The sequence below is a fragment of the Streptomyces luteolus genome (assembly GCF_029968015.1).
Classification (GTDB): domain Bacteria; phylum Actinomycetota; class Actinomycetes; order Streptomycetales; family Streptomycetaceae; genus Streptomyces; species Streptomyces luteolus.
This window is the reverse complement of the sequence record NZ_JASCIS010000021.1, coordinates 114,545-156,929: the sequence shown is the minus strand read 5'-3', so window position 1 is coordinate 156,929 and position 42,385 is coordinate 114,545. Positions and strand designations below refer to the sequence as shown.

General features: G+C 73.0%; 35 protein-coding genes (1 of these 35 only partly in view). 12 read left to right on the top strand and 23 right to left on the bottom strand.

Features of this window, described 5'->3' with window-relative positions; translation table 11 throughout:
• Positions 1-6: 6 nt before the first annotated feature.
• Complete coding sequence (locus QIT00_RS21715) at positions 7-1,935, top strand: ABC transporter ATP-binding protein (protein WP_282537011.1); 1,929 nt, start codon at positions 7-9, stop codon at positions 1,933-1,935.
• 82 nt (positions 1,936-2,017) lie between these two features.
• Here QIT00_RS21715 and QIT00_RS21710 read toward each other — a convergent pair whose 3' ends face one another.
• The 5 genes from QIT00_RS21710 to QIT00_RS21690 all read right to left on the bottom strand — a co-directional run bounded on the left by QIT00_RS21710 (position 2,018) and on the right by QIT00_RS21690 (position 9,303).
• Positions 2,018-3,334: an RNA polymerase sigma factor gene (locus tag QIT00_RS21710; RefSeq protein WP_282537002.1), complete on the bottom strand. Its 1,317-nt coding sequence runs from the start codon at positions 3,332-3,334 to the stop codon at positions 2,018-2,020.
• Between the two features lie 212 nt (positions 3,335-3,546).
• Entirely contained in the window at positions 3,547-5,457 is a 1,911-nt protein-coding gene (gene dnaG / locus QIT00_RS21705) for a DNA primase (RefSeq protein ID WP_282537001.1), read from the bottom strand.
• Between the two features lie 46 nt (positions 5,458-5,503).
• Positions 5,504-6,769, bottom strand: coding sequence for an NAD(P)/FAD-dependent oxidoreductase (locus QIT00_RS21700; RefSeq protein ID WP_282537000.1), 1,266 nt, complete (start codon positions 6,767-6,769; stop codon positions 5,504-5,506).
• Between the two features lie 161 nt (positions 6,770-6,930).
• The gene (locus QIT00_RS21695; protein WP_282536999.1) at positions 6,931-8,211 is read right to left on the bottom strand and encodes a deoxyguanosinetriphosphate triphosphohydrolase; all 1,281 of its coding nucleotides are present in this window, start codon (positions 8,209-8,211) and stop codon (positions 6,931-6,933) included.
• 366 nt (positions 8,212-8,577) lie between these two features.
• The gene (locus QIT00_RS21690; protein WP_408909820.1) at positions 8,578-9,303 is read right to left on the bottom strand and encodes a sirohydrochlorin chelatase; all 726 of its coding nucleotides are present in this window, start codon (positions 9,301-9,303) and stop codon (positions 8,578-8,580) included.
• Positions 9,304-10,027: 724 nt separating this feature from the next.
• Between QIT00_RS21690 and QIT00_RS21685 the strand changes: the two genes are divergently transcribed.
• Both QIT00_RS21685 and QIT00_RS21680 read left to right on the top strand, forming a co-directional pair.
• Positions 10,028-10,747, top strand: a complete 720-nt coding sequence (locus QIT00_RS21685) for a SanA/YdcF family protein (RefSeq protein WP_408909819.1) — start codon at positions 10,028-10,030, stop codon at positions 10,745-10,747.
• 108 nt (positions 10,748-10,855) lie between these two features.
• On the top strand, positions 10,856-13,261 hold the full coding sequence (locus tag QIT00_RS21680; RefSeq protein WP_282536998.1) for a molybdopterin oxidoreductase family protein: 2,406 nt from the start codon (positions 10,856-10,858) through the stop codon (positions 13,259-13,261).
• A gap of 63 nt (positions 13,262-13,324) precedes the next feature.
• Here QIT00_RS21680 and QIT00_RS21675 read toward each other — a convergent pair whose 3' ends face one another.
• Together QIT00_RS21675 and cutA are read right to left on the bottom strand one after the other, a co-directional pair.
• Complete coding sequence (locus tag QIT00_RS21675; RefSeq protein WP_282536997.1) at positions 13,325-13,777, bottom strand: gamma-glutamylcyclotransferase family protein; 453 nt, start codon at positions 13,775-13,777, stop codon at positions 13,325-13,327.
• Positions 13,774-14,118: a divalent-cation tolerance protein CutA gene (gene cutA / locus QIT00_RS21670; protein WP_282536996.1), complete on the bottom strand. Its 345-nt coding sequence runs from the start codon at positions 14,116-14,118 to the stop codon at positions 13,774-13,776. Before cutA ends, QIT00_RS21675 begins: the two co-directional genes overlap by 4 nt.
• A 251-nt stretch (positions 14,119-14,369) precedes the next feature.
• Here cutA and QIT00_RS21665 point away from each other — a divergent pair, with 251 nt between their 5' ends.
• Together QIT00_RS21665 and QIT00_RS21660 are read left to right on the top strand one after the other, a co-directional pair.
• On the top strand, positions 14,370-15,119 hold the full coding sequence (locus tag QIT00_RS21665) for a hypothetical protein (RefSeq protein ID WP_282536995.1): 750 nt from the start codon (positions 14,370-14,372) through the stop codon (positions 15,117-15,119).
• Between the two features lie 74 nt (positions 15,120-15,193).
• The gene (locus tag QIT00_RS21660; protein ID WP_282536994.1) at positions 15,194-16,462 is read left to right on the top strand and encodes a sensor histidine kinase; all 1,269 of its coding nucleotides are present in this window, start codon (positions 15,194-15,196) and stop codon (positions 16,460-16,462) included.
• Positions 16,463-16,476: 14 nt separating this feature from the next.
• Here the strand turns inward: QIT00_RS21660 and QIT00_RS21655 are convergent, their stop codons facing one another.
• Entirely contained in the window at positions 16,477-17,148 is a 672-nt protein-coding gene (locus QIT00_RS21655; protein WP_282536993.1) for an NADPH-dependent FMN reductase, read from the bottom strand.
• A 64-nt stretch (positions 17,149-17,212) separates the two neighbouring features.
• On the opposite strand from QIT00_RS21655, the gene soxR reads away from it, so the two are divergent.
• The 3 genes from soxR to QIT00_RS21640 all read left to right on the top strand — a co-directional run bounded on the left by soxR (position 17,213) and on the right by QIT00_RS21640 (position 19,411).
• Positions 17,213-17,668, top strand: coding sequence for a redox-sensitive transcriptional activator SoxR (gene soxR / locus QIT00_RS21650; protein WP_282536992.1), 456 nt, complete (start codon positions 17,213-17,215; stop codon positions 17,666-17,668).
• 329 nt (positions 17,669-17,997) lie between these two features.
• Positions 17,998-18,627, top strand: a complete 630-nt coding sequence (locus QIT00_RS21645) for a hypothetical protein (RefSeq protein WP_282536991.1) — start codon at positions 17,998-18,000, stop codon at positions 18,625-18,627.
• A gap of 115 nt (positions 18,628-18,742) precedes the next feature.
• Positions 18,743-19,411: a class F sortase gene (locus tag QIT00_RS21640; protein WP_282536990.1), complete on the top strand. Its 669-nt coding sequence runs from the start codon at positions 18,743-18,745 to the stop codon at positions 19,409-19,411.
• A gap of 109 nt (positions 19,412-19,520) precedes the next feature.
• On the opposite strand, the gene QIT00_RS21635 is transcribed toward QIT00_RS21640, so the two are convergent.
• Genes QIT00_RS21635 through QIT00_RS21625 form a run of 3 tightly spaced genes read right to left on the bottom strand, consistent with a single transcriptional unit; the run spans position 19,521 to position 21,880 of the window.
• Positions 19,521-20,300 (bottom strand): sulfite exporter TauE/SafE family protein, encoded by a 780-nt coding sequence (locus QIT00_RS21635; RefSeq protein WP_282536989.1) that lies wholly within the window; start codon positions 20,298-20,300, stop codon positions 19,521-19,523.
• A 47-nt stretch (positions 20,301-20,347) separates the two neighbouring features.
• Positions 20,348-20,536 carry a hypothetical protein gene (locus tag QIT00_RS21630; protein ID WP_282536988.1) on the bottom strand — a complete coding sequence of 63 codons (189 nt, stop codon included), beginning with the start codon at positions 20,534-20,536 and terminating at the stop codon, positions 20,348-20,350.
• A 39-nt stretch (positions 20,537-20,575) separates the two neighbouring features.
• A complete protein-coding gene (locus QIT00_RS21625; RefSeq protein ID WP_282536987.1) occupies positions 20,576-21,880 on the bottom strand; it encodes a ferredoxin reductase family protein in 1,305 nt (434 codons plus the stop codon).
• A gap of 402 nt (positions 21,881-22,282) precedes the next feature.
• Here QIT00_RS21625 and QIT00_RS21620 point away from each other — a divergent pair, with 402 nt between their 5' ends.
• Genes QIT00_RS21620 through nirD form a run of 3 tightly spaced genes read left to right on the top strand, consistent with a single transcriptional unit; the run spans position 22,283 to position 26,459 of the window.
• On the top strand, positions 22,283-23,512 hold the full coding sequence (locus QIT00_RS21620) for an NAD(P)/FAD-dependent oxidoreductase (RefSeq protein ID WP_282536986.1): 1,230 nt from the start codon (positions 22,283-22,285) through the stop codon (positions 23,510-23,512).
• A complete protein-coding gene (gene nirB, locus QIT00_RS21615) occupies positions 23,512-26,103 on the top strand; it encodes a nitrite reductase large subunit NirB (protein ID WP_282536985.1) in 2,592 nt (863 codons plus the stop codon). The genes QIT00_RS21620 and nirB overlap by 1 nt, the downstream gene beginning before the upstream one ends.
• Positions 26,100-26,459, top strand: a complete 360-nt coding sequence (gene nirD / locus QIT00_RS21610) for a nitrite reductase small subunit NirD (protein WP_282536984.1) — start codon at positions 26,100-26,102, stop codon at positions 26,457-26,459. Before nirB ends, nirD begins: the two co-directional genes overlap by 4 nt.
• 15 nt (positions 26,460-26,474) lie before the next feature.
• On the opposite strand, the gene QIT00_RS21605 is transcribed toward nirD, so the two are convergent.
• The 5 genes from QIT00_RS21605 to QIT00_RS21585 form a co-directional block, all read right to left on the bottom strand.
• A complete protein-coding gene (locus tag QIT00_RS21605) occupies positions 26,475-27,395 on the bottom strand; it encodes an oxidoreductase (RefSeq protein WP_282536983.1) in 921 nt (306 codons plus the stop codon).
• Between the two features lie 55 nt (positions 27,396-27,450).
• Entirely contained in the window at positions 27,451-28,230 is a 780-nt protein-coding gene (locus QIT00_RS21600; RefSeq protein WP_282536982.1) for an SDR family NAD(P)-dependent oxidoreductase, read from the bottom strand.
• Between the two features lie 29 nt (positions 28,231-28,259).
• Positions 28,260-29,639 carry an MFS transporter gene (locus QIT00_RS21595; protein WP_282536981.1) on the bottom strand — a complete coding sequence of 460 codons (1,380 nt, stop codon included), beginning with the start codon at positions 29,637-29,639 and terminating at the stop codon, positions 28,260-28,262.
• A 95-nt stretch (positions 29,640-29,734) separates the two neighbouring features.
• Complete coding sequence (locus tag QIT00_RS21590; protein ID WP_282536980.1) at positions 29,735-30,322, bottom strand: TetR/AcrR family transcriptional regulator; 588 nt, start codon at positions 30,320-30,322, stop codon at positions 29,735-29,737.
• A gap of 74 nt (positions 30,323-30,396) precedes the next feature.
• The gene (locus QIT00_RS21585) at positions 30,397-30,849 is read right to left on the bottom strand and encodes a group III truncated hemoglobin (RefSeq protein WP_282536979.1); all 453 of its coding nucleotides are present in this window, start codon (positions 30,847-30,849) and stop codon (positions 30,397-30,399) included.
• Positions 30,850-30,936: 87 nt separating this feature from the next.
• Here QIT00_RS21585 and QIT00_RS21580 point away from each other — a divergent pair, with 87 nt between their 5' ends.
• Positions 30,937-31,545: a hypothetical protein gene (locus tag QIT00_RS21580; RefSeq protein WP_282536978.1), complete on the top strand. Its 609-nt coding sequence runs from the start codon at positions 30,937-30,939 to the stop codon at positions 31,543-31,545.
• Between the two features lie 69 nt (positions 31,546-31,614).
• On the opposite strand, the gene QIT00_RS21575 is transcribed toward QIT00_RS21580, so the two are convergent.
• The 7 genes from QIT00_RS21575 to QIT00_RS21545 form a co-directional block, all read right to left on the bottom strand.
• Positions 31,615-32,508 (bottom strand): formylglycine-generating enzyme family protein, encoded by an 894-nt coding sequence (locus QIT00_RS21575; RefSeq protein ID WP_282536977.1) that lies wholly within the window; start codon positions 32,506-32,508, stop codon positions 31,615-31,617.
• Positions 32,505-34,160, bottom strand: a complete 1,656-nt coding sequence (locus tag QIT00_RS21570) for an alpha-amylase family glycosyl hydrolase (RefSeq protein ID WP_282536976.1) — start codon at positions 34,158-34,160, stop codon at positions 32,505-32,507. The genes QIT00_RS21575 and QIT00_RS21570 overlap by 4 nt, the downstream gene beginning before the upstream one ends.
• 4 nt (positions 34,161-34,164) lie before the next feature.
• Positions 34,165-35,607 carry a sulfatase family protein gene (locus QIT00_RS21565; RefSeq protein WP_282536975.1) on the bottom strand — a complete coding sequence of 481 codons (1,443 nt, stop codon included), beginning with the start codon at positions 35,605-35,607 and terminating at the stop codon, positions 34,165-34,167.
• Between the two features lie 106 nt (positions 35,608-35,713).
• The gene (locus QIT00_RS21560) at positions 35,714-37,885 is read right to left on the bottom strand and encodes a glycoside hydrolase family 3 N-terminal domain-containing protein (protein WP_282536974.1); all 2,172 of its coding nucleotides are present in this window, start codon (positions 37,883-37,885) and stop codon (positions 35,714-35,716) included.
• Between the two features lie 136 nt (positions 37,886-38,021).
• A complete protein-coding gene (locus QIT00_RS21555) occupies positions 38,022-40,547 on the bottom strand; it encodes a beta-galactosidase (RefSeq protein ID WP_282536973.1) in 2,526 nt (841 codons plus the stop codon).
• Positions 40,544-42,025, bottom strand: a complete 1,482-nt coding sequence (locus QIT00_RS21550; RefSeq protein WP_282536972.1) for a glucoamylase family protein — start codon at positions 42,023-42,025, stop codon at positions 40,544-40,546. The genes QIT00_RS21555 and QIT00_RS21550 overlap by 4 nt, the downstream gene beginning before the upstream one ends.
• Before the next feature lie 145 nt (positions 42,026-42,170).
• Positions 42,171-42,385 carry the end of a carbohydrate ABC transporter permease gene (locus tag QIT00_RS21545; RefSeq protein WP_282537008.1) on the bottom strand. It continues 601 nt past the right edge of the window, so the window shows 215 of its 816 coding nt (coding positions 602-816); its start codon lies beyond the right edge, outside the window; its stop codon occupies positions 42,171-42,173.

Below are 42,385 nucleotides of genomic sequence, written 5' to 3'. Positions count from 1 at the left end.
AGCCTGATGGCCGGGCCTGGCGGGCGGATGATGGCCGGGGGCGGCCCCGATCAGCGTTCTCTGGATTTCAAGGGCTCGGGCAAACGCCTGCTCGCCCAGTTCGCGCCGCAGCGCGTGACGATGTACGCGATGCTCGTGGCGGTGTTCTTCAGCGTCGCGCTCTCCGTGGTCGGCCCGAAGATCCTCGGCAAGGCCACCGACCTGATCTTCGCGGGCATCGTCGGACGCGACATGCCCGAGGGCGCCACCAAGGAGCAGGTGCTCGACGCGATGCGCGAGCGCGGCGACAACGGTGTCGCCGACATGCTCTCGGGTACGGACTTCACACCGGGTGAGGGCATCGACTTCGCGGCCGTGGGCGAGATGCTGCTCCTTGCCCTGGGCGTCTTCCTGGCCGCCGGACTGCTGATGGCGGTCGCGACCCGGCTGGTGAACCGGGCGGTCAACCTGACCGTGTACCGGATGCGCGAAGACATCCAGGCGAAGCTGTCGCGGCTGCCGCTGTCGTACTTCGACAAGCGGCAGCGCGGCGAGGTGCTGAGCCGTGCCACCAACGACATCGACAACATCGGGCAGACGCTCCAGCAGACCCTCGGGCAGCTGGTGAACTCCCTCCTGACGATCGTCGGCGTCCTGGTGATGATGTTCTGGATCTCGCCGCTGCTCGCCCTGGTCGCGCTGATCACGGTGCCGCTGTCGTTCGTCGTCGCGACGAAGGTCGGCAAGCGGTCGCAGCCGCAGTTCGTGGAGCAGTGGAAGTCCACGGGCAAGGTCAACGCGCACGTCGAGGAGATGTACACCGGGCACGCCCTGGTGAAGGTCTTCGGGCGGCAGGAGGAGTCGGCGAAGCTCTTCGCGGAGCACAACGACTCGCTGTACGAGGCGAGTTTCAGGGCCCAGTTCAACAGCGGGATCATGCAGCCGCTGATGCTCTTCATCTCCAACCTCAACTACGTGCTCGTGGCCGTGGTGGGCGGTCTGCGGGTGGCGTCGGGCACGCTGTCGATCGGTGACGTGCAGGCGTTCATCCAGTACTCGCGGCAGTTCTCGATGCCGCTGACGCAGGTCGCGTCGATGGCCAACCTGGTGCAGTCCGGCGTCGCGTCCGCCGAGCGGATCTTCGAGCTCCTCGACGCGGACGAGCAGGAGGCCGACCCGGTGCCGGGCGAGCGTCCTTCGCGGCTGCGCGGGGCGGTCGCCCTTGAGCAGGTGTCGTTCCGGTACGAGGAGGACAAGCCGCTCATCGAGGACCTGTCACTGGCGGTCGAGCCGGGCCACACGGTCGCGATCGTCGGCCCGACGGGCGCGGGCAAGACCACGCTGGTCAACCTGCTCATGCGGTTCTACGAGGTCACGGGCGGGCGGATCACCCTCGACGGGGTCGACGTGGCGAAGATGTCGCGGGACGAGCTGCGGTCCGGGATCGGCATGGTGCTCCAGGACACCTGGCTGTTCGGCGGGACGATCGCGGAGAACATCGCGTACGGGGCGTCGAAGGACGTCAGCCGGGCCGAGGTCGAGGAGGCCGCGCGGGCCGCGCACGCCGACCGGTTCATCCGCACGCTGCCCGACGGCTACGACACGGTCCTCGACGACGAGGGTTCGGGTGTCAGCGCCGGTGAGAAGCAACTGATCACGATCGCGCGGGCGTTCCTCTCCGACCCGGTGATCCTGGTCCTCGACGAGGCGACCAGCTCCGTGGACACCCGTACGGAGGTGCTCATCCAGCAGGCGATGGCACGGCTCGCGCACGGGCGTACGTCGTTCGTGATCGCGCACCGCCTTTCGACCATTCGCGACGCGGACACGATTCTCGTGATGGAGGACGGGGCGATCGTCGAACAGGGCTCGCATGCGGGGCTGTTGGCGTCGGACGGTGCGTATGCGCGGCTGTACAAGGCGCAGTTCGCGGAGGCTGTGGTGGAGGTGGAGTAGGGGGTCCGGGTCCGGATAGGGGCGCGGGGCTGTGACATTTGCGGCTCCGCCGCAGGGCGGGACCGCGTCCGGAAGCCGAACCTCAGTCCAAGTACCCCCTCAACTGATCCGCGAACGCGTGGTCGCGGAGTTTGTTGAGGGTCTTGGACTCGATCTGGCGGATCCGTTCGCGGGTCACGCCGAAGATGCGGCCTATCTCCTCCAGGGTGCGGGGCCGGCCGTCCGCGAGGCCGTACCGCAGCTGCACCACCTTGCGTTCGCGCTCACCGAGGGTGGAGAGGACGGCCTCCAGATGCTGGCGGAGCAGCAGGAACGCCGCGGACTCCACGGGGCTCGCGGCGTCGCCGTCCTCGATGAGGTCGCCCAGGGACACGTCGTCCTCCTCGCCCACGGGGGCGTGCAGGGAGACGGGCTCCTGGGCGAGCCGCAGCACTTCGCCGACCCGCTCGGGCGGCAGTTCCAGGTGTGCGGCGACTTCCTCGGGGGTGGGTTCGTAGCCGCGTTCCTGCAGCATGCGGCGCTGGACGCGGACGACGCGGTTGATCAGCTCGACCACGTGCACGGGGACGCGGATGGTCCGGGCCTGGTCGGCGAGGGCCCGGGACATGGCCTGGCGGATCCACCAGGTGGCGTATGTCGAGAACTTGTAGCCGCGCGCGTAGTCGAACTTCTCGACCGCCCTGATCAGGCCGAGGTTGCCCTCCTGGACGAGGTCGAGCATGGTCAGGCCGCGGCCGACGTAGCGCTTGGCGACGGAGACGACGAGGCGCAGGTTGGCCTCGATCAGGCGGCGCTTGGCCATCCGCCCCATGACGACCAACTTGTCCAGGTCCAGGGCGAGTTGGCTGTCCAGGGCGAGTTGGCCGTCCAGGTCGGGGCTGCGGGTCAGCTTCTCCTCGGCGAAGAGCCCGGCCTCGACGCGGCGGGCGAGCTCGACCTCCTCGGCGGCGGTGAGCAGCGGGATACGGCCGATCTCGCGCAGGTACTGCCGGAACAGATCCGCCGACGGGCCGGGGCTCTCCGTGCGTACGGGGCGGGGCTCGGGCGGTTCGGCCGGTTCCGCGAGCTCGGTGGGGTCGCGCGGCTGCGGTTCTGCCTGCTCGGCGCCCGCGGTCTCCGTCTCCGTCTCCGTCTCCGGGTGGTGGGCGGCCCGGCTCTGCGGCGGTACGACTTCGATGACGTCGGCGGCGCCGGGGGTCGGTTGCGTCAACGTCTGGGTCTGGGTCTGCACGGGGGCGACCTCCAGGGTGATCGCCGCCGCATCGGGGGTGTGCGGCAGCGGTACGTCCGGGGCGGTACCGTCGGCCGCGCCGCCGTCCGCCCCGTCATCGATGAACGGATCCGCGGGGTTGTCGGGCCCACGCCCGGTGGGCCGGCCGCGCTCCGAAGACTCAGGCACCGCCCCCAGTGTGGGGTACGACACATCTCCGCGAGGAGGGGCGTGCGGCCACTTTCTGAGTCCGGTCCGTGACCGCCGGTTACTCAGGCGTCAACTTCGCGTGGGCGTACGGGGGTTGGCGCGGGCTGTCGCCCACCCGGATATACGGGCGTCGGCGCGGGCCGTCGCCACAGCACGCCGCGCGTGCGTACGGGGAGGCGCTCAGGCCGTCGTCACAGTGCGTCGGCGCCGCGCTCGCGCAGGGCACGGCCGTACTGCTGGAGGACCCACAACTCGTTCTGGGCGGCAGCGAGTTGGGCCGGGTCGGCGTGCGGGCCGAGGCGGGCGAAGCTGCCCTGCAGGTCACGGACGCGGCGGTCGACGGCGCGCAGGCGGACCTGGACGAGCTGCTCGCCGGCGTACACCTCGTCGACCGTGCGCCGCATGATCGCCTCCACGGCCAGCTCGGTGACCATGGCCCGCACCGTGTCGTCCGGCGCCGCGTCCCGCACGCGCGCGAGGTAGTCCGAGGGGTCCTGGACGCCCTGCTCGGCGCCGCCCGCGTACGCGACGGCCTCGCGCACCGCGGCGTAGGGCGGGGCGGTGAACTCGTCCGCGCCGTACGCGTCGAAGGCCGGGGAGACCAACTGCGGGTACTGCAGGGCGAGTTTGAGTAGCTCGCGCTCGGTGCGGTGGGCGGGGCTGCGGAGGTTGAGGGCGGGGCCGCCGGGGGGCCTGTTCTGCGGCGCCCCCTGGACGTACTGCGGGGCGTGCTCCCTGGACTGCTGCGGGGCGGGGCCGCGGCCGCCGCGGTCACGGGCCCAGCGGGCCAGTTGGGCCACGCGCTTGACGACGAACTGGGTGTCGAGGATGCCGAGCATGCCGGCGAGCTCGACGGCCACTTCGTGCTGCGCGCCGCTGTTCTTGATGCGGGCCACGATGGGGGCGGCCTCGTCCAGGGCGGCGGCGCGGCCCGCGGGGGTCTCCAGGTCGTACCGGTTCACGATCTGGCGGAGGGCGAACTCGAAGAGGGGCGTGCGGGGTTCGACCAGGTCTACTACCGCCTCGTCGCCCTTCGCGAGGCGCAGCTCGCAGGGGTCCATGCCGTCGGGGGCGATCGCGATGTACGTCTCGGCGGCGAACTTCTGGTCGTCCTCGAAGGCGCGGAGGGCGGCCTTCTGGCCCGCGGCGTCGCCGTCGAAGGTGAAGATCACGCGGGCCGAGCCGTTGTCCATGAGCAGCCTGCGGAGGATCTTGATGTGGTCGCCGCCGAAGGCCGTGCCGCAGGTGGCGATCGCGGTGGTGACACCGGCGAGATGGCAGGCCATCACGTCCGTGTACCCCTCGACCACGACCGCGCGGGAGGACTTGGCGATCTCCTTCTTCGCCAGGTCGACGCCGTAGAGGACCTGGCCCTTCTTGTAGATCGGGGTTTCGGGGGTGTTCAGGTACTTCGGGCCGTTGTCGTCCTCGCGGAGCTTGCGGGCGCCGAAGCCGACGACCTCGCCGGAGATGTCCCGGATCGGCCACATCAGGCGGCCGCGGAAGCGGTCGATGGGGCCGCGGCGGCCCTCCTGGGAGAGGCCGGAGAGGGTCAGCTCCTTGTCGGTGAAGCCCTTGCCGCGCAGGTAGCGCGTGAGGTGGTCCCAGCCCGCCGGGCTGTAGCCGACGCCGAAGTGCGCCGCCGCGGCCTGGTCGAAGCCGCGCTCGGCGAGGAACTTGCGGCCGATCTCGGCCTCGGCGCCGCCCAGCTGCTCCACGTAGTACTGCGCGGCGATCTTGTGTGCCTCGACCAGGCGGATGCGCTCGCCGCGCTGGTGAGAGGGGTTGTACCCGCCCTCTTCGTACCGCAGCGTGATGCCCGCCTGGGCGGCGAGGCGCTCGACCGTCTCGGAGAAGGTGAGGTGGTCGAGCTTCATCACGAAGGCGATCGTGTCGCCGCCTTCCTGGCAGCCGAAGCAGTGGAAGAGCCCCTTGCTCGGGCTGACCTGGAAGGACGGTGACTTCTCGTCGTGGAAGGGGCACAGGCCCTTCAGATTGCCGCCGCCGGCGTTGCGCAGCTGGAGGTACTCGGACACGACGGCGTCGATCGGGACCGCGTCCCGTACCGCCTTCACGTCCTCGTCATTGATCCGTCCTGCCACGCGTGAATTCTACGGGGCCGGTGTGACAGTCCGGGTCGGTGGTCCGTCAGCCCTCCAGGAGCGATTCCAGCGGAACGGACGGGTCCGCGAGACGGTCCGGGTCGGGGCGGGCCCCGGCCTTGATCAGGGCCTGGATCGGCTCCGTGACATCCCAGACGTTCACGTTCATGCCCGCGAGGACCCGCCCCTCGGACAGCCAGAACGCGATGAACTCCCGCTTCGTGGCGTCCCCGCGGATCACCACCTGGTCGTAGCTGCCGGGCGGCGCCCAGCCGGAGAACTCCAGGCCGACGTCGTACTGGTCGGAGAAGAAGTACGGCACCCGGTCGTACGTCACGGGCCTGCCGAGCATCGCGCGGGCGGCTGCCGGGCCGCCGTTGAGGGCGTTGGCCCAGTGCTCGACGCGCAGCCGGGTCTCGAACAGCGGGTGGTCGGCGGAGGCCGCGTCGCCCGCCGCGAAGATGTCCGGGTCGGAGGTGCGCAGGCTCGCGTCGACCGCGATGCCGCCGCCGTGCGCCCGGTCGGCCATGGTCAGCCCGGCGGCCTCGGCGAGGGCGGTGCGCGGGGCGGCGCCGATGGCGGCGAGGACGTCGTGCGCGGGGTGCTCGTCGCCGTCGTCGGTGCGGGCGGCCAGGACCATGCCGTCCTGGCCGGTGATCTCGCTGAGCCGGACGCCGAAGTCGAAGCGGACGCCGTGCTCCTGGTGCAGATCGGCGAAGAGCCGGCCGATCTCGGGGCCGAGGACGGAGTACAGCGGCGTCGCCTCGGGTTCGACGACGGTGACCTCCGCGCCGTACTCCCGGGCGGCGGCCGCGACCTCCAGGCCGATCCAGCCGGCCCCCGCGATCACCAGGTGGCCGTTGTCCCGGCCGAGCGCGGCGAGGACGCCCTTGAGGCGCTCGGCGTGCGCGATCCGGCGCAGGTGGTGCACGCCCGCGAGGTCGGTGCCCGGGATGTCGAGGCGGCGGGGCTCGGAGCCGGTGGCGAGGAGCAGCTTGTCGTAGCGCACGCGGGTGCCGTCGCCGAGGCGGACCGCCTTGTCGGCGCGGTCGACGGCTACGGCCGGTAGGCCGAGGTGCAGCTCGATGTCGTGCTGTGCGTACCACGCGGGCTCGTGCACGAAGACGCTGTCCCGCTCCTCCTTGCCGAGCAGGAAGCCCTTGGACAGCGGGGGGCGTTCGTACGGGTGCTCGCGCTCGTCACTGATGAGAATCACCCGGCCGGTGAAGCCCTCCGCACGAAGGGTTTCGGCCGCCTTGGCCCCGGCCAGTCCGCCTCCGACGATGACGAACGTCTGATCCGCGTCGACCACTTGATGCCTCCTCACAACCTTGCCGCCACTTGCGGGCGTCCCGCACGCAGCGTGGCCGCCATCTCGAGCGTCCCGCACGGAGCGTAGTGGGGGAAGGGGCCGTCCCCTCAGTGTCACCCCTGTGTGGCTCGATCACATCAGGTGCGCGCGGCGGGCCGGGGTCAGGTCCTGCCGCCCACCAGACGCGCGTGCAGGGTCCGCGCGGAGGCGTCGGTGAGCGCCGCGATCTGGTCGATCACGACCCGCTTCCGCGCGGTGTCGTGCGGCGCCGCGTCGAACAGGGCCCGGAACTGCGGGTCGAGGCCTTCGGGCGCACGCGCGGTGAGGGCCGCGGCGAGCTCCGCGATGACGACGCGCTGGTCCGCCCGGAGCCGCTCCTGTTCGTCGCGCTGCATCACGTACCGGTCGGCGACGGCCTTGAGGACGGCGCATTCATGGCGGGTTTCGTTCGGTACGACGAGCTCCGCGGCGTAGCGGGTGAGGGGGCCGGTGCCGTACCTCGCGCGCGTGGCGCCTTCCGCGGCGAGGCAGAAGCGGCCGATCAGCTGGCTGGTGGCGTCCTTGAGGCGGGCCTGGGCGACCGCCGTGCCGTCGTAGCCGTGCGGCCACCACTCCTGGTCGAGGAGGCGGTCGAGGGCGGCGGACAGCTCGGCCGGGTCGGTGTCCTCGGGAACGTACCGCCCCAGGGCCACGGCGAAGATCTCCTCGCGCTCGGGCTCTGCGTGCAGGCAGTTGGGGTCGATGTGGCCCGCGTGCAGGCCGTCCTCGACGTCGTGCACCGAGTACGCGACGTCGTCCGACCAGTCCATGACCTGGGCCTCGAAGCAGGTGCTGTGACCGGGGGCGCCCTTGCGGATCCACTCGAAGACGGGGCGGTCGTCGTCGTACACGCCGAACTTCACGGAGTCCGGGTCGGTGGGGTGTGCGCCGCGCGGCCACGGGTACTTGGTGGCGGCGTCCAGCGCCGCGCGGGTGAGGTTGAGGCCGACGCTGACGGGTTCGCCGGTGTCCTCGGCGTGCATGAAGCGCTTGGGTTCGAGGCGGGTGAGCAGGCGCAGCGAGTGGGCGTTGCCCTCGAACCCGCCCACGTCCGCGGCGCATTCGTTGAGGGCCTGCTCGCCGTTGTGCCCGAAGGGCGGGTGTCCCAGGTCGTGCGACAGGCAGGCCGTCTCGACCAGGTCCGGGTCACAGCCGAGCGCGGCGCCCAGCTCGCGTCCGACCTGGGCGCACTCCAGCGAGTGCGTCAGGCGGGTGCGGGGGCTGGCGTCCCAGGCCTGACTGCGCGTGCCGGGCGTGACGACCTGCGTCTTGCCGGCGAGTCTGCGCAGCGCGGAGGAGTGCAGCACGCGCGCGCGGTCACGCTGGAAGGCCGTCCGGCCGGGCCGCTTGTCGGGCTCGGGCGCCCAGCGCTCCGTGGCGAGTTCGTCATACGTCCAGGACATGCGTCGACAGTAGCCCGCGCGTGGCGTCCACCGGCTCGTCCCCCAGCGGCCAGCGCATGGGGCTCCGCCCCTCGGGGAGCTTCCTGCGGCCCGTCCGCCTCACGCCGACGCGGCGAGAGGGGCCTGTCCCACCGGGGACGACGACGCGAACCCGCGGGCCGCCTCGCGGTAACGGTGCACCAGCAGTTCGGCCAACGCCGGATGCGTACCCAGAGGAGCCGACGCGACGCCGGGAGCCACCCCCGCGGCCGGGGGCGGTGAAGCGGCCGGGGGCGGTGAAGCGGCCGGGGGCGGTGAAGTACGACGCGACGGCCACGCGGTGGCGGCCGAGGGGCTGGAGGACGAGCTTCCCCAGGCCCGTCCGCCTCACGCCGACGCGGCGAGAGGGGCCTGTCCGACCGGGGACGACGACGCGAACCCGCGGGCCGCCTCGTCGTAACGGTGCACCAGCAGTCCGGCCAACGCCGGATGCGTGCCCAGAGGGGCGGACGCGACGCCCGGAGCCACCCCCGCGGACTGCGCGGCGAAGCGGCCGGGGGCCGTGAAGTACGAGGCGACGGCCACGCGGTGGCGGCCGAGGGCGGCGAGGGCACGGACCGCGGCGGGGACCGTCGGGGACGCGGCGGAGGCGTACGCGGGGACGACGGGGACGCCGAGGCGCTCGGCGAGGGCGGAGGCCGTGGCGCGGGTGTCGGCGAGGCCCTCGGGGTCGCGGGAACCGGCGGCGGCCAGCACGACGCCGGTTCCCGCTTCCTCCGGGAAGCCCGCCTCGACCAGCCGGTCGTGGAGCGCGTCGACGAGCAGCGGGTGGGGGCCGAGCGGCGCGGCGACCCGGGCGTCGAGGTGCGGGGCCGCGGCGGCGGCAGCGGGCAGGTCGTGCTTGACGTGGTAGCCGCGACCGAGCAGCAGCGGTACGAGGACGGCCCGGCCGGGGGCGAGCCGGGCCAGGGTGTCGGGGAGCAGCGGCTCGTTCAGCTCGATGTGGCCGAGGTGGACGGCCGTCCCCGGCCGCAGCGCGCGCACCGTGGCGAGCAGGGAGCGCACGGTGGCGAGCGTGCGCGGGTCACGGCTTCCGTGCGCCACGACGACCAGCGGCGGCGGCGCGACGGGGCTCCGGGGAGCGGTGCGGCGGACGCGGCTGAGGCGGCTGAGGTGGCTGAGGCGGCTTCCTGCGTGGCTGGTGATCTGGTCGAGGAGCTGCGATGCCGTGGTGGCCAGAGGGTCCGGGGAGGCCTGGGGGGCCTGGGGGGCCTGGGGGGCCTGGGGGGCCTGGGGGGCCTGGGGGGCCTGAGGGGCCAGCAGGACTTGGGAGGCCAGCAGGGCCTCCCGGGCTTCTGGGGCCCCTGGAGCCTCCGGGGCCTCCGGCGCCTTCCGGGCCTCCCCCCAGACCGCTTCGTCCCCCAGAGTCGCTGCGGCCCCCCAGCCCTCCGGGGCCCCCGGAGTCGCTGCCGCCCCCGGGTTCGCTACGGCCTCCGGAGTCGCTAGAGCCCCCGGGGTCGCTGCCGCCCCCAGGTTCGCTGCCGCCCCCGGCAGCACCGCGTCCGCCCGCCGCAGGGGCTCGCGGGGCGCGGTGGCCAGGGTTTCCGTTGGGGGCCCCGGGTGTTCGCCGGGTGTGTGGGTCGGCGTCATGGGACAAGGCTGGCGTGCCGACGTTGCCTGGTGATTGCACGGTGATGACGGTCGATGTCCCCCGGCTCACGAGGGCGGGGCGGCGATTGTCAGACCCTCGTCGCACACTTGTCCTCGTAGGTCGGTCGACGGCGGACCGGGCCGGGGGGCCGCGGGGGAAGCCGGGAACGGGGGAATCGTGGGAAGCATGCGGGGCGGGGAGAGCCGGGCGGAGAGTCGGCGGTGGCTGCGGCGGCGGCCGTGGATGCGGTGGCCGCGGGGGCGGCGGGAGTGGCGGCTCACGGTGCAGGCCGTGATGCTCGCCTGCGTCCTGGCGCTGCTGCCGGCGACGTGGATGCACGCCGCGGCGGCGGACCGGGTGCGCGACCCCGGTGACGTGCCGCGCACGCAGGTCGCGATGGTGTTCGGGGCAGGTCTGTGGGGCGGCGAGCCCTCGCCGTACCTGGCGCACCGCCTCGACGCGGCGGCGGAGCTGTACCGCGCGGGCCGCGTCCAGGTGGTCCTGGTCACGGGCGACAACAGCCGGGAGGAGTACGACGAGCCGGACGCGATGCGCAGATACCTGACCGCGCGCGGCGTCCCGGACCGGCGGGTCGTCAGTGATTACGCGGGCTTCGATACCTGGGACTCGTGCGTGCGCGCGAGAAAGATCTTCGGCGTGGACCGCGCGGTGCTGATCAGCCAGGGCTTCCACATACGCAGGGCGGTCGCCCTCTGCCGCGACGCGGGCGTGGAGTCGTACGGCGTGGGGGTGGACGAGCCGCACGACGCGACCTGGTACTACGGCGGCGTCAGAGAGCTGATCGCCTCCGGCAAGGCCGCGGCCGACGCGCTGTTCGAGCCGGACCCGCACTTCCTGGGCCCGCGCGAGGACGGGATCACGCGGGCGCTGGCGTCCGAGCGCTGAGTGATTCCGGGTCCTCACCGCCGGCCGGCGCGGCCGCTGAGGTACGCGTACCTGGCATGTAACCCGGCACACCGTGCTCCGTAACAAGCCGGACCCACGCTGGAGCGCATGCACATCACCACGGCATCGCCCACCCCCACGCACTGCCCGTACTGCGCGCTGCAATGCGGGATGGGGCTGGCTCAGGACCCCGGTAGGGACGGGGGTCTGGCCGTGGTGGAGCGGGCGTTCCCGGTCAACCGGGGCGCGCTGTGCGGCAAGGGCCGTACGGCGACCGAGGTGCTGTCCTCCCGGGTGCGCCTGACCGAGCCGCTGATCCGGACCCACGCCACCGGCAGGCTCGAACCGGCCACCTGGGAGGAGGCGCTCGACCGGATCGCCGAAGGGCTGTCCCGCACGCGCGCGGAGCACGGTCCGGACGCGGTCGGGGTGTTCGGCGGAGGTGGGCTGACCAACGAGAAGGCGTACGGACTGGGGAAGTTCGCGCGGGTCGTGCTCGGCACGTCGCAGATCGACTACAACGGCCGGTTCTGTATGTCGTCGGCGGCGGCTGCCCATCAGCGGGCGTTCGGCCTCGACCGGGGCCTGCCGTTCCCGCTGGAGGACATTCCGCAGACCGGCTGCGTGATCCTGGTCGGCTCGAACCTCGCCGAGACGATGCCGCCCGCGCTGCGCTACCTGACCGAACTGCGGGAGAACGGCGGCACGTTGATCGTCGTCGACCCGCGCCGCACCCGCACGGCGGAGCAGGCCGACCTGCACCTCGCGCCGCGCCCCGGCACGGACCTGGCGCTGGCGCTCGGCCTGCTGCACCTGGTGGTGGCGGAGGGGCGTACGGACGAGGCGTACATCCGGGAGCGTACGAGCGGCTGGGCGCAGGCGCGGGCCGGGGCGATGGCGCACTGGCCGGAGCTGGTGGAGCGGATCACCGGGGTGTCGGTGCCCGAACTGCGGGAGGCGGTACGGCTGTTCTGCGCGCCGGAGAACGCCATGGTGCTGACCGCGCGGGGGCCCGAGCAGCAGTCCAAGGGCACGGACACGGTGGGCGCGTGGATCAACCTGGTCCTGGCGACGGGCCGGGCGGGGCGGCCGCTCTCCGGGTACGGCTGCCTCACGGGACAGGGAAACGGACAGGGGGGACGCGAACACGGCCAGAAGGCGGACCAGTTGCCGGGTTACCGCAAGCTGACCGATCCGGCGGCCCGGGCGCATGTCGCGGAGGTCTGGGGCGTGGACCCGGAGTCCCTGCCGGGACCGGGGCGCAGCGCGTACGAGCTGCTCGACGCGCTCGGCGGGGACGTGAGGTCGCTGCTGCTCATGGGCTCGAACCCGGTGGTGTCGGCGCCGCGTGCGGCGCATGTCGAGGGGCGGCTGCGCTCGCTCGACTTCCTGGCGGTGGCGGACGTGGTGCTGTCGGAGACGGCCGCCCTTGCGGACGTGGTGCTTCCGGTGACGCAGTGGGCGGAGGAGACCGGTACGACGACGAACCTGGAGGGGCGGGTGCTGCTGCGCCGGCGGGCGATCACGCCGCCGGACGGGGTCCGTACGGATCTGTTCGTGCTGCATGAGCTCGCGGCGCGGCTCGGCGTGGAGAAGGGGTTCCCGACGGACCCGGAGGAGGTGTTCGAGGAGCTGCGGCGGGCTTCGGCGGGCGGGCCCGCCGACTACTCGGGGATCACGTACCGCCGGCTCGCGGAGGAGGACGGCGTGTTCTGGCCGTGCCCGGCGCAGGCCGGGACCGACGGCGCCTCCGGAGACGGGGAGGACTCGGGGCTCGACGCGACGCCGGACGACCCGGCGAGCGACCCGGCGGACGATCCCGAGGGCGTTCCGGCGGGCGATCCGACGAGCGGACTCCCGGGCGATCCGACGAGCGAGCTCCCGGGCGATCCGACGAGCGAGCTCCCGGGCGATCCGACGAGCGGACTCCCGGGCGATCCGACGAGCGGGCTCCCGGGCGATCCGGCGAGCGGACTCCCGGGGGAACCGTCAGGCGAACTGCCGGGCGAGGGCGGCGAGTTCGTGTCGGCCGGGGTGCACCCGGGGACGCCGCGGCTGTTCCTGGACCGGTTCGCCACTGAGGACGGGCGGGCCAGGTTCGTACCGGTGACGCACCGGGCGGCCGCGGAGGAGCCGGACGCGGAGTTCCCGGTGCTGCTGACCACGGGACGGGTGGTGGCGCAGTACCAGTCGGGGGCGCAGACCCGGCGCGTGGCCGAGCTGAACGCCGCCGCCCCCGGCCCGTTCGTGGAGCTGCACCCGCAGCTCGCCGCGCGGATCGGTGTGGCGGACGGGGAGGACGTGACGGTGGTGTCGCGGCGCGGTACGGCGGTCGCGCCGGCCAAGGTAACGCGGACGATCAGGCCGGACACGGTGTTCATGCCGTTCCACTGGGCGGGCGAGGGCCGGGCCAACACGCTCACGCACCCGGCGCTCGACCCGGTGTCGCGGATGCCGGAGTTCAAGGTGTGCGCGGTGCGCCTGGAGCGGACGGCCTCGGCGGAGGCGGCGTAACCGCCACAGCTACCGCCACCGCCACAGCTACCGCCACCGGCACCGGCACCGCCACCGGCACAGCTACCGCACCGTCCGCCAGTCCCCGCTCGCGATGATCCGGGCGCGGGCGCGCAGCCGGGTGCGTACGGCCGGGGCGGCGACGTAGACCCAGGCGCGGCGGGCCGAGCCGTCCGGGAGGCGCACGTCGCGGGCGACGCGTTCGTAGTCGTTGTCCGGGTCGCCGGGGCGGTAGTCCTCCAGGCGGTCGAGCTCGCCGAGGAGACCGGCGTACGACTCGGGCCTGGCGGTGAGGAGTTCACCGTGTACGGGCCCGGCGCCCGGCTCCTCCACCACGTACGGGTAGCCGGGGCCCTCGTGCAGGGCGGCGTCCGGGAGCAGGGCGGGGGTCTGCGCCTCGACGCGGCCGCCCAGGTGGGCGTCGTGGTGGTACTCGCCGGGGCGCAGCGTCCCGTAGACGAAGAACGGCAGCGGGGCGGAGGGCTGCGGGGAGGTCTGCCCGGCCGGGTCGGTCACTTCGCGGTCTCCGCCCGGACCCAGCGCAGGTAGTCGGCGCTGCCGCGGACCACGGGGGTGGCGATGATCTCCGGGGTGTCGTAGTCGTGGGTGTCGGTGATCCAGCGTTCCAGGGCGGGGTAGCTGTCGGCGGTCGTCTTGAGCAGCACCTGCCACTCCTGGTCGGTGGTGACGGCGCCCTCCCAGCGGTAGACGGACGTGACCGGCCCGGACACCTGGGCGCAGGCGGCGTGCCGCGCGGCGACGGCGCCCTCGGCGAGGGAGCGGGCCTTGTCGGCGGAGTCGGTCGTCGTCAGCACCGTGAGCACGATGTCGACGGGGATGTCGGGGAGTTGCTCCATGTCTGCCTCCATGTCTGCAGTGGCTCCAGGTCGGCCGGGGACGTTACCGCAGGTCCCGGGACCAAAGTCCCGACGTACAGAATCCGCCCGCTCTACTGCCGTCTGTTACACAACGTCCGGATTTCCGTGATGGGCGCTGCCTACCGTCGACAGCGGTGGCCGGCCACCAGCCGAATCCCCGGCAAGTCCCCCGGTCGGTCGGCCACCCCCTCCCCCTCCCCTCCCCCATGCTCCCAGCGACGAATGGCGCCATGATCTCCCGTTCCCGACTGCTGCCCGGCGCCTCCGTCGCCGCCGTCGCCGTCGCGCTCGCCGCAGCCCTGCTCGGGCTCGCCGGGTGCGGTGCGCCGGGCGGGCTCGCCCGGGGTGAGACCGCGCCGTCCGTCGCCGTGCAGCCGAGTCCGGAGGCGGTCTGGCCGTCCTGGTCGGGCCGGTCGCCGAAGTCGCCCGCGGCCGACACGACCGAGCATCAGCCGCCGCCCCGGCCGCTGGAGGGCGTGCGGGTACCGGCGGGCGGCCTCGGCCAGATGTCCGTACAGGACGTCCTAGAGGCCGACCCGCGCGTGAAGCAGTACGCGGACCGGGAGCTCATACACCGCCCCGGCCGCGCCGGGATCCGCCCGCCGAGCCTCTCCGACCTGACCGGCGACGGCCGGCCCGAACTCCTCGTCGCCATCGACACGGAGAGCGGCTCGACGGTGATCACGGCCTACCGCGAGCTGCGCGGCGAGGTCGTCCCGATCCTGCTCGCGCGCGGCAAGCGCGTCACCGTCGAACAGCTCGGCACCGACCTGGTGCTGCGCCAGCCGTGCGCGGACGGCGGGGAGCAGGCGATCCGGTACCGGTGGAACGGCGAGCGGATGTCGACGGCCAGCGACACGAAGACGTACGCGAAGACACCGCCGAGGTCGTACGCGAAGACCCTCCCGCCCCCGAGCCCCTCGCCGACCACCTCCGCCTCGCCGAGCCCGACGCCCCACTCCTCGGACACCGCCCGATGAAGCCCGCCCCGCACGCCAATTCCCGTACCCGCCAAGCCGTCCGAGCCGTCCGAGCCGTCCGAGCCGTGCGAGCCGTGCGAGCCGTGCGAGCCGTGCGGTCCGGCCTCACCGCGCCCGGTCTGCGCAGGCAGATCTCCGCGCTGCTCGCCGCCGGCTGCGCGCTGGTCGCGCTGGCGATCGGGCTGCTCATCCACCACGCGCGCTACGAGCAGGTGGCGAGCGCGGCCCGTGCGTCGGCGGTCGCGGACCTGGTGCGGGTGCGGCAGTTGTACGAGGTGACGGGTCAGGTCGACCAGGACGGCACCGACGCGGCCCTCGACGGCCCCGACGTGCCGGACGACCTGCGCGGCGCGGCGCTCGCGGGGCAGCGGACGACGTACCTCGACCTGTCGGGCAGGCGGCCGTCGGTGTGGGCCGCCCGGCCGATCGGCGACCAGGTGCTGTCCGTACGCCGCTCGCTGGCCGCGGAGCGGGACGAACTGGAGGATCTTGACCGGCAGTTGCTGGCCTGGGGCACTGTCGTCGTAGCGCTCGCCGCGCTCACGGGCGCGGCCCTGGCCGGCCGGGTGAGCCGGGATCTGCGGACGGCGGCGGCGACGGCGCGCCGGATCAGCGCGGGTGACCTGGACGCCAGGATCGGGCACCCGAGACCGCCGAGCTCGCGCGACGAGGTGGCCGAACTGGCCGGCGCCGTCGACACGATGGCCGCCAGCCTGCAGCGCCGCCTGGAGGCCGAGCAGCGGTTCACGGCGGATGTGGCGCACGAACTGCGCACCCCGCTCACCGGTCTGCACACGGCGGCGGAGCTGCTGCCTCCGGGACGGCCGACGGAGCTGGTACGGGACCGGGTCGCCGCGATGCGCACGCTCACCGAGGACCTGCTTGAGGTGGCCCGCCTGGACGCGCGGGTCGAGCGGCCGGACCTGGACGCGCATCCGCTCGGCACCCTCGTCGAGGGGATCCTGCAGCGCACGGGCCACCCGCACCCCGTACGGGGCGCCGCCGGGACCGTCGTCCGCACCGATCCGCGCCGCCTGGAGCGGATCCTGGACAACCTGCTCGCCAACGCCCGCCGGCACGGCGCCGGGCCGGTCGAGGTCCTGGTCGACGGGACGGCCGTGACCGTACGCGACCACGGCCCGGGCTTTCCCGACCGGCTGCTCGTGGACGGCCCGCGGCGCTTCCTGACCGGCGCGCTGGAGCGCGGCCAGGGCACCGGCCTCGGCCTGACCATCGCCCTCGGCCAGGCCGAGGTGATCGGCGCCCGGGTCGAGCTGAGCAACGCGGCGGACGGCGGCGCCCGGGCGACCGTGCACCTGCCCGCCGAGCCGGGGCCCGGATGACCCTCAACCCACCCTCACCTCCCGTACGGGCGTACCGCCTTCGCGTCCCGCAGGGCGAGGGCCCACCAGGTCAGCTGGTCGAGCAGGACCTTGGCGGCGGCGTCGGGGCCCGCGGGGTCCAGGTGGTTGCCCTCGTCGTCGAAGTGGGCCTGGGCGCCGTGGAAGGAGACGGTGTCCCGGACCGTGACGGCATGCAACTCGGCGAAGACCTGGCGCAGTTGCTCCACCGCCCGCAGACCGCCGGAGATCCCGCCGTACGAGACGAAGGCCACCGGCTTGGCCTGCCACTCGGCGCGGTGCCGGTCGATCAGGTTCTTCAGGGCCGCCGGGAAGGAGTGGTTGTACTCGGGCGTGACGACGATGAAGGCGTCGGCGGCGTCGAGCTGCGCCGCGACCCGTACGAGCCGGTCCCGTACGGCGGGCTCGGGGTGCGGCGAGAAGACGGTGGGCAGCTCGGCCTCGGCGACGTCGACCACGTCGACCGTCAGGTCCTCGCGGGTGCGTACGCGGGAGAGCAGCCAGTCGGCGATCACGGGGCCGAAGCGGCCGTGGCGGTCGGAGCCGATGATCACGGCCACGCGCAGGGGAGCGGTCGTGGCGGACGCAGCGGACGCAGCGGAAGTGGCGGAAGTGGCGGAAGCGGCGGAAGCGGTCGTGGCAGTCGTGGCAGTCGTTGCTGAAGTCATGCCGACAAGCCTGATAGTTAAACCATAGTTGAGGTCAAGCCCCTCAAGAGCGCATCCTTGACGCATGCCTCAACTCGCCTGGAACGCCAAGGAAGCCACCGTCGGAGAGCTGGCCGAGCGCAGCGGGGTCGCACCCTCCGCGCTCCGGTTCTACGAGCGCGAGGGCCTGATCCACAGCCGCCGTACCTCGGGCAATCAGCGCCGGTACAGCCGCGACACCCTGCGCCGGGTCGCGTTCATCCGGACCTCGCAGCGGCTCGGCATCCCGCTCGCCACGATCCGCGAGGTCCTCGGGCTGCTGCCGGAGGACCGTACGCCGACGCGGGAGGACTGGGCGCGGATCTCCGAGTGCTGGCGCTCCGACCTCGACGAACGCATCCGTACGCTGCAGCGGCTGCGCGACCACCTCACGGACTGCATCGGCTGCGGGTGCCTGTCCCTGGACCGGTGCCGCCTGTCCAACCCGGGCGACGAGCTCGCGGACCACGGCCCGGGCCCACGCCGCCTCCTGGAGGACTGAGGCTTCTGGAGGACTGGAGCTTCTGGAGGACTGGGGCTTCTGGAGGACTGGGGCTTCTGGAGGACTGAGGCCGAACCGGCGGCATGCCACGGTCACCCGTTCACAGCCCTGCGCCCAGGACTTCGGGTACTCCCGGGTACTCCCCCGCCGCACCCCCATGACCTGCTGGAACGCCACCGCCGAAGCGTCGTGGGGGGCCTCGGTGCGCGGCCGGAGGGCGGTCACCGGCAGGCGTGCCGGGCCGAGTGCGACGAGCCTCGTACCAAGGGCGCGACCGACTCAGCGGCACATGGGGGTGCAGCGGGCCGCGCTCTCTCGGAGGACTGAGCATGCGCACCGCCACCCGCCGACCGCTGACCGCAGCGCTCGCCGTCGCCGCCTCCGTGTGCCTCGCCGCGGGGCCCGCCTGCGCGATCACCGCAGAGGCGGGTCCGGCGCACGCGATCACCGCAGGCACAGGCCCGGCGCACGCGATCACCGCAGAGGCCGGTCCGGTGGCGGCGGCGGTGGCCGAAGGCGATCCGCCCGACACCAGCCTCGACCTCTACCCCGCCACCGTCACGCCCGGCGACAAGGTCACGGTGCACACCCTCGCCTGCGGCGTCCGCTCCCGCGCCAGCGGTGACGCCAGCGCGGTAGGGGCGGGCATGTTCAAGCTCGCGGTCGGTACGCACGACGAGGTCGTCGTCGGCCGCTTCAAGGTGCCGGCGTCCGCCTCGCCCGGCACGTACTCGATCCGCGCGCGATGCGCCGACGGCAGGGAGGTCGCGGGCGATCTCATGGTGAGCCTGACGGCGCCGTCGGAGCCGGTGAACCCGAAGGGACATGTGAAGACGGGGGTCGGCGGCGCGCTCGGACCCGACCCCGTGCAGACCGCGGCGGGCGTGGCGGCCCTGGCCGTCGCCGCCGCGGGCGGTACCTGGCTCCTGCATCGCCGGGCGAGAGGCGACGGGATCTGACCGGACAACCTCCGCTGTCCACCGGTACCGCCGCCCCCGCCCCCTTCGAGTCCGCCTCCGCACGCGGCTCGGAGGGGGACGCGGGGCACGTACGACCACCCCGAGAGGGCCCACCGTGCCGAACCGTGAGACCGGGACCCGCAGAAAAGGGCCCCGCAAGCCGCTCCGTACCGCGATAGCCGCGGTCTCCGTCCTCGCCCTGTGCTCCGGCGTGTGGCTGCTGCAGAACGGCGGCGCGCAGGCACCGCCGCAGCCGTCCGCCGCCGAATCCGCGGACACCTCCGCGGGTCCGGCGCCGCGCGCCACCGGCGCGGCCCCCGCGCTGCCCGCCGCGCCGCCCACCCGCCTACGCATCCCCTCCCTGCGCGTCGACGCCCCGCTGATGGGCCTGAGCCTGACGCGCGAGGGCAGCCTCGACGTACCGCCCGCGGGGCGGCGCAATCTGGCCGGCTGGTACGAGGCGGGCACCACGCCCGGCGAGCGCGGCACCGCCGTCGTCGCCGGGCATGTCGACAACGCCGAGGGCCCGGCCGTGTTCTACGCGCTCGGGGCGCTGCGCAAGGGCCAGACCGTCGAGGTGGACCGGGACGACGGCAGGACCGCGGTGTTCACGGTCGACGCGGTGGAGGTCTACGACAGCCGGGACTTCCCGGACGACAAGGTGTACGGCGCCGCCGCGCGCCCCGAGCTGCGGGTGATCACCTGCGGTGGCGGCTACTCGAAGAACACCGGCTACCTCGGCAACGTCGTCGTCTTCGCGCACCTGACGGGCACCCGTACGTGAGGGGACCTCTTCGCGCACCTGACGGGCACCCGTACCTGACGGGCACCCGTACGGGAAGGGCACGAAGGGCACCCGTACGTGAAGGGCACCCGCCCGTGAGGGGACCGGCTCACCCCAGCCACTGGTCGTACGCCAGCTTCCCCACCAGCGTGACGACGACGACCACGAGGACGCCGCGGACGAATCCGCTGCCCTTCTTCAGTGCCATGCGCGCGCCCACCGTGCCCCCGACGAGGTTGAACACAGCCATCGCGGCGGCCAGTTGCCACATCACGGTGCCCTTGTAGCTGAACATCGCGAGAGCGCCCAGGTTGGTGCAGACGTTGACGATCTTCGCGATGGCGGAGGCGTGCACGAGGTCCATGTGCAGGACGGCGGTCAGCGCGATCACCAGGAACGTGCCGGTGCCGGGCCCGAAGAGGCCGTCGTAGAAGCCGATGCCGAGGCCCGCGACGGCGATCGCGGCGAACACCCGCTGCTTGGTCGGCGGGCCCGCGACGGCGCCGGTGCCGAAGGCCGGGCGGAGCATCACGAACGCGAGCACACCGAGCAGCACCACCATGATCATGGGCCGCAGGACGTCGGAGCTGATCCCGGCCGCGAAGAACGCCCCGCCCATCGACCCGGCGAGCGCCGCGAGCCCGATCTTCACGGCGGTGCCGACCTCGACCGGGGCTTTCCGGGCGTACGTGACGGCCGCGGCGGAGGTGCCGACGATCGCGACGGCCTTGTTGGTCCCGTACACATAGCTGGGGTGCACCTGCGGGACGCCGATGAGGAGCGCGGGGAGCAGCAGCAGTCCGCCGCCGCCCACCACGGCGTCGATCCAGCCCGCAGCGGCCGCGGCGAGGCAGAGGACCACGACCGTGGTCAGGGATATGTCGGGCATGATCACGACAGTATCCGGAGGCCCTGAGCTGCCGGACACCACCTGGTTCAGGGTGCCGCCTGGGGTTCCGCACGCCCGGCCGGGAGGCGGTCGGGGGCGGGCGGGGCGGCCGGGTCGACGGTGACCGCGAGGAGCGTCGCGGCGAACGCGCTGGCGGAGGCGAGCCCCAGGGCGAGTCTGCGGCGGGCCTGACGGGTGACTCCCCGCACGGGGACGGGCTTGCGGTGGCGGGCCATGGGCGGGCGACTCTCCGGGCTGTCTTCGGGTCAGGGTTCTCAGTACGTGAAGTTCTCGGCGTGTATACGGTCCTCGGGCACCCCCGCCCGTACGAGGGCCACGGTCGCCGCGTGCGCCATGCCGGGCGGGCCGCACAAGTACACGTCGTGCTCGGCGAGATCGGGCACGAGATTGCGCAGGGCCTGCGGGGCGAGGGGGTCGAAGGAGGCGTCGGAGGGGCCGAGCAGGAAGTGCAGGTGGGCCTCGCGGGAGGCGGCGATGGCCTCCAGCTCGGCGCGCAGGACCAGCTGTTCGGCGCTGGACGCGCGGTAGAGGAGGGTGAGGTCGCCGGGTGCGCAGGGCAGGGTCTCGAAGAGGGCCCGCATCGGGGTGACGCCGACGCCCCCGGCGAGCAGCAGCACCTTGCGGCGGCTGCGGCGGTGCGCGGTCAGGGCGCCGAACGGGCCGGTGGCGAGGACCCGGGTGCCGGGCCGGAGGCGGCGCACCCGGCGCGTGTGGGTGCCGATGGCCTTGACGGTGATCCGTACCCGGTCGTCGCGGACCGGCGCGGAGAGCGAGAACGGCAGGGCGGTGTGCCAGAGCCCGCGCCGCAGGAACCGCCAGCGCAGGAACTGCCCGGGCTCGGCGCGCAGTTCGTCCAGGCCGATGCCCTGCATGACGACGGAGACCACGTCGGGCCCCTCCACCGTCACCTCCCGCACCCGCAGGCTGTGCCGCAGCGCCTGGCGTACGGGGACGACGAGCCGGTACCAGACGAGCAGCACGGCGACGGTGGTGTGCAGCAGCGACCAGAACCAGACGGCGAGGGCGCTGCCCGCGATGTCGGGCCCGGCGAGCTGGTGGGCGAAGGCGAGCCCGGCGCCGACGTACGTGAGCAGATGGACGGCCCGCCAGGTCTCGTGCGGGACGCGGCGGCGCACCGCACGGGCCGAGGTGACGCCGACGGCGCCGAACAGGGCCGTACCGAGGGCGGCGGCCGCGAGGCCGGGGTAGCCGAGCAGGCGGACGCCGGCGCTCAGCAGATCGTCGCCGGTGTGGGCCGCGTACCCGCAGAGGGCGAACAGGGTGTGCGCGGCGCACAGGCTGAGCACCCAGCGTCCGCCGAGCGCGTGCCGCCGGGCGAGCCGGTCGGCGCCCACGCCGTGCTCGACCGCGGGGACGCGGGCCATCAGGAAGAGCATGACCAGCACTCCGTAGGCGGCGAGGAGGCCGGTGAGGTGGGCGGCGGTTGCGAAGAGGGCGTCGAGTCGCGCGGAGTGGTGGGCCTGTACCGCCCAGAGCCCGGTGACCATGGCTCCGCCGGTGGTCAGGGCGGTCCTCAGCACCCGGGGGTCGACCCTCATGGGCTGGACCGGATCGCGATCCGGCGCTGGACGCGTCGTAGGTCGTCCACATGCGCACCCGGCGCCGTGGGGCTGTGCCCACCCTCCCCCAAGCTCTCGGCTTCGCTCGAGCAGGGGGGACCCCCATCGCCCTGCGGAACAGCTGCCCACAGCAGTAGCGGTAGTGGTAGCAGTAGCTGTCGTCACTCTCACGGCAGTGAACCTAGAGCCTGCCGACGCGCAAAAACACCAGGTCAGGCCCCCGCCCGGCATCCTTAAGGTTCCCTTGAGAACCCCCTCACGGACGATTAAGCCAAGCCCGCAAGGACCTCACACGCCCTGCCCCACCCCGCTGAGGGCAGCGTTCCGTGCGGGAAACAGAAGGGATGCGGACGGGTAACACCGGCGCCGCACGCTCCTTGCATGGGTTCACAGATCGTGGTGATCGGCGCGGGCACGGCGGGCGTACGGCTCGCGCAGCAGCTCGCCCTGGCCTCGGCCGCGGGCGGGGCAGCACCTGCCTCCGGCCTGGCCGTCACCCTGCTCGGCGACGAGCGGCACGCCCCGTACAACCGTGTGCTGCTCGCCGAAGTCCTTGCCGGGCGGTACGGGCCGGAGGTGATCGCGCTGCCCTCGCCCGCGCCGGTGCGCCGGGGCCGGGTCGAGCGGATCGACCGGGAAGGGCGGTTCGTGCACTGCGCGGACGGCGGCCGGGTCGCCTACGACAAGCTGGTCCTCGCGACCGGCTCGAACCCGGTGCTCCCGCCGCTGCGCGGGCTGGCACCCGGTGCCGGACTGCCTGACGGCGTGCACGCGTTCCGCACCATGGACGACTGCCTCGCCCTCTCCCAGGCCGTACGGGAGGGCAGCCGGGCCGTCGTCATCGGCGGCGGGCTGCTCGGGGTGTCCGCGGCGCGTGCGCTCGCCGAGCGCGGCGCACAGGTCGTCGTGGCCCAGCAGGGCGAACGGCTCATGGAACGCCAACTCGACGCCACAGCGGGCGACTTGGTGCAGCGGCACCTGAGCGGCCTGGGCGTGGAGGTGCACACCGAGTGCCGGGTGCGCGGCCTGATCACCCAGGACGGAGCGGTCACCGGCGTCACGCTGGCCGACGGCTACGCGCTCGGCGCCGACCTCGTCGTCCTCGCCTGCGGGGTGCGGCCCCGCGTCGGGCTCGCCCAGGCGGCCGGTCTGGACGTGCGGCGCGGCATCGTCGTCGACGACGAGCTGCGGACCAGCGACCCGCACATCCACGCCATCGGCGACTGCGCCGAGCACGACGGCACGGTCTACGGTCTGGCCGCCCCGGCGGTCGAACAGGCCGACGCCCTGGCCGAGTCGCTCGCCAGGACTGACGGGCCCCGCTACACCGGCACCCGCGCCCTGACCCGCCTCACCCTGAACGGGACCGGGCCCCTGGACCTCGCCACCTTCGGCGAGTCCGACCCGCTGCCCGGCGACGACGTGGTCCGCCTCGCCGACGCCACCCGCGGCACCTACCGCCAGGTCGTCGTCCGCGACGACCGCCTGGTCGGCGGCGTACTCCTCGGCGAGCTCGGCACCGTCGGCGCGCTCGCCCGTGCCTGGGAGGCCGCAGAGCCGCTTCCCGAGGCGCCCCTGCTCCATCTGCTCACCCCTGACGGAGGCTCCTGATGTCCACAGCAACCCCCCGCACGATCGTGCTCGTCGGCCACGGCATGGTCGGCCAGCGGTTCCTGGAGGCCCTGGCCGAGCACGGCGTCGCCGGACGCGACCGGGTGGTCGTCCTGTGCGAGGAGCCCCGCCCCGCCTATGACCGGGTGCAGCTCACCTCGTACTTCGCGGGCCGCACGCCCGAGGAACTCTCCCTGTCGGACGCCGAGTTCCTCGACAAGTACGGCATCGAACTGCACCTGGGCGACCCGGCCGAGACCATCGACCGGGAGCGCGGCGTCGTCACGGCCCGCTCGGGTCTGACGGTCGCGTACGACACGCTGGTGCTCGCCACCGGCTCGTACCCGTTCGTGCCGCCCGTGCCGGGCAAGGACGCCGCGGGCTGCTTCGTCTACCGCACGATCGAGGACCTGCTCGCGATCGAGGAGTACGCGAAGAACGCCACGACCGGCGCCGTCGTGGGTGGCGGTCTGCTCGGCCTGGAGGCGGCGGGCGCCCTGAAGGGCCTCGGCCTGAGCACCCACATCGTCGAGTTCGCGCCGCGCCTCATGCCGGTGCAGGTCGACGAGGGCGGCGGCGCCGCGCTGCACCGCACGATCACCGGCATGGGCCTGACCGTGCACACCGGCACCGGCACGCAGGAGATCGTCACCGGTGAGGACGGCTCCGTCACCGCCATGCGCCTTTCGGACGGCTCCGAACTGGCCACGGACATGGTCGTGTTCAGCGCGGGCGTCCGCCCCCGCGACCAGCTGGCCCGGGACTGCGGCCTGGCGGTCGGCGAGCGCGGCGGCATCACCGTGGACGAGCGGTGCCGCACCGCCGACCCGAAGGTCTTCGCGATCGGCGAGTGCGCGCTCGCGGCGGACGGCCGGGTGTACGGCCTGGTCGCGCCCGGTTACGAGATGGCGCAGGTCGCGGCGGCCGCGATCGCCGACCAGGAGAACGGGAACGGCTTCACCGGGGCCGACATGTCGACCAAGCTGAAGCTGCTCGGCGTGGACGTGGCGTCCTTCGGCGACGCGCACGGCACCGCCGAGGGCTCCCTGGACGTCGTGTACGCGGACTCCCGCTCCGGCACGTACAAGAAGCTGGTAGTCGGCGCGGGCGGCGAGCTGCTCGGCGGCGTCCTCGTCGGCGACGCCGAGTCGTACGGCATGCTGCGTCCGCTGACCGGCTCCGTGCCGCCGATCTCCCCCGAGCAGCTGGTCCTGCCCGCCGGCGCGGGCGCACCCGTGGCCCTCGGCCCGACGGCGCTCCCCGACGAGGCCGTCATCTGCTCCTGCCACAACGTCACCAAGGGCGCCATCCGGGGCGCGGTCACCGAGCACTCCTGCACGAGCGTGCCGGAGGTCAAGAAGTGCACCAAGGCCGGTACGGGCTGCGGCAGTTGTGTGAAGGTCCTCGGCCAGCTGGTCACCGCCGAGCTGGAGGCGGGCGGCGTCGAGGTCGACAAGGGCCTGTGCGGCTGCTTCGCCCAGACCCGCCAGGAACTGTACGAGATCGTGCTCGCCCTGCGCCTCACCTCGTACCGGGAACTCCTGGACGCGCACGGCCGCGCGGAGGCGCGCGGCGGCGACGGCTGCGAGATCTGCAAGCCGACGATCGGCTCGATCATCGCGTCCCTCGCGCCCACGCTCGGCGCGGACGGCTACGTCCTGGACGGCGAGCAGGCCGCGCTCCAGGACACCAACGACCACTTCCTCGCCAACCTGCAGAAGAACGGCTCGTACTCGATCGTGCCGCGCATCCCCGGCGGCGAGATCACCCCGGAGAAGCTGATCGTGATCGGCGAGGTCGCCCGCGACTTCGGCCTCTACACGAAGATCACGGGCGGCCAGCGCATCGACATGTTCGGCGCGCGGGTCGAGCAACTCCCGCTCATCTGGGCCAAGTTGGTGGACGCGGGCTTCGAGTCCGGCCACGCGTACGGGAAATCTCTCCGTACCGTGAAGTCCTGCGTCGGCTCGACCTGGTGCCGCTACGGCGTGCAGGACAGCGTCCGCATGGCGATCGACCTGGAGCTGCGCTACCGGGGCCTGCGCTCCCCGCACAAGCTGAAGTCGGCGGTCTCCGGCTGCGCCCGCGAGTGCGCGGAGGCCCAGTCCAAGGACTTCGGCGTGATCGCCACGTCCAACGGCTGGAACCTGTACGTCGGCGGCAACGGCGGCGCGACCCCGCGCCACGCGGACCTGCTCGCCCAGGACCTCGACGACGACGGGCTGATCCGTCTGATCGACCGCTTCCTGATGTTCTACATCCGCACGGCCGACCGCCTGGAGCGCACGTCGACCTGGCTGGAGCGGATCGAGGGCGGCCTGGACCACGTACGGGACGTGGTGGTCGAGGACTCCCTCGGCATCTGCGCCGACCTGGAGGCGCTGATGACGGCCCACGTCTCCGGCTACCGCGACGAGTGGGCGTCCACCCTCGACGACCCGGAGCGCCTGGCCCGCTTCGTCTCGTTCGTGAACGCCCCCGAAGTCCCGGACCCGACCGTCCGGTTCGTACCGGAACGCAACCAGATCAAGCCCGAACTGCCCCTCCTGAACCTGACCACCCGCCCCCTGGAAGGAACCGCGACCCGATGACGATCCTCGCTGTTGAGACGACCACTGCATACGTCCAGCTGTACGTGGACGGCGACTGGCTGCCCGTCTGCGACGACCCGACCCGGATCACCCCCGGCCGCGGCGTGGCGGTCCTGCTCCCCGACGGCGGCCAGGCAGCGGTCTTCCAGGACCGCACGGGCCGCTGGTACGCGATCGACAACCACGACCCGTTCACGGGCGCGGCGGTCCTCTCCCGAGGCCTGATGGGGTCCTCCGACGGCTCGGCGTTCGTCGCGTCCCCGCTTCTCAAGCAGCGCTTCGACCTGACGACGGGGCGGTGCCTGGACGACGAGGAGGTCTCGGTGCGGGCGTACGCGGTGCGCGTCGCCGCCTGAGCAGCGCCGCCCGCGTCAGCCGAGTCCGTACGCCACGCCCGTGAGCTGCTCGGACGCCACCCAGAGCCGCTCCCCCGCAATGTCGTTGCGAGTCCACGGTGCCCGCCACGACTTCGCGGGGGCGCCGCGCCAGCCCTGGAGGCGGGGGCCCGTGAAGGAGTCGGGCCGGACGCCTGGCGCCGTGGCCGCGTACAGCGTGGGCAGGGCACCGGCCTGTGCCGACTGGGCGACGATCCGGTTGGCAAGCCCGGCGGCCCGCTCGATGCCCCGGCGGCCCTCCATCCGGGGCCCGGCGGTCTGCAGGTTGGTACTGGCGTAACCGGGGTGGGCGGCAGCGGCGACGACACCCGAACCCGCGGCGGCCAGGCGCCTCGCCAACTCGTGCGTGAACAGCAGGTTGGCGGTCTTGGAGCGGCCGTACGCGACCCAACGGCGATAGCGGCGCTCACTGTTGAGGTCGCCGATGTCGATGTTGGCGAGGACGTGCAGTCCGCTGGAGACGGTCACGACGCGGGCGCCGTCGACGTTCTCGATGCGGGGCAGCAGCAGCCCGGTGAGGGCGAAGTGGCCGAGGTGGTTCACCCCGAACTGGGTCTCGAAGCCGTCGGCGGTCCGCGCGTACGGCAGGGCCATGACGCCCGCGTTGTTGATCAGCAGATCGATCCGCGCGGGCGCGTGCGAGCCCGCGAACTCCCGTACGGACTTCAGGTCGCCGAGGTCGAGCGGCGCGAACTCGACCTCGGCGCCCGGCACTTCGGCGGTGAGCCGGGACACGGCCTCCGTGCCCCGGGACTCACTGCGGCAGGCGAGGACCACGCGGGCGCCGCGCCGGGCCAGTTCGCGTGCCGTGACATAGCCGATGCCACTGTTGGCCCCGGTCACGACGGCCGTGCGGCCACTCTGGTCGGGGATGTCGCTCGCGTTCCAGCCCGGCATGGGATGTGTCCTTCCGGAGAGGTCGGGACGTTCCAGCGTACGACCCCGGTCCGGCTCAGGCGGCGGCGCCGCCGTCCACGACGAGGTCGGTGCCGACAAGGGAACCGGCCTCCGGGGACGCCAGGTAGAGCACCGCGGCGGCGACCTCGTCGCGGCTCGCGACCCGGCCGAGCGGGTTCGTCTCCCGCATCCGCTCGGCACGCCCCGCCTCGTTCTCGCCGGGCAGCAGCGACATGGAGGTGTCCGAGGCGCCGGGGCTGACCGAGTTGACGCGGACGCCGTCCCCGATGTGGTCGAGCGCCGCGCCTCGGGTGAGGGCCCAGACGGCGGCCTTGGTCGCGGCGTAGGCGGCGGCGCCGGGGATGCGCAGGTGCGGGCCGAGGTTGGAGGCGATGTTGACGATGGCGCCGCCGGTCGACTGGCCTCGCATCTCGGCGATCTCGGCGCGCAGGGCCAGGAACACGCCGGTGACGTTGATGTCGAGCTGGGTGCGCCAGTCCTCCTCGGAGAGCTCGGCGAGGGGCGTACCGGCGCGCAGCACACCGGCGTTGTTGACGGCCACGTCGAGCGAGCCGAAGCGGTCGACCACCGCGCGCACGGCGGCCTGGACCTCCCCTGCGCTGCTGACGTCGGCGGTCACGGCGAACGCGGTGCCGCCCTGCTCCTCGATCAGCTGGACGGTCTCCTTGAGCGGACCCTCCCCCCGCCCGGCCACGGCGACGTGCGCGCCCTCGGCGGCGAAGGCGAGCGCGATGGCGCGGCCGAGACCGCTGCCGCCGCCGGTGACGAGGACGGACTTGCCGGTGAAGCGGGTACGTGACGTGAAGTTGGTCATGAGGTGACTCCCTTGATTGCGTTGATGCGTCAGATGGTTCGGGTGATCCGGGCGGACAGATGGTGGACGGCGAGCGCGGCGAACAGCACCGCCGTGACGAAGAGGGTCGAGGGGTCTCCGCCCACGGTGAGCAGGGCGGCGAACAGGACGGTCGGCCCGAACTCCATCGCGGTGTTCATGACGCCCCCTGCGAGGCCCACGTCAGCGGGGGCGACGGACTCCATGGCGAGCACGGCGGCGCCCGCGAAGGACAGCGCCGCACCCGCGGGCAGCAGCACCAGACCGGGCAGAAGGCCGTAGCCGTACGGGATGCCGGGGTCGAGGCCGGTGGCGGCGAGGAGCGCGAGGCCGACGGCTCCGGTGCCCAGCCCCGCGCCGGTCACGCGGGCCGCGCCGTACCGCCCGATCAGTGGGCCCGCGATCCGTCCTGCGGCGATCAGCGCCACCGCGAACGGCACGAAGGCGGCCGAGGTGGGCAGCGGCGACCAGTCGCGGACCTGCTGCAGGTGGAGCGAGAGGACGACGAACACGGTGGCCGTACCTGCGGCGGTCAGCGCGACCGCGGCGAGCCCGGCGGCGCGCCGCTGCACGTGCAGGAACCCGGGCGGAAGGAGCGGGTCGGGGGCCCGGCGTTCGACCGCCACGAATCCGGCGAGCAGGGCCACCCCGGCGCCGAGCGGCACCAGCACCTGCGGCGCGGTCCAGGCGTACGCGTCGGTCATGACGAGCCCGTGACCGGCGCCGAGCAGTCCGCCGGTGGCGAGCAGCGCCCCCGGCAGGTCCAGGGCGCGTCCGGCGCCCGGGGCGGTGGGCGGCAGGAGACGGGGCGCGAGAGCGAGGGCCAGGGCCGCGACGGCGAGCGGCAGCGCGAGGGCGAGCCGCCAGGACCAGAGGGCCGAGACGACTCCGGAGAGCAGATTGCCCGCGGTGGCTCCGAGCACGGAAAGCCCGCCCCAGGCCGCCATGGCCCGGCCGTACGCGGCGGGCTCCGGGAACACCGTGCGCAGCACCGCGAGGGCGGCCGGCGCGACGAGCGCCGCGCCCGCGCCCTGCGCGAAGCGGGCGGCGAGGAGCACCGTGTGGTCCGGTGCCGCCGGAGCGAGGGCGGAGGCGGCGCCGAAGAGCAGCAGCCCGGCGGTGAGCGCCCGGCGCCCGCCCCAGCGGTCGGCGACGCGCCCGCCGAAGAGCAGCAGCCCTGCGAACGTGAGCCCGTAGGCCGCGCTGAGCAGGATCAAGTCGGCCCGCCCCAGGGCGAATTCGCGGCCGATCCGGGGCAGCGGTACGGCGATGACGGCGAGCGTGAAGATCAGGCAGACCTGTACCGCGCCGAGCAGCGCGAAGGCGGGCGCGGTGCGCGGGACGGCTTCGGGCGGGTCCTCGACGAGGACGGTCGTGTGATGCCCAGCCATGTCTCCCCCAAGAGTGATTTTTATTGAACGATCGGTCCAGTATTAACGCAAAAAAAGAGCCCACCTCGCCCGCCTCCCCACCCGCTCTATCCGTTCTATCCGTCGAGCAGCCGCAGTGCCTGCTCCGCCGCGTCCCGCACCCTGGCCGGGTCGCTCGACGCCTTGCCCACCACGCGCAGACCCTGCATCAGCACGAGCAGCATCCGCGAGAGGGCCCGCGGGTCACGGCCTTCGGGCAGCTCACCCTGCGCCTGGGCCCGGACGAGCGCGGCGTACAGCGGAGTCTCGATGTGATCCCAGCTGACCTCCACCCGGCGGGCGGCGGCCGTGTCGTGCGGGGCCATTTCGGCGGCCGTATTGGTGACGAGGCAGCCGGACAGACGGAGTTGCTCGTCCGAGGCCTCGTCGGCGAACCGGCGCACCAGGGCGCGCACGGCCGGCAGCACCGGACCCGGCTGCGACAACTCGGCGAGCAGGGCCGGGTCACGCGTCTGCGCGTACCGGTCCATGGCCTTCAGGTACAGCTCGCGCTTGTTGCCGAAGGTCGCGTAGAGGCTGGCACGGCCGATACCGAGGTGGCCGACGAGATCGGCCATCGAGGTCGCCTCGTACCCACGTCGCCAGAACAGCTCAAGAGCTGCCTGGAGCGCGGCGTCGGGGTCGAACTCCTTGGTGCGTGCCATGTGGACGACTCTAGCCCTGACTGGAACGCACGGTCAAGAATGATCGGCACACCTGATGCCGGGTTGGACGTCCCCTAGGCGGCCGCCCGCAGTTCCACCGCCGCCAGCGGTACGAACCCAGGACCGGTGCCGGACGTGTCCGCGTCGCGGCCGCTCAGCCGCCGCAGCAGGGCCATCGCGATCCGCTCCCCCTGGGCCTTGGCCCGCTCCGCGTTCGGCCCCAGGTGCAGGCCGTCCACGGTGGCGTGCCAGAGCTGGACCCAGCGGCCGAAGTGGGCGGCGGTCAGGGGCTCCACGGCGTGCAGGGCGGCGTGCGGGGCGAAGGCGTTGCGGTGGTAGTCGGCCGTGCGGAAGAGCGCCCGCTCCCAGAAGTCGGTGATGCGCGGCAGGTGGACCTCCAGGTCCGTGCCCGCGATCTGCGTGAAGAACGGCCCGATCAGCGGGTCCGCGAAGGCGGCGGTGTAGAAGCGGCGGAGGAGTAGGTCGAGGTCGTCCCGCCCGGAGATGTCCGGCTTCGTGTGGCTCATGCGTTCCAGCGTGCCGGGCACCGGATCACCGGAAACAGGGCAGAAGGTCCCGCGCATCCGCGCCCCGCCGCGCGTAGCGTCGAGACCATGAGCGACACCGAACCCACAGCGGGCCCCGAGGGCCGTACCTCCGGAAAGAAGATCACCGAGAAGCTCTCCGCCGCCGCCCTCGCCGAGTCCACCGGGAAGGACTGGCTCGGCTGGTTCGCCGTGCTCGACCGGTGGGGTGCCGTCGGGCCACCGCAGCGCAGCCACACAGAGATCGCCCGGCACCTGCGCGAGGAGCACGGCGTGAACGGCTGGCACGCGCAGTCGATCACCGTCGGGTACGAGCAGGAGCGCGGGATGCGCGAGGTCGGGCAGACGTGCGCCGGGACCTGGGAGGCAGGTGGCAGCAAGACGATCGCCGCCGGGGCCGAGCGGATCACCGAGGCGTTCGTGGACGAGTCCGTGCGCCGCCGCTGGCTGCCCGACGCCGACGTCACGATCCGTACGCACCGGCCGGGCAAGTCCCTCACGGCCGACTGGGAGGACGGGTCGAGCCGGATCTCCGTGTACCTGACGGTCAAGGGCCCGGAGAAGACCGGCGTCAGCCTCGGACATCACAAGCTGGACGACGCCGACGCGGTCGCCGCGTACAAGGAGTTCTGGCGGGAGCGGCTCGGCGAGTTGAAACGACTGCTGGAGGAGGACTGAGCCCCCCCGACCGGCCGGGCAGCCCATCGCCCGGGTCAGCCCATCGCCCGGGTCAGCCCATCGCTCGGGTCAGCCCGCCCGGACCACGCGGAACCCCGTGTTGCCGCTGGAGCTGTCCGGGGTGTTGCCCATCCGCGCGGAGGTGCGGTAGCGCAGGCAGTACGACTCGTGGCACAGGTGCGAGCCGCCCTTCAGGACCCGCGTGCCCGGGGTGAACCGGTCCGCGCACCACTCCCACACATTGCCGGTGGTGTTGAACAAGCCGTGGGCGTTGGGCTCGAACGCGTCCACCGGGCATGTGGAGCGGTAGCCGTCGGCGGCCGTGTTCCGGTGCGGGAAGCTGCCGCGGAAGATGTTCATGCGGTACGCGCCGCCGGGGTCGCGCTCCTCGCCCCACGGGTAGGGCTTGCCGTCGAGCCCGCCGCGTGCCGCGTACTCCCACTCCGCCTCGGCGGGCAGCCGGGCCCCGGCCCAGCGGCAGTACGCGAGCGCGTCGTCGTACGAGACATGGACGACCGGGTGGTCCTGCCGGTCGGCGAGGGTGGTGCGCGGTCCCTCGGGGTGGTTCCAGGCGGCGCCGAAGACCTGGCGCCACCACGGGGTCGCGGCAGCGGCTGCGGTGGGCGGGAAGTCGTCGGGCAGGAAGCCGCCGAAGACGAACGACCAGCCGAACCGCTCCGCGTCCGTGACGTACCCGGTCGCCGCCACGAACGCGGCGAACTCGGCGTTGGTGACGGCCGTGGCCGCGATCGCGAAGCCGTCCACGGTCACCTCGCGCGCCGGGCCCTCGCGGTCCTCCGGGTACGGGGAGGAGTCGCTGCCCATCAGGAACGTACCGCCGGACAGTACCGCCCAGCCGCCGTGCGGGGCACGGGACCGCGCTGCTCCCGTGCCGGTGACCGGCGCGGGCGCCCCGGTGGCCTCGGTTCCGGGCTGTCGGCGGGGGGCGCAGCAGGCGGTCATGGCGTCACCGTCGTTCGGGGGCGGGGAGTGCCCGCACCGGACGGCGCGTGCAGGTCGAGCACACCGTAGCCAAAGCCCTCGGCGTGCACCCGGGTGGCCCGGACCTCCACCCCCGAGACCTCGACCGGAGCCGCCCCCGAGAGCCGCTCGGGCAGCGCGAACTCGGTCGGCTCCCGGCGGGGGTTGACCACGACGACGTACCGCTCCCCGCGCACGTACACGAGCGGGTATCCGGCGTGCAGCACCTCGACCGAGCCGCCGCTGCCGAGTTCCGGGCTCGCCTTGCGCAGCGCGATCAGGCGGCGCACCAGGTGGAGCAGCGAGCCGGGGTCGGTGCGCTGGGCGGCGACCGTGGGCCGGGCGGGGTCGGGGTCGAGTGGCAGGTAGAGGTCCGTGGCCGGTGCCGTGGAGAACCCGGCGTTGGCCCGGTCGTCGTCCCACTGCATCGGCGTGCGCGATCCGGCCCGGTCGTAGGAGGGGCCGAGGCGGCTGCCTTCGTGGTCGGTCAGGCCGGGGACGTACCGCATGCCGATCTCGTCGCCGTAGTAGACGGCGGGCAGGGTCGGCCAGGTGAGCTGGAAGGCGAAGAGCGCGGGCAGTTCGGCGGCGGTGCGGGGGCCGCAGGCCGGGCGGGAGAAGTCGTGGTTGGCGGTGGGCAGGCAGATGTGGCCGCCCCGTCCGGCGGTGTCGATCGCCTTGGTCGCGCGCTGCCAGCCGTCGAGGAAGATCCGCGGGGTGCCCCGGCCGTCGGCGGCGAAGTACGGCTCCATCGGGGGCCAGGCCTCGTCGACGGTGCCGGTCCTGTTGCTGAGCAGGGAGCGCAGCGTACGGCCGTTGTCCTCGGAGCCGAACTGCAGAAAGAAGTCCGCGTGGAATCCGGCCGGTACGGAGACGGCCGGGTCGCCCCACTCGGAGAGCAGCGCGGCCTGCGGGTGGGCGCGGTCGATCCAGGACCGCAGCTCCCGCCAGAGCCGGCCGGTCTCGACGTGGCCCGGGTCGTCCTTGACGAGCGACGCGGCCATGTCCACGCGGAAGCCGGACACGCCCAGGTTCAGCCAGTGGGCCATGATGCCGCGCAGTGCCCGGCGGTTGGCGCGCGGGCCTTCGGCGTCCACGGGCAGGCGCCACGGCTCGTCCGGATCGGTGTGCGCGTAGCCGAAGTTGAGGGCGGGCTGGCTCGGGAAGAAGTTCGGCAGGTACCAGCCGGGGCGGGCGCCGGGTGAGGGCTCGAACCCTTCGTGGGGTGGCGCCTCCGTGGCGGCCCAGATGTAGCGCTCGTCGGACGGGTCGTCGGCCGATGCCCTGAACCAGGGGTGCCGGTCGGAGGTGTGCCCGGCCACGAGGTCGAGCAGGACCCGGATGCCTCGGCGACCGGCGGCGTCGACGAGCCGGGCGAGGTCGTCGTTGGTGCCGTAGCGGGGGGCGACCGTGTAGTAGTCGGCGATGTCGTAGCCCGCGTCGAGGAACGGGGAGGTGAAGCACGGGTTGAGCCAGACCGTGTTCACACCGAGCCACTCCAGGTGGTCGAGGCGCTGCTCGATGCCCGCGAAGTCGCCGATGCCGTCGCCGTCGGAGTCGGCGAAGCTCTGCGGATAGATCTGGTAGAGGACGGCCTCGGCCAGCCAGTCGAGGGCGGGGCGTGGGACGTGCACGGAGTCAGTTCCCTTCGCTTGCGGCGTGGGGCATGACACCTTGCGGGGTGTCACCGAACTCGGCCTGGATTCGGGCGAGTTGGTCGTTCAGCTCGATGACGGTGTCGGCGTACGCGGGATCGTCGTAACGGTTGTGCGTCTCGTGCGGGTCGGTCGTCAGGTCGAACAGCTCCCAGGCCGCCGGGCGCGGGGCGTCCTCGGCGCCGTCGGCGCCGGAGCCGTGGCCCGGGTAGTGGATCAGCTTGTGGGTGCGGGTGCGGATGCCGTAGCAGGCCTGGACGTTGTGGCAGACGTCGAGGTGCATGTAGTAGCGGTAGTAGACGGCGTCCCGCCAGTCGTCCGGCCGCGCGCCCCTGAGGAGGGGGAGCAGCGAACGGCCCTGCATACGGGGGTGGGGTGCGAGGCCCGCCAGGTCCAGCAGGGTGGGCGCGTAGTCGATGTTGGCGACGAGTTCCGCGTGCCGGGAGCCGGGCTCGGTGACGCCGGGCCAGCGCAGCACCAGCGGGATGCGCATGCCCTCCTCGTACATGAACCGCTTGTCGAACCAGCCGTGTTCGCCGAGGAAGAAGCCGTGGTCGGAGGTGTAGGCGACGGCGGTGGCGGCGTCGAGGCCGGTGACGTCCAGGTAGTGCAGGACACGGGCGACGTTCTCGTCGAGGGCGGCGATCACCCGCAGGTAGTCCTTGATGTAGCGCTGGTAGCGCCACTCGCGCTCCTCGCGCGCCGAGAGACCTTCCGGTACGGGTACACCCTTGAGGTCCTCGTCCGTGAGGTCCTCCATGCTCATCGCGGCCTCCTGGGCGGCGGGGGCACGGCCGTCGAGGTCGTCGTGGAGGGTCGGCGGGGCGGGGACGGTGTCGTGCTCGTAGAGGTGCCGGTGGCGGGGTGCGGGCTCGAACGGGCGGTGCGGGGCCTTGTGCTGGATCAGCAGGCAGAAGGGCTTGTCGGGGTCGCGACGGTCGAGCCAGCCGAGGGCGAGGTCGGTGATGATGTCGGTGACGTAGCCGGGGTACTTGGTGCGGCCCTCGGCGGTGACGAACTCGGGGTCGTGGTAGACGCCGTGCTCGGGGAGGATCTCCCAGTGGTCGAAGCCCTCCGGGTCGTGGCCCGCACCGTGCCCGAGGTGCCATTTGCCGATGATCGCGGTCTGGTAGCCGGCCTCGCGCAGAAGCTGCGGGAAGGAGGGCTGGCTCGCGTCGAACTTGTGGTGCGGGCCTTCGAGCGACGTCATGCCGTTGACATGGCTGTACGTGCCGGTCAGGAGGGTGGCGCGGGCCGGGGAGCAGATGGCGTTGGTGCAGAAGGTGTTCTCGAAGACCGTGCCCTCGGCGGCGAGGCGGTCCACCGCCGGGGTTCTGTTGATCACGCTGCCGTACGCGCCGATGGCGGCCGGGGCGTGGTCGTCGGTCATGAACAGGATGATGTTCGGCCGGTGCGGCGCGGTCATGACGGCTCCGTTGCGAGGTATGCGAGGTAAGGGCGGGGCCGGCGGTGGTCTCCGCCGGCCCCGGTGGTCTCAGCGTGTGACGGTGGTCTCCGCCGACCCCGTGGTCTCAGCGTGTGACGGTCAGCGTCGCGCGGGCCTCGGCGCGTGAGCTGGTGCCCGCGTACACGTCGATCGCGCCCGGCTCGATCACGTACCGCCCGCTCTGGTCGTTGGTCCAGAACCCGAGGTCGTCGGCGCCGAGGGTGAAGGTCAGCTCACGGGACTCGCCCGGTGCCAGGGTGACCCGCTCGAAGCCGCGCAGGCGGCGGACCGGCTGGGCGATGCTCGCGACCGGGTCGTGGACGTAGAGCTGGACGACTTCGTCGCCGGTCCGCTCGCCGGTGTTGGTGACCGCGACCCGTACGTCGATCCGCTGACCGTCGCCCAACTCGCCCACGCCGACCGACGGTTGGCCGAGCACCGGCTCGCCGGTCGTGAACGTCGTGTAGCTCAGGCCGTGCCCGAAGACGAACTGCGGCCCGTCCGCGAGGTCCAGGTACTTGGACACGTACTTCTCGTCGGAGCGGGGGTCGTGCGGGCGGCCCGTGCTCTCCCGGTTGTAGTAGACGGGGATCTGGCCGACCGCGCGCGGGAAGCTGACGGGCAGCTTGCCGCCCGGGGCGACGGCGCCGAAGAGGACGTCGGCGATGGCGCGGCCCGCCTCGATGCCGGGGTGCCAGGCCTCCAGGAGCGCCGGTACGCCGTCCACCCAGTCGCCGATCGTGAGCGGGCGGCCGTTGAGGAGGACCACGACGAACGGCTTGCCGGTGGCCGCGACGGCGGCGATCAGCTCCGCCTGCCCTTCGGGCAGCGCGATATCGGCGCGTACGGCGGCCTCGCCGCTCAACTCGGGCTCCTCGCCCACCGCGAGGACGGTGACGTCGGCGGCCCGTGCCGCTTCGGCCGCCGCCTCGGCGTCGGCCCCGGCGTGCGTGACGGTGGCGTCGGGGGCGGCGGCCCGCACGGCGTCGAGGAGGCCGGCCGAGGGGAAGCGGCGGCAGCCGGGGCCCGCCCAGGTGCCGTGCAGGTCGGTGTGGTCGGCGAACGGGCCGACCACCGCGATCGTCCCGGACGACGTGGCGTCGAGGGGCAGCACGCCGCCGTCGTTCTTCAGCAGGACCATCGAGCGGGCGCCGGTGTCCCGGGCGGCCGCGCGCGCCTCGGGCGTCGGCTCGTCGATCGCGGCGGACTCGTCGGTGTACGGGTGGTCGAAGAGGCCGAGCGCGAACTTCAGGGCGAGGACGCGGGCGACCGCGTCGTCCAGGCGCTCCTCCGTGATGAGGCCGTCGGCGAGGAGCTGCTCGCCGTGGCCGGCGATGCGCGTGGAGACCATCTCCATGTCGAGCCCGGCCGTCAGGGCGAGCCGGGCGGCGTCGGCGCCATCGGCCGCGTAGCCGTGCGCGATCAGCTCCTCGACGCCCGTGTAGTCGCTGACGACGACGCCGTCGAAGCCCCACTCCTCCTTGAGGATGCCGGTCAGGGTGTGCGGGTTGCCGTGCGCCGGGACACCGCTGACGGTGTTGAAGGCGGCCATGACGGTCGCCACTCCGGCGTCCACGGCGGCCTTGAACGGGGGCAGGTAGTGGTTGCGCAGGCGCTGTTCGGAGACGTCGACCGTGTTGTAGTCCCGGCCGCCCTCGGCACCGCCGTACGCCACGAAGTGCTTGGCGCAGGCGGCCACCCGGTCGTCGGCGGCGAGGTCGTCGCCCTGGTAGCCGCGGGTCTTGGCGACGGCGAGGACGGCGTTCAGGTACGGGTCCTCGCCGCAGCTCTCGGCGATCCGGCCCCAGCGTGGCTCGTGCGTGACGTCCATCATCGGCGAGAACGTCCAGCGGATGCCGTTGGACCTGGCCTCCTTCGCGGACACCTCGGCGTCCCGTACGACGACCTCGGGGTCGAAGGCGGACGCCTGGGCCAGCGGGATCGGGAACGTGGTCCAGAAGCCGTGGATCACGTCCAGGCCGAAGACCAGCGGGATGCCGAGCCGTGACTCCTCGACGGCCATCCGCTGCAGGGTGTTGGTGTGGGCCGCGCCGTGCAGGTTCAGCACCGAACCGAGCAGACCCGCGCGGGCGGCGCGCTCGACCTCCTCGGTCTGGCCGCCGCCGGGCCCGGTGTCGCCGGTCCAGGTGAGCTGCTGGAGCTGGCCCAGCTTCTCCTCGACCGTCATCCGGCTGAGCAGCTCCTTGACCTCGTTCTCGTAGACCTCGGTCGGGTGCGGTCGGTCCGGTCGGTGCATGTCTTTGAGTCCTCTGTTTCCCGTGGCGTCGGGCCCGAGTTCACGTGGCGCCGGGTCAAATGTATGCGCATACATCAATGCTTGTAAAGGTCACTCGGGGCGCGCCGGATCCGACTCCCGGCGCGCCCTGAGGGGTTCACCCCGCGCGGACCGTGAACTCCCCGCGGCCGCGCACCCGCAGCAGCGTGCGGCCGCCCTCGGTGGCGACCTTGGCGCCATGGCAGTGGGCGGGCCCGTCGACGGCGACGACGGCCTCATCGCCGAGAGCGCGGAAGGACACCCGCCCCTCACGTATCGCGGTGATCTCGGCGGTGGCGTACGCGATCCTCAGCCCGCCGGCGGTGACGCCGAGCGGCAGCATGGCCGCGGCACGCCCCGCCAGATGGAGTCGCTCCCCGCCGAACAGCGGCTTGCCGCGCTCGGCGAAGGCGACGTCCTGGCCGTACCCGGAGGCGATGTTGAAGGCGTGCAGGAGCCGTCCGCCACCGTCCGCGTCCACCGTGGTGAGGGCGAAGACCCCAGGCAGCCGGGCGTCGTTGGTGACTTTGGGCCGGACGCCCAGCTCGGCGAGGGCGGCGGTCCAGAAGTCCAGGTCGCAGCGGTAGTCGGCGGTAATGACGACGGCCCGGCCCTTGCCGACGGGGACGTCGAAGCCGCAGCCCTCGCCCGTGGTCACCTCACGGAGCACCACGTCGCCACGGCTCGCGGAGGCCAACTGGGCCTTGCCCGCCCGCACTTCGGCTCGCGGCGCGGCCCAGCCGTGCGCCGTCACCGACAGGAAGAACCGGTTCGCGTCGGTGAGCGTCTTGCCGGGCTTCAGGCCGAGCGCGTCCCGCAGCTCGGTCGACGCGTCGCCCGCCATGTCCTTGCCCGGCAGCGTTCCGGAGAGCAGCAGCTTGCCGCCCGCCTCCAGGTACCGCACGAGCCGCCGCTGGAGCGCGCCGTCCAGGTACGCGCCGGTGGCGAGCGCGAGCGCCGGGGTGCGGTCCGGGTCGAGGTCGCCCGCCTGGAGGTCGACGCTGTCGTACCGGAAGCCGCCGAGCAGCATGGCGCGCGCGAGCACGTCGCCGGGACCGGAGCCGCGCACGGACTGCACGTCGCTCAGGACGGCCTGCACCGCCTCGGTGTCCGGTCGGTACTCGGTGAGGTAGTGGTCCGGCACGAACGCGAGGGAGAGCCGGTCGTGCTGGGGCTTCATCGGCGCGAGCAGGCCCGCGTTGCCGTTGACCGCGTGCACCGTGCGCTTCAGGGACGGGTAGCTGGGCCCCGGGCGGCCCTCCGGGTCGACCGGGGCGGCGAAGCCGTGGCGTTCGCCGGTCGAGCCGATCCGGTCGTTGCCGTCGCCTGTGGGCCGGTCGAGCTTGGGGTTGAACCCGCCCGCGAACAGGTAGTAGTTGATCATTTTGGCGCCCTGGGCCAGACAGAGCCTGGTCTTCAGGTCGGCGGCCTCGGCGCCCGACTGGTTGTTCAGGGTGTTGCCGTAGTCGGCGTGCCCGGCGTCGAACTCCAGGGCGGTGACCGGCTGGTCGCTGTCGTGCACGGCGTCCATGAACGCGTTGACCAGGTACAGGTCGGTCACGTTCTTGAAGGTCAGATCGCCGAGGTAGAAGTCGGCGCCGGAGATCATCCCCGGCTTGCCCGCGTACGTCTTCATCAACTGGCTGATCCCGATGGGGAAGTTCTCGGCGGTGCCGCCGCCGGTGCCGTGGATGTTGATCAGGAACGGGATGCCGCGCACCCCGTGCTCCTCGGCGGCCTCGCGCAGGTCGGCGACGTAGCGGGCGAAGCGGCCGCGCATGAACGCCCCGAGGTCGTGCATCAGGGCGGCGGAGTACGCGTTCCCCGGGGCACGGACCGACTTGTTCCGCTCGGCCTCCGGCCGGCCCGCGAAGGGGTAGCGCCCGCCGAGGTCCTGGCCGTACGTCTGCTCCAGCCAGGGGTGGAAGTCGGCGAGCAAGTGGTCGGTCAGAGCGGGGGTGTTGCTCACCCAGTCGAGCATGCCGATCTCGTTGTCGAGCTGGCAGGCGACGACACCGGGGCGGCCGCCTCGCCGCAGCCGCTGCGCGAGCACCGGCATCACGGCGGCGTACCAGCGGCGGGCCTCCTTCAGGAAGGCGGGCGCGAGGAGGTCGACGGCGGGTGTGGTGCCGGGCTTGCCGTTCCAGCCCTCGGGGTTGATCTCCGGGTGCTCCTCGCGCACCCGGTCGGGCACGCCCTCGCCCTTCAACTCGGCCATGGTGAACGGGCCGGGGCGGGCGACGATGTCGCAGCCGTTCTCGATGCACAGGTCGAGGAACGCCCCGAGGTCCCGCTCGGCGCGGGTGCGGCCGGTGACGTCGATCTTCCCGTCGGCCGTCTCGTGCCACATCCACGGGATGTACGTGGCGATGGCGGTGAGCCCGGCCTCCTTGGCCTTGTCGAGCCGGGACTGCCAGTCGGCGCGCTTGAGCCGGAAGTAGTGGATCTCGCCGCCGAGTACGAGCACGGGCTCGCCGTCGACGAGGATCTTCTTGTCGCGGTACGTGACGAGGGGCTGATCGGCCTTGGCCGGCTTCTCGTCGGCGGCCGCGGACGTCGGCGTGCCGGAGGCGGCGGCCGTGACGACCCCGGCCGCGGCGGTGCCGAGGACGGTGCGGCGGCGCACCGCTGGAAGAGCGCTCACAGGCCGAAGTCCTCCTTCGCGATCAGCGGCTTGAGGTTCGCGCGGAACCCGCCGCCGCGGAACGGGCGTTGCAGCAGACCCGGCTTGAGGGCCTGGGCGAAGGCGGCGGCCGCCATGCCCTGGTCGAGGGAGAGCATCCGGTCGCTGACCTTGCCGGTGGAGACGTTGACGGAGTCGTAGAACCCCATGCCGTCCTCGTACGCGTCGAAGTCCCGTCGGATGCGGCGGAGGTTGGTGACCGCCTCGCGCGGGGTGACGAGCAGCGCGAGCGCGCCCGCGTGCGGGGTGACGACGCCGTTGGTGTACGCGGAGGGGTCCGGCGCGGGCTGACCGTACGGGACGTAGGTTCGGTCGGTGTTGGAGCAGTAGCCTGCGGGGTTGATGCCGAGGTACTGGACGCCGTACTCCTGGTAGCCGCCCTCGGGGACGTTGCACGGGGAGAAGCCCCAGTAGCCGTACTCGGTGTCGATGAGGCCGTGGTCGCGCTGGCCGAGGGCGTGGTGGGTGAGCGTGGTGCGCCAGGAGGCGTTCCACCGCGCGGAGGGCACGAACAGCTCCGGCATCAGCTGGCCGAACATGTCGCCGCCCCAGCCGGGCACGGTGTTCCGGCCGCGGTAGGTGTAGTGCCCGTTGAAGTAGCGCACGCCGTCCCGCGTGACCCACATGCCGGCAGGCGGCATCTCCTGCTTCTCGCCGGGCTCGAACGTGCGGTACATCCGCCAGTAGTGGTCGGGCGTGACCGTGCCGTCGGCCAGGCCCAGGTAACCGGCCATCCGGGTCTCGGAGACGAGGGTGCCGTAGAAGTACGGGGTCAGGGCGTCGTCGGCGACCCGGAAGCCGGTGTGCATGTGGCCGGGGTGCGCGGCGGGGTCGGCGGCGTCGTACGGCTCGTAGAAGAAGGACCAGTCGATGTCCTTCCTGAGCTTGCGGATGCGCGGCGCGAGCAGCGGGTCGGCGTCCTCGGCGATGCGCAGGCCGACGTCGAGCCAGGCGTTGTCGACGGAGGAGAGCAGGTGGCTGACGGGGTCGCCGCTGCCGGGCCAGGTGTCGAGGACCTCGCCGGTGAACGTGTCGTACCAGTTGAACCAGAAGCCGTGCAGCCGCTCCATCGTCTCGACGGTGGCGAGCGTGCGGGCGAGCCTGCGGTGCATCTCGCGCTCGCTGATCACGCCGAGGCCCGCGGCGGCGACGGTGGACCACAGCCAGCAGCCGATGTTGGTGGTGGAGGTGTTCTGGGTCAGGACCGGCTTCGCGCCGCTCAACCTGATGTTGTCGGCGGGCAGTCCGCTCTCGGCGACCATGGCTTCGAGCGAGCGGTACGTGTCGGTGAACCAGCCCTTGAGCAGGGCCTCCGCGTCGGCCGTGGAGCGCCGGGCGGCGGCGTGGGCGGGTGCGGTGCCGAGGGCGAGGGCGCCGGTGGCGCCCGCGGCGGCGGCGGCGGCGGCGGCGGCGGCGGCGAGGAAGGTACGGCGTTGCATGGTTCGGTCAACTCCCTGAGGGGCGGCAGTTCCGGGCAGCGCGAACGAGCCCGGGGCGGGCTGGTGCGTACGAGAGGGATGTGTGCACGGGGCCGACGGCGGTCAGGTGGCCGTCGGCCCCGTACGAATCAGGCGGCTCAGACGCCTACTTGAGGCCCGCCGTGGCGATGCTCTGCGTGAAGAACCGCTGGAGCAGGACGAAGACGACGAGGACGGGCAGCACGATCAGGAGCGCACCGGCCATCAGGACGCCGTTGGCGCCCTCGGACTGGGTGGGGTCGGTGGCGAAGGTGGCCAGGGCCACGGGCAGGGTGTACTTGTCCGGGTCGTTGGTGGCGACGAGGGGCCACAGGAAGTTGT

Coding starts and splice junctions, on each gene's coding strand:
- QIT00_RS21715 (WP_282537011.1), top strand. CDS start 7: ATGGCCGGGCCTGGCGGGCGGATGATGGCCGGGGGCGGCCCCGATCAG.
- QIT00_RS21695 (WP_282536999.1), bottom strand. CDS start 8,211: ATGTCCTGGACGTATGACGAACTCGCCACGGAGCGCTGGGCGCCCGAG.
- QIT00_RS21685 (WP_408909819.1), top strand. CDS start 10,028: ATGCGGGGCGGGGAGAGCCGGGCGGAGAGTCGGCGGTGGCTGCGGCGG.
- QIT00_RS21680 (WP_282536998.1), top strand. CDS start 10,856: ATGCACATCACCACGGCATCGCCCACCCCCACGCACTGCCCGTACTGC.
- cutA (WP_282536996.1), bottom strand. CDS start 14,118: ATGGAGCAACTCCCCGACATCCCCGTCGACATCGTGCTCACGGTGCTG.
- QIT00_RS21665 (WP_282536995.1), top strand. CDS start 14,370: ATGATCTCCCGTTCCCGACTGCTGCCCGGCGCCTCCGTCGCCGCCGTC.
- QIT00_RS21655 (WP_282536993.1), bottom strand. CDS start 17,148: ATGACTTCAGCAACGACTGCCACGACTGCCACGACCGCTTCCGCCGCT.
- soxR (WP_282536992.1), top strand. CDS start 17,213: ATGCCTCAACTCGCCTGGAACGCCAAGGAAGCCACCGTCGGAGAGCTG.
- QIT00_RS21645 (WP_282536991.1), top strand. CDS start 17,998: ATGCGCACCGCCACCCGCCGACCGCTGACCGCAGCGCTCGCCGTCGCC.
- QIT00_RS21635 (WP_282536989.1), bottom strand. CDS start 20,300: ATGCCCGACATATCCCTGACCACGGTCGTGGTCCTCTGCCTCGCCGCG.
- QIT00_RS21630 (WP_282536988.1), bottom strand. CDS start 20,536: ATGGCCCGCCACCGCAAGCCCGTCCCCGTGCGGGGAGTCACCCGTCAG.
- QIT00_RS21625 (WP_282536987.1), bottom strand. CDS start 21,880: ATGAGGGTCGACCCCCGGGTGCTGAGGACCGCCCTGACCACCGGCGGA.
- QIT00_RS21620 (WP_282536986.1), top strand. CDS start 22,283: ATGGGTTCACAGATCGTGGTGATCGGCGCGGGCACGGCGGGCGTACGG.
- nirB (WP_282536985.1), top strand. CDS start 23,512: ATGTCCACAGCAACCCCCCGCACGATCGTGCTCGTCGGCCACGGCATG.
- nirD (WP_282536984.1), top strand. CDS start 26,100: ATGACGATCCTCGCTGTTGAGACGACCACTGCATACGTCCAGCTGTAC.
- QIT00_RS21605 (WP_282536983.1), bottom strand. CDS start 27,395: ATGCCGGGCTGGAACGCGAGCGACATCCCCGACCAGAGTGGCCGCACG.
- QIT00_RS21600 (WP_282536982.1), bottom strand. CDS start 28,230: ATGACCAACTTCACGTCACGTACCCGCTTCACCGGCAAGTCCGTCCTC.
- QIT00_RS21595 (WP_282536981.1), bottom strand. CDS start 29,639: ATGGCTGGGCATCACACGACCGTCCTCGTCGAGGACCCGCCCGAAGCC.
- QIT00_RS21590 (WP_282536980.1), bottom strand. CDS start 30,322: ATGGCACGCACCAAGGAGTTCGACCCCGACGCCGCGCTCCAGGCAGCT.
- QIT00_RS21585 (WP_282536979.1), bottom strand. CDS start 30,849: ATGAGCCACACGAAGCCGGACATCTCCGGGCGGGACGACCTCGACCTA.
- QIT00_RS21580 (WP_282536978.1), top strand. CDS start 30,937: ATGAGCGACACCGAACCCACAGCGGGCCCCGAGGGCCGTACCTCCGGA.
- QIT00_RS21575 (WP_282536977.1), bottom strand. CDS start 32,508: ATGACCGCCTGCTGCGCCCCCCGCCGACAGCCCGGAACCGAGGCCACC.
- QIT00_RS21565 (WP_282536975.1), bottom strand. CDS start 35,607: ATGACCGCGCCGCACCGGCCGAACATCATCCTGTTCATGACCGACGAC.
- QIT00_RS21560 (WP_282536974.1), bottom strand. CDS start 37,885: ATGCACCGACCGGACCGACCGCACCCGACCGAGGTCTACGAGAACGAG.
- QIT00_RS21550 (WP_282536972.1), bottom strand. CDS start 42,025: ATGCAACGCCGTACCTTCCTCGCCGCCGCCGCCGCCGCCGCCGCCGCC.